We start from the raw sequence: 57,671 nt of genomic DNA, 5'->3' as shown, positions 1-57,671 counted from the left end.
TTTCTCAGTGCAGGCATGTTTTATGAAAACAATTTCTTTTTCTTTTAAATTGACTTTTTTTGAATCGTCATTGGCTTTCTTTACCAGCATTCCCGAAACTAATTCGGTGAAATAAAATCCTTTTTCGATAACAGATACAATGCCATCCTTAAATATTTCGGGCGAAGTATCTTTTAGTAAATATCCTTTGGCACCGTTGGTAATCATTTTTATGATAACTTCTTCGTCGTCATTTACAGAAAGTGCAATAACTTTAAGTTCCGGTCTGTTTTCCTTAATCCATTTCATGGTGCTAATGCCATCTAAAACAGGCATATTTACATCTAGTAAAATTAAATCAACATTGGTATCTACATTTTCCTGTAAGTAGGTAATAAATACTTTACCATTTTCAAAGCGGTTTATTACTTCAAAATCTTTAAAACTATTGATCAAAAGTTCAAGCGATTGCGAAAACAGTAAATGATCATCTACAATAATAATTTTGTTTTTAGGTTTCATTGGTTTTAGTTAAAGGGTATTCTAAAGTTACGGTAGTTCCTGATGCGTCTGATTCCATAATTAAAGTAGCTCCAATTAATTTAGCTCTTAATTTCATATTGCCCAATCCCTGGCCTGAATTTGTATTGAGCGCGTCGTAACCAATTCCGAAATCCTTAATTTTCAGGCAAAAAACGTCGTCTGTTGTGGTAATATTTACTTCAAATTTATCACTGTGAGAATGTTTTAGGCTATTATGCAAAGCTTCCTGAAAAATTCGGTAAATAAACAAATCATGTTCTCCGCTAATCTCAGGTATTTCTCCGGAAAGAGTATATTTATACTGAATGCTTTTTAGTTTTTTTATGCGCTCTAAATCTTGTTTTATGGCTTCGATAAAATTGCTTTGCAGTAAATTATCTTTATTGATAATTCGGGACAGAATTCGAATTTCGTCCAGCGATTTGGCTAATATTTCTTTTAAATCACTTAATTCACTTTGCTGAATGGGCTTTTCGCTGTTGAGATACATATTAAGCTGCATAATACCAACTGAGACGATTTGCCCAATATTGTCATGAAGTTCTTTACTGATTTCAGAAAGTGTCTGATCTTTTATTTCAATTCTGGTTTTGATTAATTCTGATTGAAAATAAAGATTAGCTTCCATTTTTTCAACGAGATAATTATTTTTTTTCTTTAAGAAATAAAAGAATATGACAAGCAAAATGATTAGTAAAGTTAAGAAAACTATACCTAACAAAATAACTAATAATTGTACTTCTTTTCGCTCCATAAAAACCCGATGATAAAACAACTATGCGCTAAAAAATTCAGAATAAACAATACCAGACTAAAAATGGATTCATCCTGTTTGACTAAGAACCATTTTATGGCAAGCATGAAAGGTAAAAAAGGCACATGAAAAACCAGAATTCCCAAGATATACCAAAAGAAAACTGATTTTTTAAAGTTTAATATTTTGTCTGAATTAAAAATTTCTACCAAATATAAGCAAGATAATATCATAACTACCAAAACACCTACGGCAAAACTATAAATAAAAGAGTTGTTCATGTCTTTTTCAAAAAATAAAAGGTTGAGAAAAAAAGAAAACACAAACAAGATTAAAAACAGCATGGCTGATATTTTGTTATTTCGTTTTGGTAAAAGACTCCTGATAATCAATATGTAGGCAGAAATACTGATGAGCATGTAAAAATTATATACATAATAATTTAATAAACCTGTCCAGTAGGTAAAATAGTAGCCAACAATTTCTATAAGTATCGAAAACCAAATTAAAAAAACTAAAGATTTTGCTTTAGTATCAGGAAGTTTGTGTAATGAAATCAAACCAATCAGTCCTGATAATAAAGCAAAATAGATAACATAAGATCTTAAAAATTCAAACATAAATTTTTTTTAGTATGTTAAGCTTGGCGGTCTGCCAATATTTCCATAATTCATTGGTTCAAGGCTTTGTATATCGCTTGGTGCATCATCTTGTATCGCAACAAAACTTTGAATTTTTGCAGTATTGGCAGCCTCTATTTTTTTACCTGTTGGTACTAAAAATAAAGTTGTCTGTCCTGCTTTCTCTTCGTGTTTTTCATCTTCAGGATAAACGCCAAAATAAAAACGAATGCCATCAACATTATAGCCATCTTGTGCGCCCTGGGTTTTTACATAATGAATGTAACTTTCTAAAGCTTCTATCGAATACCAAATGGCATTTGCTTCTTCTTTTTCTTTTTTGGCAGACTTACCGGTTTTTAAATCGGCTTTCTTTTTGTTGTAATTTAAGTTCAATACCTGAGCAAATTCTCTGGTAATTAACTGACTTGGTTTAGCGGGAGGGTTTTTCATTTTTTTTAATGTAATTGGTTAAAGGTTTAGTTAACAATATTTTTATTAAATATTTCTGCCAAAAGTATTTTAATCGTTGCAGAAACACAAGGGTGAATTTACCCTTTTTTCATTAGGTTGAATTATTTTAAAAACAGGTTAAAGTACTGTTTTATAGTTGTTTAATAAGAATTACTTTTGTGTTGTTTATTTCATGTAAAAAAAATAAGCAGATTAAATAAATAAAACCACCACCAAAAATAATTATAAATAAAAAGTATGAAAACTATAAAATTTGGACTCAAGTCAAGCGAAGTTTATTACCTAAATGAACTTCTGGAAAAACTAAAATACAGCGTTATTGTTTCTGATTACTTTGGGACTGAAACAAACAAAGCCGTTAAAGATTTTCAGCTAAAAAATAATTTGGTTGTAGATGGAATTGTAGGGCTTAAAACGTGGTCTGCACTTATCGAGAAAAGCAAAGAAGGGTTTTCTTCGAATAATAAATTGCTTTCAGAACAAAATCTAATTGATTTTTCAAAGGCTCACAATCTTGAATTGGCTATTGTTAAGGCCGTTAATGAAGTTGAAAGCGGAGGGAAGGGCTTTTTAGTAGAGGGGCGTCCGAAGATTTTATTTGAAGGACATATTTTTTGGAAAGAACTCAAAAAACGAAATATAGATCCTGCTAATTATGCCAACGCCAACAATCAGGATGTTTTATATAAAAATTATACAAAAAAGTATTATTTGGGAGGTGCGGCAGAATATACGAGATTGGAAAAAGCAATACGTTTAAATCCTGACAAGAAATTTAGTGATGCAGCAAAATGTTCAGCATCGTGGGGTTTGTACCAAATAATGGGTTTTAACGCAGTTTCTATTGGCTATGCATCTATAGATGAATATGTAAAAAAGATGTACTTAAACGAAGGTGAGCAATTAAAGGCATTCGGCATGTTTTTGGCAACGAATAATTTGATTGGTCTTTTGAGAAACAAAAAATGGGCAGATTTTGCTTTGAAATATAATGGTCCGGCTTATAAAACAAATAAATACGATGAAAAATTGATGAAAGCGTATGCTAAATTTTCTGCTTAAACATTTTTTGTTTCAGGTTTCAGGTTGCTTTGCTTTGAACATAATTTTTGCCGCAGAGTTCGCTAAGAATTACACAGAGTTTCGCAAAGAGATTAAAATAAGTTTTAAATTTAAAGTTCGCAAAGCTTTGTGAACTTTGCGTAAATCTTAGCGAACTCTGCGGTTAATTACACGTTCCAACAACCTGAAACCTGAAACCTGAAACAAAAACAAACCCGACAAGTTTTAAAACCTGTCGGGTCTGAATTATGTATAAATAAAATTTTTATCTCAAACTAGCTCCTAATTCTGTTTCGAAAGTTTGCTGTAATTTCGACATGATTTTATCAATTTGAGAATCTGTAAGCGTTTTTGTATTATCCTGAATAGTAAAACTTAACGCATAAGATTTTTTGCCTTCCGGAAGTTTATTACCTTCATAAACATCAAATAAATTAATGTCTTTCAAAAGTACTTTTTCCGTTTGTTTGGCCAAATTGTAAATGCTTTCGTAAGTTGTATTTTGATCAATTAACAATGCTAAATCTCTACGAACTTCTGGATATTTAGGAATTTCAGAATATTTAATTTTTCCTGTAATGATTTTTAAAACCAAATCCCAATTAAAATCAGCATAATAAACATCTTGTTTAATTCCGAAATGTTTCAATATTGATTTTTTTACAACACCCATTTCTACCAATGTATCATTGTTGTAGCAAATAGAAGTCCCTTCAGAGAAAACATCAGATTGCACCGGTGCATTTGAGATTTTATCAATTCCCAAACGTGATAAAATTGCACTCACATATCCTTTTAATAAAAAGAAATCAGTCGATTTTTGCGCATTTGTCCAGCTTTCTTTATTTCTGTTTCCCGAAATTGACAGCGACAAATGTTTGTGCTCTTCGTAACCATTTAGGTATTTATGATATGATTTTCCGAACTCAAATAATTTTAAATCCGAATTTCTTCTGTTGATGTTGTATGAAATTGCCTCCAGCGCTGAAAATAATAAAGACTGACGCATTGTAGACAAATCACTACTCAACGGATTAAGCATTGTAACATTATGTTCTTCTTTTAAAACAGTAGATAATTTTGCATAAGCTGCTGTTGTTAAAGAATTTGCCATCATTTCATGAAAACCTTGAGAATTCAATTGTGATGCAATTACATTTTGTACTTTATAATCTTCAGTTCTTGGTGAATTAGAAACTGTAGCGTTGAATTTTTTAGAAAAATCAATGTTGTTGTAACCGTAAACTCTCAGGATTTCTTCAATAACATCAATTTCACGCTGAACGTCAACACGATAAGCCGGAATCGTTAATCCCAAACCAGAATCAGAAACACTGTTTACTTTAATATCTAAAGAAACTAATATTTTTTTGATGGTATCTTTAGGAATTTCCTGTCCGATGATTTTGTAAACGTGACTGAAATTTAGTAAAACCGAAAAATCTTCTATTTTTTTAGGATAGACTTCTACAACGTCAGATGTGATTTTTCCACCCGCCACTTCCTGAATTAAAAGGGCAGCACGCTTTAAAGCATATTCTGTAATCGTTGGATCAATTCCTCTTTCAAATCTAAAAGAAGCATCTGTGTTTAATTGGTGTCTTTTTGCTGTCTTACGAACGCTAACGGCATCAAAATAGGCACTTTCTAAAAATATAGTTGTAGTTCCGTCAGTAACACCAGATTTTTTTCCTCCAAAAACTCCCGCAATACAAAGCGGTCCTTTTTCATCACAAATCATTAAATCTTCTGCATGCAATGTTCTTTCGACATCATCAAGAGTTGTAAATTTAGTTCCTTCCGGAAGTGTTTTTACAATTACTTTTCCGTTGATTTTTGCTGCATCAAAAGCATGTAAAGGTTGTCCTAATTCGTGTAAAACATAATTAGTAACGTCAACAATATTATTTTTTGGAGTTAATCCAATTGCTTTTAAACGATCTTGTAACCACGCTGGAGATGGTCCAACAGAAATTCCGGAAATTGTTACACCACAATATCTTGGCGCCAAATGAGAATCTTCGACACTTACATCAATTTTTAAAGTACGCATGTCAACTCTAAAATTGCTTACAGAAGGCGTAATCAATTCTACGTTTACACCACGCTGCAGCATTCCTGCTCTTAAATCACGTGCGGTTCCAAAATGGCTCATAGCATCAGCACGATTTGGTGTTAAACCAATTTCGAAAACTTCATCATTTACAATTTGAAATACTTCAGCAACAGGAGTTCCAGGCGTTAATGCTTCATCCAAAACCATAATTCCGTCATGGCCTGAACCCAATCCCAGTTCATCTTCGGCACAAATCATTCCGTGACTTTCCTGGCCGCGAATTTTTCCTTTTTTTATAGTAAATTCTACACCGTCTTTATCGTATAAAACTGTTCCAATAGTTGCAATAGGTACTTTTTGTCCCGCAGCTACATTGGCAGCACCACATACAATTTGTACAGGCGCCTCAAGACCAATATTTACGGTTGTAACTTTTAATCTGTCTGCATCAGGGTGTTTTTCGCATGTTAACACGTGTCCTACAACAACTCCTGCTAAACCACCTTTTACAGATTCATATTTTTCGACAACTTCAACTTCCAGCCCTAAATCTGTCAATAATTCCGAAGTTTGCTCAGACGTCCAGTCTGTTTTAATGAATTGTTTTAACCAGTTGTAAGATATTTTCATTTTAGTGATATTATTCTTGAATAAGGGTGTAAATATAAGGATTGATCGTGGGAGTTGGAAATATTTTTTTGTTTTTTGATTAAGATTTTTTTTTCAAAAATAAATGATTTAAAGTTTGAATTTAAAAAGAAAGAGAGAACCTAAGCTCTCTCTTTTTATAAATTAAAATTATTCGGTAGTACAGACTCCAGCGTGAACAATTAACCAAAAAGTGCCATCACCACTATAAGTTAAATTGTAATTATCTAACATTGTATTGTTTAATGTATGTTGATTTCCAAATTGACCCGGCGCCGCAGTTGTAGGAGGACTATCAGATAAGTAAACATGTGTTTCTGTAAATACAGTTCCAGGATTTGTTGCGTTGATTTCGATACCTATATTGGCACCCTGGATAGTAACTGTAACAGTTCCGGCCAAATATCCTTTTGTAATATCATTTTGTCCTGCTCCGGCATATAAATTATAAGTATAAATGCCATTTTGAGTATTGTCATAATAATTTGCCCAGCCCCATTTTTCTGAGATTTGTAAGGCATTAAAAGTATAGTTTCCGTACATATACGCTGTGTCGCAAGTTGTTACATCAGGAGGAGGCGTTGTGCAGGTTCTTAGGCAATAATTAAAATAAGTTGCCCAGTTTTTTCCGGGAAATTTAATATCTCCGGCCCAGCCAGTTTCAGTTTTTACAATAGTTCCGTTTATAACATTTTTCATGCTGGAATGTGCTGCAATGTAAAAACATTTGTTTGCATCCAGCGTTATACTGGAAATGGGGATCGTAAAAGTGTAGCTCTGAACTAAAGGGTTAAAAGTTTTTTTATACGGAAATTGTCCGGGAACAGGGTTTCCATTTTGGGTTGGTATACTGGCATACGGACCCACAAATAAATGCAGTTCACTAAAATACCAGTTGCTAAGTGCAGTATAGGTTACATAAAGATTGGTAGCATCATTTTCAATTAAAATTTTTCCAGCGTTTGTAAATTGCCCGGCCATAATGTCAATTGAAACAGGATCACATTCTGAATAAGTTCCTTTGGAGGTTAAACTGGAACTATTCGATTCTTTAGCTTCTGTTGGAGTGTCGGTACTTACAGGATCGTTAGCACAATTGACTGAAACAAAAGCTAAAACCAGCATTAAAATAATCTTTTTCATTTTAATAAGGAATTAAATTAGTAAAGAACAATTCAATACCATCTGCGCAGATTTTTAACAGGCATATAAATTATCTATCACAAATTTTATCGCTTATTATTAACATTTCAAAATATAATCGTTTAATGTATTATTTAGGCGATTAAGGACTTGTTTATTAGTATAGTAGACCGCTAATATGGAATTCAAAATGTTTCTGAATTAAGTATTTTGCATTTTTAATATTAATATTTTATTAAATAAGTATTAAAACTTAGTTATAAAAACGAATATGTAATTTTTGTGCTATTAGATGAATGAAAAGTGCTATTCTATTTCGATTTATGAAGGTAAATTTGAAATGAATCAAAAAAAACTATATCATGAGTAATATCACAAAACGACCTGAATTTAAGGCCAAATACAATAATTATATAAACGGAAAATTTACAGCCCCGGTAAAGGGAGAGTATTTTGATGTTGTATCGCCAATCGATGGAAAAGTATTTACAAAAGCGGCTCATTCGGGCAAAGAAGATTTAGAATTGGCAGTGGATGCCGCTTATGAAGCATTTAAAACGTGGGGAAAAACATCGGTAACAGAACGCAGTATTTTATTAAATAAAATTGCTCAGAAAATCGAAGATAATCTGGAGTATATTGCTACGGTTGAAACGATTGACAACGGAAAGCCAATTCGAGAAACGTTAGCTGCCGATATTCCATTGGCAATAGATCATTTTAGATACTTTGCAGGTGTAATTCGTGCCGAAGAAAGTTCGATAGCAGAATTAGATTCTCAAACAGTTTCAATCGCTCTAAGTGAACCTCTTGGTGTTGTAGCACAGATAATTCCGTGGAATTTTCCAATTTTAATGGCCGTTTGGAAAATTGCTCCGGCTTTGGCGGCAGGAAACACAATCGTTTTAAAACCAGCCGAAAGCACGCCAATTTCTATTTTGGTTTTAATGGAATTAATTGGCGACATTCTTCCTCCGGGCGTTTTAAATATAGTAAATGGTTTTGGTGCCGAACTTGGCCGACCATTAGTAACCAATAAAAAAGTGGCTAAAGCTGCCTTTACAGGTTCTACAACCACAGGACGTTTGGTAATGCAATATGCTACCGAAAACATTATTCCGGTTACACTTGAACTTGGTGGTAAATCGCCAAATATTTTCTTCCCGTCTGTTGCAGATCATGATGATGATTTTTTCGATAAAGCGATAGAAGGTGCTGTTTTATTTGCCTTAAATCAAGGGGAAATTTGTACTTGTCCGTCAAGATTATTAATTCATGAAGATATTTACGATAAGTTTATTGCCAAAGTAATTGAAAGAACTGAAGCTATTATTGCAGGAAATCCGTTGGATAAATCGACTATGATTGGTGCGCAGACCTCATTGGTTCAAAAAGAAAAAATCATGTCCTACATTAAACTTGGTAAGGAAGAAGGTGCAGAATTATTGACAGGAGGTGATGAAAATAATTTAGGAGGAGATCTTGAAGGCGGATATTATATTAAACCAACGTTGTTTAAAGGGCATAATAAAATGAGAATTTTTCAGGAAGAAATCTTTGGTCCGGTTCTCGCCGTTACCACTTTTAAAACGACTGAAGAAGCTATCGAAATTGCAAATGACACTATGTACGGTTTAGGCGCGGGCGTCTGGACACGTGATGCACACGAGATTTATCAGGTTCCAAGAGCGATTCAGTCCGGTCGTGTATGGATCAATCAATATCATTCTTATCCTGCCGGAGCGCCATTTGGAGGCTATAAACAATCCGGAATTGGTCGTGAAAACCATAAAATGATGTTAGGGCAATATCGTCAGACAAAAAATATGCTGATCTCGTATGATAAAAAGAAACTTGGTTTCTTTTAATTAGTTATTCTGTTTGGTAGAAAAGGTAAGTTTCTGACTTACCTTTTTTTATAATTTTAATATAAAAGAATAGATAATGATAAAAAGAATTGATGCCACAGAAAAAGCCGTAGAATTAATCAAAATACTAAAGGAAAAGCACGGCGATTTAATGTTTTATCAGGCAGGTGGATGTTGCGAAGGTACACAGCCACAATGTTTTGAAAAAGGCGGTTATTACCAAAGAATGGGCGATGTCTGCATCGGAATTATTGAAGATACTGAATTTTGGGTCGATAAAGATTTATTCGAATATTGGAAACACGCACATTTCACGTTAAAAGTAATTGACGCTTTTGGCGTTGGCGGTTTTTCTTTGGAAACTCCCTTAAAAAAGACATTCCAAATTGAATACAGAATTTTTACCGAAGAAGAAGAGAAAGATTTAGAGCCGGTTAAGATCATTGAGTAAAGTCAAGACACAAAGATTAATTGTAGAGAAGCACAGCAGTGCGTCTCTATGATAAATCGTCGGTTATAAATATTACAGAATAAACGTTGCGTTAAACTTAGAATCTTAGAACCTTAGCATCTCAGCAACTTAGTTAACAAACAACAACTGATATTGCTTTGGAGTAATGCCTTCATGTTTTTTAAACAATCTGATAAAATAATTAGCATCTTCAAAACCGGATAAATAACAAACTTCATTGATTTGTATTGTTGGGTTTTTAAGTAATTTTTTGGCGTATTTTATTTTTTCGTTTAATATATATTCAATCGGACTCATGCCTAATTCGCGTTTAAAAAAGCGATAAAAAGAAGCGCTGCTCATGCAGGCTTTATCGCTCAAATTTTTTAGGTTGATATTTTCCTTTAAATTTTGTTTAATGTAAGCGGTGACTTCATTTATAGGATTGTTTACTTGAAGAACATTTCCTTCATCAATAGATTTTACTGTTTGGGTTTGAATGATTCTGATTAGTAATTCCTGCAGTGTTAAATCTGCCAAAGCGTCTTTGGTGATAGACGTACTCATACATTCTTTAATGAGTTTGTTGATCGTGGCGGCCATATCAACATTATTATAAAAGAAATAATTTTGATAGTTTAATTGCCAGAAATTGTTTCCTTCTTTTGGATAACGCTCGTTTAGAAAATTTAAAATCTCCGTAATTTTTGACTGTTCAATTGCCAGGGCTAAACATTGTGTAGGATTTTTTTTTGAAGCTTCAGGAAAATCGATTTTCATTTCTACATTCGAAGGAACAATTACAGTTTCTCCGGGTAAATAATCAAACTCCGGATCATCAAAAAGATGCATGATCTTTTTTCCTCTCAACATACTTGTTACAACGAGATCATTGAATTTTAGCGGAACTAATTTTGAGGATTCGTAAGTTTCAAAGATTTAATTCACAATGATTTAAGTTGTAAATCGTTCTGTTTTCAACCAGTGTTTTTAATGATTTCTCTTTTGATAATTGAAGCGGATTAACTAAAAAGCGTTGATTGTTCATTAGAATTAAATTTTAAATAGAAAACTTAAATTTAATCAAAAAGAATGACAGAAACCCTAATTTAACGTTTATTTAAATTAGCTCTTCAACGTGTTTTTTAATGTTTTCAGAAATCTTTCTGGTAGGCAAATCGTTTTCATCATCACCAAACGGATCTTCAATTTCTTCGGCAATAAGTTCTAAACTCGCCAAAACATAAAAAATAAAAACGACCACCGGTGCAACATAATATCCCAGACTAATTGAATATCCAAATGGCAAAGTCATCGTGTAAAAAAAGATGAATTTTTTGATAAAAGCGCTGTAAGAGTAGGGAATAGGTGTGTTTTTAATACGCTCGCAGGCACCACAAATATCCGTAAAAGATTGTAATTCTTCGTTTAAAATAATAAGCTGATCGCCGGTAATTTTTTTGTCATCATACAAATCATTGATCTTATGAAACATCATTCTTTTCAATTGATTTGGTTTGTGCTTATGATGATCAATTTCCAAATCTACATCTTCAAAAAGCTGTTTGCTCGTATCTACATCTTTAAGATGTTTGTGCAAAATATTGGCATACATTGGAATGAATTTTCTGAAAAATTTCCTGTCATTCTCCTCTTTTAGCATTGCCGAAAGTTTAATCGCAAGATTACGGCTGCTGTTTACCAGACCGCCCCATAATTTGCGTCCTTCCCACCAGCGATCATAAGCCGTATTGGTACGAAATACAAGCAATAATGAAATGACAAAACCAAGCATTCCGTGCATAATAGGAATGTTGTGTATATAGTCGTTTTTACCAAATTTAAAATATTCAACTTCCAGATAACCAACCGTTGCCGCGTATATTCCGATAGCAAGCATAATAGGCAATAACTTTCTAACAGTATCAGATTTATGAAAATGGAATATAAAAGTAAACCAGTCCTTGGTATTGTATGAGATCATTAAAGTTTGTTTTGAAACAAATTTACTTAAAAATTAATAGTTCCCGCCAATTCTTTTAATGCAATTTCGGATAATTTTGCTTCGTATTGCGCATTGCTGTAACGTACTTTTGCGTTTACATAATTAAGCTGTGCCGTTCTGAAATCAATCGTTGTTATTGTTCCAATTTTGAATTTATCCAAAGTAATATCCAAATTTTGTTTGGCAATTGCTTCGTTATCTTCTTCAAGATCAATTAATTCTAAATTAGTTAAATAGGTTTGAAAAGCCGTGCTTAATTGTGTGTTCAAAATCATATTTTGCTGCTCAATTGCGATTTGAGAATTCTCGATTTGCAATTTGGCTACTTTTTCATTTCGATGCTGATTAAAACCGTCGAATATGTTAAGCGTTGCATTAAAACCATAATTTAAACCTTTTGAAGATGCTGAACTTGTAAAACCCAAACTCGACTGGCTTTCAGAAAAATTATAACCAGAGGTTAAGTTTACAACAGGATAACGGTCTGCTTTTACTTGTTTAAGCTGCAATTCGGCAATACGTTTGTTGATTATTTGAGCTTCGAGAGCCGGATTTTGTTTTTGTGCCAAATCCATTAAATTAGCTAAAACCAAAGTACTGTCAACTGTAACCAGATCAGTAACTTTAAAATCAATTTTTGGATCACGCGCTAAATATTGGTTCAATAAAATTTTGGCATTCGCATACGATTCTTTTTGTCTCAACAAAGCAACCTGATCTGAATTTAAATCAACCTGAGCATTTAAAACCTCTAATTTTGAAGCTTTTCCAATGCTGAAACGGTTTTGCGCCAATGTCAGTCTTTGTTTTGAAATTACAATAGTTGTATCCAAAGCCGATAATTGCTGCTGCTGTAGAACCAAATCATAATAAGAAGAATTTACCTGACCAATTTTTACCAAAATAGTTTGTTTTAACTGAGAATCACCAAGCTTTTGAAGCTCTTTTAACTGATCTAATCTTGCAAACATTTTCATACCGTCAAAAACCGTCCAGCCTAGCGTTACACCATAATTTAAACTGTTGTTTTTTGCATTATCCAAAGAGGTTGATGTACCATCCTGACGTGTTTGCGATGAGTTGGTAATGCTATTGTTATCAACAATTGAGGCAGTCGCAACGGGTAGCATTCCGGCATTTCCAATAGTTACATTTGTCTCGCTTATCTGGGTGTTATTTTTTGCAATTTTAATTTCAAAGTTATTCTCCAAAGCTATTTTCATAGCATCTTCAATAGTCAGCGTTACTTGTGCATTTGTTTTTAAAATGCATAAGAAGAATAATAAACTGCTAAATAAAATTTTAATATTCATATTGGTTTTCTTTTGCTGTAAATTCAGGAACCAAATCAGGAATTTACAGCCAATAAATTATTTGTTACTTTCTCTTTCGTATTCGTCAATATTGTCAAATTCCGGATAATGTTTTCTGGCTTTAGACCACATTAAATAGATTGCAGGAATAACAAAAAGTGTCAATGCTAATGAAAAAATTGTTCCTCCAACAATTACAACTCCCATTCCAATTCTACTTGTAGAAGCCGCTCCAAGTGACATTGCAATTGGTAAAGCTCCTAATGCGATGGCTAAACTGGTCATCAAAATTGGACGTAAACGCGCTTCCGAAGCTTCTAAAATAGCCTCAAGTTTTGGCTTGCCCTGCTCTCGCAACTGGTTGGCAAACTCTACGATCAAAATACCGTTTTTGGTTACCAAACCAATAAGCATTACGGTACCAATCTGGCTAAAAATATTCCATGTCTGGTTGAATAACCATAGAGAAAATAATGCGCCGGCAACAGCCATTGGAACAGTTAAAATAATAATTAACGGATCTATAAAACTCTCAAATTGAGCAGCCAGAATCAAAAATATTAATAATAAAGCCAACCCGAAGGCGAAAGAAGTATTGGAACTACTTTCGACAAAATCTCGCGATTCTCCACTTAAATCGGTTGTAAAACTCTGATCTAGAACTTTAGCTTTAATTCGATCCATTTCCTCAATACCATCGCTGATACTTTTTCCCGGTGCCAAACCTGCGGCAACAGTTGCAGACATATAACGGTTATTGTGGTATAATTGCGGTGGATTACTTTGCTCTTGTATTTTTACAACATTATCCATCTGAATCAACTGACCGGATTTGTTTCTCACAAACATCGAGGTTAAATCCAAAGGTTTGGAACGGTCTTTTTGATCAAACTGACCAATTACCTGATATTGTTTTCCGTTTTTAATGAAATACCCAAAACGCTGACCGCTTAAAGAAAGCTGTAAAGTCTGCGCAATATCCATAATTGATATACCTAAACTTTCGGCTTTTGCACGATCGATACTTACGTTTATTTCAGGCTTGTTGAATTTTAGATTTACATCAGTTGTAGAAAAAACATCACTTTTACCAACTTCTTCCATAAAAGCAGGAATTTTTTCTCTAAGTTTATCAAAAGTTGGTGCCTGAATAATATACTGAATAGGAAGTCCGCCACGTCTGTTTACAGAAATTGTAGGCTGTTGAATTACAGATGTTTTAGCGTCTGGATATTTTTTAGTCCATTTAGTTAATTTATCAGCGATATCTTTTTGAGATCTGGCTCTTTCGTCTGGTTCTTTTAGTGAAAGTCTAATAAAACCTGAATTTGTTGCAGAACCTCCGGAACCTCCCGCGGTAATAACTAAACTAACTTTTTTCTCCGGAATAGAATCATCAACTAATTTTGACATTTCCTGCATAAAACGGTTGGTATATTCATAAGAAGAGCCTTCTGGAGTGGTCATACGCATCGTTACGGAACTACGGTCATCATATGGAGCTGTTTCTTTTGGTAGAATGGTAAAGAACAAATAAATCAATCCAAAACAAACAATCAAAATAGGGAAACTGATCCACTTTTTATCCATAAAACGGCCAAGTGAATCTGCGTAACCGCTGTTTAATTTTTCAAAAAACGGTTCTGTTTTAATATAGAATTTCGATTTTTTCTGTTCGCCGCCTTTCATCAAATAGGCGTTTAGCATTGGTGTTAAAGTCAGGGATACAAAGGCAGAAATTAATACCGCGGCACCAATTACGACACCAAATTCCCTAAAGAGTCGGCCAACGAAACCTTCTAAGAAAATTACAGGTAAAAATACCGCAGCAAGTGTAACCGAAATCGAAATTACAGCATAAAAAATCTCGTTTGATCCTTTTATTGCCGCTTCAATTGGCGACATTCCTTCTTCGACTTTCTTGAAGATATTTTCGGTTACCACAATTCCGTCATCCACCACCAAACCCGTAGCCAAAACAATTGCTAATAAAGTTAATACGTTGATAGAGAACCCGAAAAGCCACATGATAAAAAACGTAGCGATTAACGAAACAGGAATATCAATTAAAGGTCTGAAAGCAATTGCCCAGTCTCTAAAGAATAAATAAATGATGATAATTACCAGAATGATCGAAATTCCCAATGTTTCGGCAACTTCAAGTACTGATTTCTTTACGAACAGTGTATTATCAAGTGCAATATTCAATTTAATATCTTTTGGAAGATCCTTTTTTAAAGCTTCGTATTTTTTATAAAATTCAGATGAAATATCTAAATAATTAGCTCCCGGCATCGGTACGATGGCTAAACCAATCATTGGCAGTCCGGAAGATGTTAAAGAAGTTTCTATATTTTCAGGGCCTAATTCGGCACCTCCAACATCACTTAAGCGAACAATTTTATCACCATCGGTACGAATGATAATATTGTTGAATTCTTCCGGTTTAGAAAGATTTCCAATTGTTTTTACGGTAAGTTCTGTATTGTTTCCTGTTAGTTTTCCTGAAGGCAGTTCTACGTTTTGTGCGTTTAAGGCATCGCGAACATCAGAAACAGTACAATTATAAGCATTTAATTTTATCGGATCGATCCACAAACGCATCGCATAACGTTTTTGTCCCCAGATTTGAACACCACTTACTCCTGGAATAGTTTCTAAACGCTGCGAAATAACATTTTCTGCATAATCACTTAATTCTAAAGAGCTTCGGCTATCACTTTGAACTGTCATCGAAATAATAGATTCACTATCAGCATCAGCTTTAGAAACTACCGGCGGCGCATCAATATCCTGGGGTAAACTTCTAACGGCTTGTGAAACTTTGTCTCGAACATCGTTTGCAGCTTCTTCTAAATTTTTATCTAAATTAAATTCGATGGTAATATTACTGCTTCCCTGATTGCTTGACGAAGTAATATTTCTGATTCCATCAATAGCATTTATTGCTTTTTCAAGGGGTTCCGTAATTTGTGATTCAATAATATCAGAATTGGCTCCGGTGTAGTTGGTTCTAACAGAAACCTGCGCCGGATCAATAGAAGGAAATTCCCGAACACCCAGAAAGGTATAACCAATGAAACCGAATAAAATAATCAAAAGATTCAGTACAATGGTTAAAACGGGTCTTCTTATACTTGTGGTTGATAAACTCATGTTTATATTTTAGATTTTAGATTTTGAATAAGGAAAATAGAGTATAGAGAATAGATTTAAGATTTAAACTTCATCATTATTAACTCTTAACTCATAATTCAAAACTACTTTTTTACGTTAACTTTTATCGGAGCTTCATTTTTTAATGACATTACACCACTTGTAATCAAAGTGTCGCCTGCTTTTAATCCTGATAAAATTAAGATTGAAGCATCAGTTCTTGTTGTAGCGTCTACCATCACTTCTTTGGCCTTGCCCATATTTGCGATATAGACTTTTTTACCATCCTGTATTGGTACGATAGCCTCAGAAGGTACTACAATAGCATCTTTAATAATGCTTAAAGGCAGTTTTACATCGGCAAATGTTCCGGGAAAAAGTTTTCCTTCAACATTATCGGCAATAGAGCGTATTTTTAAAGTACGGGTTGCGACTTCAATTTCCGGCTCAATGGCGTAAATTTTTGCAGTATATATTTTATCAGATCCCGAAACAGTAAAATCAATTATAGAACCTGATTTTACTTGTGAAGCATATTTTTCGGGAATAGAAAATGTGATTTTTAATTTTCCAGTATTAACCAATTTTGCAACCAAAATAGTTGGTGTAATATAAGTTCCCGGTGAAATAGAGCGCAAACCAATTTTTCCTGAAAAAGGAGCTTTCACAGAAGTTTTGGCAATTTGTGCTTTAATTAATTGTGTTTGAGCTTTCATCGATGCGTAATCTGCATTGGCAACATCAAACTCTTCCTGGCTTATAGCTTCTTTTTGCAAAAGTAATTTTGCTCTTCTTTCGTTTTCAGCGGCTAAACCTTCTTTTGTCTGTGCCTGCTTTAACTGAGCTCTTAATTCAATATCGTTTACTTTAAAAAGAACCTGACCTTTATTTACATATGTGCCTTCAGTAAAGTAAATTCCCTCAACAATTCCCGAAACTTCACTATGAATTTCTACTTGTTCATTGGCTTCAATAGATCCTGATAATGATAAATTATTATCAAAAGTTGAAGTTTGAACAACAATTCCGGTTACAGTGGTAGGTTTGTCTTTATCGCCGAATTTTTTAGATTCATCATTTTTACTTTTGTTAGACATCACTCTATAAGTGATAAACCCTCCGAGTACTATAATAATAAGAGCGTAAATTAGGTTTTTCAGTTTCATAAACTTGAGGTAAAGATATTTTTTTGGTGTTTTTAGTAGCTCGCAAATTTAACTTTTTGTATTGAAATCAAAAGGCGTTAGCTTTTATTTAACAATAAATTTAAACAGCTGTTTAATAGATTATTTGGGCAAACTTTTGCCTTTAGACTGGTTTTTTGATAAAAGGTTTAAACTGAATTTGATTTTTTTTCTGTTAAAGTTAACAATTTCTGGATAGTAAATATTTAAAATATTTATAATCAAATGATTAGGTTTTGTGAATGGTTTATAATAATTCTAAACAAATATTTTTTTTGCATTTTGTATGATTTATTTTGCAGTTTATCGTTTTTATTTGTAACATTGATAAGCTTAAACAAAATGGTAGTTTTTTGTGAGAATATTAATGTTTTCGGTGGTTAATTGTTAAATTATGTAAGTTTTTTATCTAAATTTAAGTTAAAAAACTGATTTTTTAAAACTATTTAATTAACAAGTGTTTATTAATTGTTTGCTTTTTAGAGAAAAAAACTACCCATTTATGAGAAGAAAAATACTCGTTGGTTTATGGATTTCGTTATTGTTTTGTGCTATTTCATTTTTGTTTTGGCAGAATGAAATAAAGTATACTTTGCCCACACCAATTCCTCAAAATTTCCACCAGATAGCAATAGGAAATAAAGTCGACTTAAAATGCTGTATCACTGATAACAGACCTGTTTTTATTCATTTTTTTAATCCAGATTGTCCATGTTCCCGATTTAATATTCCGCATGTAAGTGGATTGATTAAAAAGTACGGAGACCGGATTAATTTTAAAATTGTTGTACTGAATAAAAAAAAGAATTTTACCATAGAAGAAATTCAGAAGAAGTTTGATGCCAAAATCCCTGTCTATTTTGACAAAGAGATTGCCGAAAATTGTGGCGTTTTCTCGACTCCGCAAGCCGTTATCGTTGATCCGTCGCATAATTTGTATTATCGCGGAAACTACAATAAAACAAGATATTGCACTAATGCGGACAGTAATTATGCCCAAATGGCATTAGAATCATTATTAAAGCAAACCAAAACTCCATCATTTGATGCTTTAGCTCTAAGAGCTTACGGATGTTCATTACCAAAATGTTCTAAATAAATCTAACCTTAACCAAAATTACCAAAATTATGAAAACAAAAGCCAGTTTAAACGAACAGGATTATTTGCACAGTTTTATGTCAACAATGACGCAAAAGTCTGATACTATTATCAATTATGTTCTTGCAGCCTATTTCTTTCTGGGAATTGGCCTTTCCTTTAAATACGACACCTTTGAAATTGGCGTAGGAGTTGGTACATTAAATTTGTTGATGTATTATTCTGCAAAACTTTTACTTAAAAAATCAAACTTTTACCAGTATGTTTTATCAGTTGTGCTGGCTATTTTTATGGCACAATACATTTACCAGATGCATGGTTTGTTTGAAATGCATTTTACAGTATTTATTGCCAGTACGATTCTTATTATTTATCAAAACTGGAAATTACAAATTCCGCTTACGCTTTTGGTTGTAATACATCACGCAGGTTTGGCTTATATGCAGAATTTTGTTTACCAGGATCCAAACGGTTTACAAATTTATTTTTCGCAGGTAAATTTTGATGTGGAGACGTTAATTATTCACGTGATATTGGCGGCCGTAGTATTTTTTATGAACGGTTATTGGGCTTATTATTTTAAAGAACACAGCCAGAATCATATTTCTAAAATATCTGACGAATACGAATTGGAAAACATCAAATTGGCTTCGGCAAAATACAGCTCACTTTCTGCAACTAAAGAATACAATGATTTTGTTCATAGAACTACTTTAGATTTAAAACTTCCGGTAAGTTCTGTATTAAAATTAATTGATGTTTCTAAAGGACATACTGACAATGACCAATTGCTGAGCTACTTGGAAATGATGAGAGACAGTGCCAAAAAAATTGATGATTTGGTGAATGATATTCACGTAAAATCAACCAATAGCAGAGGTTAAAATTGAGTAGTTTCAATACTTCGACGATTTCCAAATCAATTTTAACTTAATCTTATTTTATGTCCAAACACGATTTTGAATCGGCAAATACTATGCTGACAGACTTAAAAAACTCTTTTGATGTTTTCTTAAAAAATGATGTTTCGTCAAAAACAGAATTTAAAACTGATTTTGGTAAAGAAGTTACTAAAATTTTTGATGAAAACCAGGATAATCCAAATGCAAAAAAATTAGATTTTCAGTATAAAAAAATCATTCAGATAGCAAACGACATTCAGCATTTAAAATCTGTAAATGATGATACTTTGCCAGACTGGCTGGAAGATGAACTGGAATCTGTTTTTAAAAAAATCAAAGACTTATTAAAGATTTTAGAAGAAGAACTTAATTAAAATAAAACGTAAGAAATATCATTTATACGTAAAAACGTAAGTACATATTAATTTTAAACACAAGATTTATGGATACCAGAATTACTCGCCCAACTCCATCTGATAGAGAAGTTGATTGGAATAAAACTAAAGTGTTACTAAGTAAAACAGATACAAAAGGAACCATTTTATATGCCAATGAAGCTTTTATCGACGTTTCTGGTTATGATGAATTTGAGCTGATCGGACAGCCGCACAACGTTATACGTCACCCGGATATGCCAAAAGTGATTTTCAAATTTTTATGGGATAGTATTAAATCAGGCAAAAATATTCATGCAATTATCAAAAATATGTCTAAAACAGGCAGATACTACTGGGTAATTACCGATTTTAAAATCATTGCCGATGAAGATGGCGAAATTGTTGGATATTTTGGAACCAGAAAATCGGTACCCGAAACTATTATCATTAAATTTATAGAACCTTTGTACAAAAAACTAATACATATTGAAGAAGTTAGCGGAATAGGGGCTTCTGAAGATTATTTGACTGGTTTTCTTGAAGAACGCAAAAAAACATACATGGAGTATGTGGATCATCTGGTTGCAACAGGCAAAGACGACAAAAACAAAGTAAGCAAAGGCTTTTTTAATGGTTTTTTTGAAAAGAAAAACACAAAAAAATAATAGTAAATTATTTTGAAGATTAAAACATGACGGTGTACTTCATTGTATCGATAAATTATTCAACTTCAAATTTGCTCCCCAACAAATTTAAATCAGTCACCATGTGGTAAATGAATGTTTGATACAGTGAAGTATTTTTTTCTTGAAGATTCTAAGGCTCTAAGATTCTAAGATTCTTAGGTTCAGAGTTGTAATATTAAAAAAGACAAAGATGTTAAAAATTGAATTTGGAATTTAAAAAACTTAGAAGCTTAGCAACTTAGAGACTTAGTCTCTTAACTAATATAATTCCAAATATTTTTCTTCTTCGTTAATTCTATAAAAACAGCTTTTAGGGTTGCATGTTCGGGTTTTTGGAGTGGTGCGTCATTTTTTAAAACCATCATGGCATAATTTCTGGCTAGTGCCAAAATATCACGATCACGAACAATATCAGCAATTTGCAGATTTAAAACACCGCTTTGCTGAGTTCCCATTAAATCTCCCGGACCGCGAAGTTTAAGATCGACTTCGGCAATTTCAAAACCATCGTTGGTTTGCACCATTGTTTCCATTCTCGTTTTACTGTCGGCACTTAATTTATGGCTTGTCATCAAAATACAATAACTCTGTTCGGCGCCACGACCCACGCGGCCACGCAGCTGGTGAAGCTGAGACAAACCAAAACGTTCGGCACTTTCGATAATCATAACACTGGCGTTGGGTACATTTACACCAACTTCAATCACAGTCGTTGCGACCATAATATTGGTTTTCCCTTCAGAAAAACGTTTCATTTCGGCATCCTTATCCGCAGGTTTCATTTTTCCGTGCAAGATTGAAATTGAATATTGAGGAAGCGGAAAATCACGTGAAATGCTTTCGTAGCCATCCATCAAATCTTTAAAATCCATTTTTTCTGATTCCTGAATTAGCGGATAAACAATGTAAATTTGTCTTCCTTTTGCAATTTCATCTTTCAGGAATTTCCATACTTTCAATCGGTTACTGTCAAATCGATGAACCGTCTGAATTGGTTTTCTGCCGGGAGGCAATTCATCAATAACAGAAATATCCAGATCGCCATATAAGCTCATTGCCAAAGTTCTGGGAATAGGCGTGGCAGTCATCACCAAAACGTGTGGCGGAATATCATTTTTCTTCCACAGTTTAGAACGCTGCTCAACTCCAAAACGATGCTGTTCATCAATTACGGCCAAACCTAAATTTTTGAATTTTACTTTATCTTCCAATAAAGCATGCGTTCCAATCAAAATATGTAAACTGCCGTTTTCAAGCTCTTCGTGAATTATTCTTCGGGCTGCAGTTTTGGTTGAACCTGTTAATATTTTTATATTAAGGTTTAAAGTTGCAGCCAATTCTGATAAACCAATAAAATGCTGATTGGCAAGTATTTCTGTTGGTGCCATCAAACAAGCCTGAAACCCGTTATCGATTGCCAAAAGCATGCTTAAAAATGCCACAATTGTTTTTCCGGAACCTACATCACCCTGTAATAATCGGTTCATTTGGGCATTACTTCCCATATCAGAACGGATTTCCTTAACCACACGTTTTTGTGCATTTGTAAGTTCAAAAGGCAAATGATTCTGGTAGAATTCATTAAAAAATTCACCAACTTTAGTAAACGGATGTCCCTTTATTTTATGTTTTCTAATGAGATTTTTTGTGATTAATTGCAGTTGAATAAAAAACAATTCTTCAAATTTCAATCGAAATTGGGCTTTCGCTAAAGCCTCAGTACTTTTTGGAAAATGAATATTGAATAAAGCGGCTTTTTTTGAAATCAGTTTTAATTCTTCGATTAAATAAGCTGGAAATGTTTCAGAAAATAATGCCTGAGTTTCAATAAACAATTGCTGCATTAATTTATTGATCGTTCGGTTCGAAATTCCGCGATTTGTCAGCGTTTCTGTTGAAGGATAAACAGGCTGCATAGCCGAACGAAGACTTTTTTCGTGCTCGCTTAACAATTCAATTTCCGGATGCGCCATACTAAACTGACTTCCGTAAAGAGAACATTTTCCAAAAATTACACAAACTTCATTTAGTTTTAGACTCTCACGAACCCATTTATGTCCCTGAAACCAATTCAGGTCAATTTGTCCTGTATCATCAACGAAAGTGGCAACTAAACGTTTTTTATTTTTTGCAAATTCAACCGTTTTAATATTGATGATTTTTCCAATAATCTGAACTTCAGAGCCTGTGTTTTGCAGCTCATTTATTTTATAATAACGCGTTCTGTCAATATATCTATTTGGAAAAAAATTAATCAAATCTCCATATTTATGAATGCTCAATTCCTTACGAAGCAACTGACCACGGGTTGGGCCAACACCTTTTAAGTATTCGATTGGGGTTTCGAGGAGATTATTAGACATTTTTTAGACTTCTTAGATTTTAGTCCCGAAACTTCGGGATAGACTTTAGAAAATAGAAATTAAGAATATAGAGTATAGACTTTTGTCTATATTCTTTGTTCTATATTCATTTTTCTTTTCTCTTTAGGATAGCGAAGATAGATTTTAATTAGGAATTTTAAAAACGAATAATCAAAGAAAAAATGTAAGAAAAGTATTGTATTATATTTTTTTATTGTATTATTGTAGGATTAATTGTATTTTAAGTTAACTATTAAACCTGCATGAAAATGAATAATAAAATTCTTTATTTACTAATTGTTTCATTCTTTTTGTTATCAAATTCAAATTTATCAGCTCAAAGTCAAAATATTACTATTTTATCAATAGAAAATTCAGACAGAAGTGTTGATTTATTATATGAAAAGAAAAATCCGGGAAGCTATACCTTAACGCTTGAATTTTCAAATTTAAGTAATTGTAATGTTAGTACTTACGAAAAAGTAGTAAGCGATGATTCAGGATTTATTATGAAACTTGAGCCAATAAATAAAGATCAGGATATTACTTATTCGATGCGATATTCTGCAACTTTAGGAGCTGTCAATCCAAAGATTGATAATTTATTTCGTTATGTACTTCCTTTCAAAAATGGCAAAAAAATAAAAATATTTGAATCTGAATCTGTAGGTGAAAAATATTTTGGTTTGAAAAAGGCTGTAGATTGGAAATCGTATGCTGTAGCTTCAAATAAGCCGGATACAATATATAGCATGAGAAAAGGTATAGTGGTTTTGATAGATAATCAATACAACGACAACTCTCTTTTAGACGCTCAATTTACTTCCAGAAGAAATCAAGTAGTGATAGAACATGAAGATGGAACTTTTGCAATGTATAAAGGTTTAAAAAAAGATGGAATATTTGTTGAACTTGGACAGACAGTTAATTCACAAACTGAATTAGGAATAATCGAAAAATACAATAAGAAGGGCTATAGATTAGATTTTGACGTTTTTTATCTGTCTCAGGATGGTTTAAACTTGCAAAATAACCAATCTTCACCTGATGCTAAAAATACGTATCAATATTTTCCACCTGTTTTTTACACTCAGGATGGAAGAAAGCGCTTGGAATCCGGTAAAGAATATACCGTCTTTTTAAATGAAAATATTTAATAAAGAATTTAAAAACCGGTAAGAAAGAATTTATAAGAAAAAAATATTCTTTAAAGTGAAACTGTTTCTTTAATTGTTGCCAAAGTTTAAAAACTATATCTTTGAGTTTTAAATTTTGAAAAATGACAACACATTTAGTACTTCTGCGCGGAATCAACGTTTCGGGACACAACATGATGAAAATGGAAGCTTTGAAAACAATGTTAGAAAATATTGGTTTTCAAAACGTGAGAACGTATCTACAATCCGGAAATGTTTTTGTAGAAAGCGAAGAAGAAGCTTCAAAAGTGGGATTTATGATTAAGCAGGAAATTTTTAAAATTTTTGGACACGAAGTTCCTACGATTGTGATTACGAAAAAAGATTTGGAATTGTGTTTTGCAAACAATCCGTTTTTTAAAGAAAAAGATATAGATACTAAAAAACTCTATGTTGCTTTTGTATCAACTGTTTTGAAAAAAGAAAATATAAATGACCTAAAAATCAGTCAGTTTAAACCCGATGAAGCAAGTATAGACGGCAACAGAATTTTTATTAAATATGAAATTGGAGCCGGAAAAACCAGATTAGAAGGTAAATATATTGAGAAAAAACTGAATGTTATAGTAACAATGAGAAATTGGAATACGGTTACGAATTTGCTTAAAATGTATGATGAAAATTAGAAAATGAGATAATTACAAAGCGTTCTAAAATTATCAAATTGACACATTTTCTAATTGTCTAATTTAGTTTTTAGGTATCAAATCGCAATACCAAAATCCAAAATTAAAAGGATCGTCTGTATTTGTATCGCAGGCTGTATTTGAAGTATCTTCATTTCCGGATTTTTCATATTTTCTATAAACAATTTCTCCAATTTCAAAATTTATGGGTTCTGAAAAAATAGGTCCGTCAAAAGTAAAAGTATGGAATTCGCCGTTTTCTCCGCATACATCGACATTATCGGGTAAATTATTGATGAAATCCTGATCGATAATTCGCCCCACAAAACTTTTATCTAAATAACGTTCGTTTACGCAAACTACAATAGTTCTAAATCCCAAAGCAATAAATTCCTGTATCAAATTTTGCGTTGGAATTTTCCAGATAGGAAAAACACCTTTAAAACCAATTTTAGCCAATTGATTTTCACGATATTTTCGTAAATCTTCAAGAAAAATATCTCCAAAAACAGAATGTGTAATTCCTTCGTTCTTTAATTCCGTTAAAGTTTCTGTCATTACATTTTCGTAAACTTCCATGGATGGCATTTCCGGAATCTGTAAAATTTTTAATGGAATTCCGATGCTCTTCGATTGTGATTCTAACAATTCGACCCGAACGCCATGCATTGAAATTCGTTGAAATTGTTGGTTTACGCTTGTTAAAAGATATTCGATCTTGTATTCAGGATTTTGAAGTATTTTATATAATGTAAGTGCAGAATCTTTACCGCTGCTCCAATTGAATATGGCTTTTTTTTGTTTTGACACGATGTTGAAATTTTCTATCGTAAACATACAAATTTCATTCGATTTGTTGATTAAACCTTTGTAACTTTGGGATTTTGCCACCAATTTATTTTCAATGAAATACATCCTACTATTATTTACCACTTTCATATTTGCACAACAAACCCAATTTGTCGATTTTAAATCGGTAAACGGACAATTGAAATTAGATGCCAAAGAAAAATCTGTTTCAGGATCTGTAGATTATGAATTTGAGGTTCTAAAACCTTTGGATACCATAAAATTAGATGCTAAAAATATGGAATTTTCTAAGGTTGCAATCAACCAAAAAGAGGCGATTTTTGTTAATACAGGAAAACAATTGCAAATTATTTACAATTTTCAAAAGGGACAAAATCATCTGACTTTTGATTATGTTGTAAAACCAAAACAGGCTTTGTATTTTGTAGCTATCGAAAATGCTGAAGTTCAAATCTGGACACAAGGGCAGGGAAGATACACCAGCAATTGGTTTCCGAGCTTTGATGATGTAAATGAAAAATTGATTTTTAATCTGGGAATTACTTATAATAAAGATTATCAGGTTGTTTCAAACGGAATTTTGAAAGATAAATCGTCAAGCGGAGATTTAGTTCATTGGCAATACCAGATGAAAAATCCAATGAGTTCTTATTTATTGATGCTTGCCATTGGAAAATATGACAAGAAAGAATTGATTGCGAAATCTAAAATTCCGTTAGAATATTATCTGGAAAATAAAGACGTAAACCGTTTTGAACCTACATACAGATATTCGAAACGTATTTTTGATTTTTTAGAAAAAGAAATAGGGGTCAGTTATCCATGGGAAATTTACAGAGAAATTCCGGTTCGCGATTTTCTATATGCGGGAATGGAAAACACAACAACAACACTTTTTGCAACCCGTTATGTGGTTGATTCAATTGGTTTTGAAGACCGAAATTATACTAATGTTGATGCGCATGAATTGGCACATCATTGGTTTGGAGATTTAATAACAGCCGAAAGCAGCACACATCATTGGCTGCAGGAAGGTTTTGCAACCTATTATGCTGCTTTGGCCGAAAGGGAAATTTATGGTGATGACTATTTTTACTCGAAATTATACGACACAGCCCAACAAATAAAATTTGCTTCGAGAACTGACACAATTCCGGTTCTAAATGCCAAAGCGAGCTCGCTTACTTTTTATGAAAAAGGTGCCTGGGCTTTATTTGTTTTACATGAATCAATTGGTGATAAGGCATTTAAGAAAGCCGTAAAAAGTTATTTAAAAAAATATGCATATCAAAATGTGAACACTCAAAATTTCTTTGATGAAATAAAAAAGGTTTCGAATTTTGATTTGGTTCAGTTTCAAAAAACCTGGTTAGAATCTACTGTTTTTGATACTCCTGCAGCAAATGCTTTGTTGAGTAAAAATAAAGCAATCCAAATTCGCTTAGAAGTTGATAAATTGAAAAAGACACCAATAGCAGAAAAGCTGGATTTTTTAAGAAATACTTTGAAATCAGATGTTTATTATGCGGTTAAAGAAGCAATTGTTGATCAATTAGAAAATGAAAAATTTGAAGCCAAGAAAGAACTTTTGCTCTTGGCTTTACAAACCAATAATATACAAATTCGACAGGCTGTTGCGACTACTTTAACCAAAATCCCCGAAGAATTTAGATCAGAATATGAAACTTTATTAAATGATAAATCATATCAAACGCAGGAAATTGCTTTGTATTGGTTATGGAAAAATTTTCCGGATCAACGCACTGCTTACTTAGATAAATCAAAAAAATGGATAGGTTTTAATGATTATAATCTTCGTACCATGTGGCTTTCACTGGCGTTGTCAACTCCTGATTATGCTCCTAATTCAGAAGATTTAATTGCGGAACTAATTTCGTTTTCATCTACTAAATATGAAGCTACAACACGACAAAATGCTCTCGAAAAATTAATCGCATTTAAAATAATTAACGATCAGGTTCTCAGTAATTTGGTTAGTTCTACAACGCATCATATGTGGCAATTTTCGAAATTTGGAAGAGACACGATTCGATTTTTATTAAAAAAACCTGAAATGCGTGCTTCATTTGATAGAATTTTACCTAATTTGACCCCCGATGAACAGTTTCAATTGAATCGTTTGTTGAAGGAGTAGAAGAAAGAGAATGGAAAATAGAACAAAGAAAATAGAGCAAAGAAAATAGATTTTTGCGTGTAGCTTTTAGTCTTTTTTCTATATTCTTTACTCTATTCTCTAAAAAAAGCCCAAAAACAAAATAAATACCTACATTAAATTTATGAGAGCATTGGTTATTTCAGGTGGTGGCAGCAAAGGCGCATTTGCCGGCGGAGTTGCACAATATTTAATAGAAGAAAAAAATCACGAATATGATTTGTTTCTGGGAACTTCAACAGGAAGTTTGCTGATTCCGCATTTAGCCTTGGGGCATATTAAAAAAATTCACTCTGTTTATACTAATGTTACCATGTCAAGTATTTTTAATATTTGTCCGTTTGTAGTTAAAAACAAAGATGGCGTTGATATTGTAACGATAAACCACTTCAATGTTTTGCGTCAGTTTTTTAAAGGAAAAAGAACATTTGGCGAAAGCAAAGGTTTAAGGAAATATATTAAGAATAATTTTAGTCTTACTGATTTTAATAAGCTGAAAAAACTAAATAATGATGTTATTATTACCGTAACCAATTTTACTAAAAACGAATCAGAATATAAATCTATAAAAGATTGTAGTTACGAAGAGTTTTGTGATTGGTCGTGGATTTCGAGTAATTATGTTCCGTTTATGAGTTTGGTTGAAAAGGACAATTGCGAATATGGTGATGGAGGATTTTCCAGTTTGGTTCCTATTCGTGAAGCCATTAACCGTGGAGCCACAGAAATTGATGTAATTATTTTGGAAACTGAAGTGAATATGGATAAAATGGTTATTGGAAAAAACCCGTTTTCGTTAATGATTGATTTGTTCCGAATTGCCCTGGATCAGGTAGAGAAACACGATATTGCTATAGGAAAACTTATGGCAAATAACAAAAATGTGAAACTTAACTTATATTATACTCCGACAAAACTTACAGATAATGCGCTTATTTTTAATAAAGAAGTGATGAAAGAATGGTGGGAGCAAGGTTATGAATATGCTCAGAATAAATCTGAGGTTATGAGTGATAATAGGTAATTAAAGAATTACAAATATGAAAGTATCTTTTGATCTTGATGATACATTAATTTCAAAGAAGTTTGAATTAGAAAAAGTAAGTTTATTTCAGAAATTTTTAGGTATTGAAAGTATAAGAAAGGGAACCATAAATTTATTTAAGGAAATAAAAAAGCAAAAACATGAAATCTTAATTTATACAACTTCGTATAGAAGTGAATTAAGAATAAAATGGACTTTTTATTCTTATGGAATTCCTGTTGATTTTGTAATAAATCAACAGAAACATCAAAAGAAAATCAGAACAACAAATATTCATTGTTCAAAATACCCTCCGATGTTTCATATAGATGTTCATGTAGATGACTCAATGGGAGTTGAAATGGAAGGTCAGAAATATGGTTTTAAAACCATTATAATTTCTGAAACTGATAAAAATTGGATTCAAACAGTTTTAAATAAAATAAGCATCATCAAAAATTAAAAACTATTTTTTACCAAAGTTCAGAAACCTCATTCTTAATATATCCCAAAGCAGCATTACTAGGAGATTGTTTCTCTAATAAATCATTTAAAATCACTTCACGTAATTTATCTGCGCTGTCAACACGATCGCTCATGGCAGCTTTACGAATAATTTGAATTGTTGAGTTTTTAGCTGTTGTGATGATTGTCCAACATTCATCAGACATGTAAATTTGCTGTGTTAAATTATGCTCGAATTCTTGTTCGATTTGGTCGATTACGAAGTTTTCATAATCGTGTTTTTCGTTTGATATTGGCGCAACTCTAATTAATAATTTTGTTAGGTTTATACGCTCTAAATATAAAGTCATACGTTCGTAAGCCTGTAAACGTATCGGCAAAGATTGTTTCTGATATTCTTTATTCAATAAAAAGGTACGTTTTTTATCGTTGTTTTTAATATGTAATTCAAAAAAACTGTATGCTACAAATCCTGTCACGATGGCAGGTAGAGTATAACTGGCTAAGTCTATAATTCTTGTAAAATCCATTTGAATAATTTTTCAACAAAAATATACTTTTTGATGAGAAAACAACATTATTTTTTATTGTAATAAATGAAACGGAAGTCTACTTTTGTGCACAATTCTTTAAACCTGCTGAAACCCAATATAAATGGAATCATACATCATTATTTTACTTTGTTTAGCTGCTTTTGCTGCAGGATTTATTGATGCTATTGTAGGCGGCGGCGGATTAATCCAAACACCAATGGGATTGATTTTATTACCTAATTTGCCTGTTTCTACCGTTATTGGAACTTTAAAATTACCTGCTTTTACCGGAACTGCTTTTGCAGCTTTTCAATATTTGAAAAAAGTAGTGATTCAATGGAAGTTGCTTTTGATAATGATGTGTTTGGCGGTTCCATCTGCGTTTTTAGGTTCTACGATTTTAACGATGGTAAGCAATGATTTTATGAAACCATTATTACTTGTCGTTTTGTCATTATTGTTTGTTTACACTTATGCAAAGAAAAATTTTGGTCAGCATGTTGAAAAAGACCATTCGGCAATAACTCAGATAATTTATGCAGTTGTAATTAGTGTAATTGTTGGTTTTTATGATGGCTTTATTGGTCCCGGAACAGGAAGTTTTTTTGTAGTTGCTTTTATCGCGTTATTGGGCTTTGACTTTCTGCATGCTTCTGCGAATGCCAAAATGGTGAATCTGGCGACTAATTTTGGTTCAATTTGCTTGTTTATGATAAAAGGTAAAATCATTTGGTCAATAGCAATTCCGATGGCAATTAGCAATGGACTTGGCGGTTGGCTTGGTGCAAAACTAGCCATTAATAAAGGAAATAGTTTTATTAGAATCTTCTTTTTAGTTGTGGTAATTGGGACTTTGATACGTTTTGCTTATGATGTGTTTTTTAAATAAGCTTGTGAATGCGTAAGTTTAAAAGTTTTTTAGTATTTAATATCATTTAATTAAATTATATTTGCTAGATAATAGCAATTTTAAGTATCATAAAATGATAGAAATAGTTGAAAATTACGAGAATTACATTAATAGTCTACCTGAACTTATAAATAAATCTTACTATAAAGCTGATTTTTTTATTCAAAAACTTGGGTTGAAACATGCTACATACTATCGAAAACTAAAATCTAAAAATTTCACACATCAAGAGGTAAAGCTAATTACAGCATTGTTATTTCCTGAAGAAATTTTGATTCAACAGCTTGAAAAAAGTGAAGAAGATATTAAAGCAGGAAGAACAATAGATTTCTCAGATTTTAAAGAAAAACTAAGAACTAAGTATAATATCTAAATTTATTGGATTTCTTTTATTATCCCAAAAAAGTACAATATAAATTATTTGAAGTTCGATTTTGTAAAATAAATAGACTTGGCTTGATATTAAGAATTTTCTATAGGTAGTTTTTTTATATTTAGAGCCAATTTGACTGTTTTGTTCAATCATATGCAAAGTTGAAATGGTTTTTTCAGAAAAAGAAGCTGCTTTAGTTTCAGAGTATTTATTAATTATTTCAGAATAAGTTTCTTCAGCGATTTTTGTAATTTCTATTTTCATTTTTCATTTCGTAAGTTTTGCAAATATAGAATTATTTTAATATTACAGATTTTTCTTTCAAATTTAAAAACTAATTGTTTGAACTTAGCCCCGATAGAGACGGTATCCTCGCAGTGAAACGGAGAGATATAGCCGAAAGCGGGAACTATGTTTATTAAAATGCCTATTGTTCTGCTTCGGAATAAAAAAAATAGCATTCCAGAACTCAGAATCTTAAGAAAAAAAACTTAGCAACTCAGAACTTTAGCATCTTAGAACCTTTCATTTACATCTTAGGAACTTTCTTTTTTAATTCTTATTTTTGCATTAAAAGGAGAAAAATTTCATGCAAAAATATATTGACCAGCTCAACGAAGCGCAACGAGAACCCGTTTTAAAGAAAGATGGGCCAATGATTATTATTGCTGGTGCAGGATCTGGAAAAACCCGTGTTTTAACAATTAGAATTGCTTATTTAATGGCGCAGGGTGTTGATGCATTCAACATTTTATCACTTACTTTTACGAATAAAGCAGCCCGTGAAATGAAACACAGGATTTCGGATATTGTGGGTGCAACTGAGGCTAAGAACTTATGGATGGGAACTTTTCACTCGATTTTTGCCCGTATACTGCGCTCAGAGTCAGATCATTTGGGTTATCCTTCCAATTTTACAATTTACGATTCACAGGATTCGGCGAGACTTATTTCTTCGATTATTAAGGAAATGCAGCTGGATCGTGATATTTATAAACCAAAACAGATTTTAGGCCGAATTTCGAGTTATAAAAACAGCTTGATTACGGTAAAAGCCTATTTTAATAATCCTGAACTTGTTGAAGCCGATGCAATGGCAAAAAGACCAAGATTGGGTGAGATTTACCAGCAATATGTAGAGCGCTGTTTTAAAGCCGGTGCAATGGATTTTGATGATTTATTATTGAAAACCAATGAATTGCTTACTCGTTTTCCGGAAGTTTTGGCGAAATATCAAAATCGTTTCCGTTATATTTTGGTTGATGAGTACCAGGATACAAATCATTCTCAGTATTTGATTGTTAGGGCTTTATCAGATAAATTTCAGAATATTTGTGTGGTTGGGGATGATGCCCAGAGTATTTATGCTTTCCGCGGCGCGAACATTAATAATATCCTGAATTTTCAAAAGGATTATGAAGGTGTTGTAATGTTTCGTTTGGAACAAAATTACCGCTCAACCCGAAATATCGTTGAAGCGGCAAACACTATCATGGAGCATAATAAAACCAAACTGGATAAAGTAGTTTGGACGGCGAATGATTTTGGAGCAAAAATCAAAGTTCATCGTAGTTTGACTGATGCCGAGGAAGGACGTTTTGTAGCGAGTACCATTTTTGAACAGAAAATGCAAAATCAGCTTCATAACGGAGCTTTTGCAATTTTATATCGTACTAATGCTCAGTCGCGTGCGATGGAAGATGCTTTAAGAAAACGTGATATTCCGTATAGGATTTATGGCGGATTGTCTTTTTATCAACGTAAAGAAATCAAGGATGTTTTGTGCTATCTGCGTTTGATAATTAATCCGAAAGATGAAGAAGCGTTGATTCGTGTGATCAATTATCCGGCGCGTGGAATTGGAGACACAACTGTTGAAAAACTAACTATTGCCGCCAATCATTACAAACGCTCGATTTGGGAAGTAATGGTGAATATTGATAAAATTGATTTGAAACTGAACACCGGAACAAAGAATAAATTGAATGATTTTGTGACAATGATTCAGAGTTTTCAGGTAATCAATGAAAATCAGGATGCTTTTTATATTACAGATCATGTGGCTAAAAAAACAGGTCTGGTACAGGAATTAAAAAAAGATGCTACGCCGGAAGGAATGGCAAAAATTCAGAATATCGAAGAACTTTTAAATGGTATAAAAGATTTTACTGAAGGACAAAGAGAAATTGACGGAGCAAGAGGAGCACTTTCTGAATTTATGGAAGATGTGGCACTTGCTACTGATTTAGATAAAGATACTTCTGATGAAGATCGTGTGGCTTTGATGACAATTCACCTGGCAAAAGGACTTGAATTTCCACATGTATTTGTAGTGGGTATGGAAGAAGATTTGTTTCCGAGTGCGATGAGTATGAGTACCAGAAGTGAATTGGAAGAAGAACGTCGTTTGTTTTATGTAGCTTTGACCCGTGCAGAACATCAGGCGTATTTAACTTACGCACAATCTCGTTATCGTTGGGGAAAACTGACAGACAGCGAACCATCTCGTTTTATTGAAGAAATTGATCCGCAATATTTAGAATACTTAACGCCTGCAGAAAGTAATTATCGTTATAAACCAATGATTGACGGTGATATTTTTGGTGATGTTGATAAATCAAAATTACGATTGGCAAAACCGGTTGGAGGAACTCCGCCAAAACACATTACGGATAACGAACCAAAACCGGATTTGAATATTCGAAAACTAAAACCTGTTGCTGGAAATGCGCCAACTTCTACCGGTGCAAATTTATTCGACAGTAAATTAACGGTTGGAAATGTTGTTATGCATGAACGTTTTGGCAAAGGTGAAGTTGTTAATCTTGAAGGTGTTGGAGCTGATAAAAAAGCTGAAATAAAATTTGAGGTTGGCGGAATTAAAAAGCTATTGCTGCGATTTGCTAAATTGGATGTTATAGGATAAAAAAAGTTTCAAGTTTCAGGTTGCTTGACTTTGAACATAAATTTAACCGCAAAGATTTACGCAAAGTTCCGCAAATAAATTAAGGTGTGTTTACTTTAAAGTTCACAAAGCTTTGCGTTTATTGCATAAAACTTAGGCGACTTTGCGGTTAAACTGACTTGAATAAACTTGGAACCTGAAACAAAATTAAATTTTAAACAAACTTAAAAATGGCCGAATTTATAAAAATATATCCTGATAAACCTAGTGAAGCTGCAATTGCAAAAGTTGTAAAAGTGCTTAAAAATGGAGGTTTGGTAATTTATCCAACAGATACTGTTTACGGTTTGGGCTGCGATATTACCAATTCTCGTGCTTTGGAGAAAATCGCAAAAATTAAAGGAGTGAAGTTAGAAAAAGCAAATTTTTCATTCATTTGTCATGACTTGAGTAATTTATCAGATTATGTGCGTCAGATTGATACTTCTACTTTTAAAATTCTAAAAAGAGCTTTGCCTGGACCTTATACATTTATTTTACCCGGTAATAATAATTTACCAAAAGAATTTAAAAAGAAAACTACTGTTGGTATTCGTGTTCCTGATAATAATATTGCTTTAGAAATTGTTCGCCAATTAGGAAATCCAATTGTTTCGACTTCTATTCGTGATGAAGATGATGTAATTGAATATACAACAGATCCGGAGTTAATTTTTGAGAAGTGGCAAAATCTTGTTGATATGGTAATTGATGGTGGTTATGGGGATAATGTTGGTTCGACAATTATAGATTTATCCGAACATGAACCCGTTATTGTAAGAGAAGGAAAGGGTGATATCGATATTTTGTAAAAAAATACTGAAATAGTATAATTATTTAAAATATTTAACTAATTTTAGGATAGTTAAATTTAGTTAGTTAATTTAAAAATAATGCTATTCTTAATTAACATTTAATTGGTTATTAAAAAAAGTTAAGAGTAAAATAAAAGCAGGTCAATTGACCTGCTTTTTGTATATTCTATAAAATGAAAAGCCAGATTATTTAGCTTGTTTTTTCATTTCTTTTTCAATCATATCGTAGAATTGATCGATTTTTGGCATAACAACAATACGAGTTCTTCTGTTACGTGCTTTGTTTTCAGGAGTATCGTTTGCAACTAATGGAATGTATGAACTTCTACCAGCAGCAATTAATTTTGCAGGGTTAACACCAAGGTCATTTGTTAATACACGAACGATAGAAGTAGAACGTTTAACACTTAAATCCCAGTTGTCTAACAAAACACCGTTGCTTTTGTAAGGAACGTTATCTGTGTGACCTTCAACCATACATTCAAAATCAGGTTTGTCGTTTACAACTTTTGCAACTTTAGCTAAAACGCCTTTTGCTGCATCAGTTACGTCATAACTTCCACTTTTAAATAACAATTTATCAGCGATAGAGATGAATACAACTCCTTTTTCAACATTGATTTCGATATCCGGATCGTTGATTCCAACTGCACCTTTTAAACTTGTAACTAATGCTAAAGTTACACTGTCTTTTTTAGTAAGTGCATCTTGAAGTCTAGAGATTTTTAAATCTTTTTCTTTTAAGCTTTCTAAAGATTTTTCAAGGTTTTCAGCACCTTTTGTAGTTAAAACTGTTAAATCTTTCGAGCTGTTAATTAAGTCTTGATTGTGTGCTTTATAACTTTCAGCTGTTGCTGCTAATCCTGCTTTTTCTTCTAGACAAGAATTTAATTTAACTGTGCAAGAGTTTAATAAATCTTGTGTCTCTTTTTGTTTAGCTTCAAGCGCCGCATATTCCTTTTTCGATACACACGAAGTTAAGGCCATTAATACTGATAGTGCGATAACTATTTTTCTCATAGGTATTATATTTAATTAAACGTTGATTACAAATTTAGTTTTTAATATTTTGATTACTGTTAAAGATTTCCTTAAATACAGTCAATTTCTTAATGTAATATAAGTAAACGATACTTTTTACGGTATAGTATTGCTGTATCTGAAAATCTTTTCGCTCGCGTAAATATTTTAAAGATATACAATAAAATGAAAAATGCGCTTTTAAAATAGCAAAAGTATGTTTAAGTTTTCCTTGCGTAAGAAAACGGATGCCGGCAATACCATCCAAAATCATTCGGAAGAAAATTACAAAAAATAAACCTTTTTTAGGTAAATTTTTGACTAACATCAATAGTGAATTTCTGAAATTCAAAAATGTTTTTTTAGGGTTTCCTTGTTGTAATGTAGCACCTCCAACATGATAAACAACTGATTGTGAGTTGTATTTAATTATATGACCTTCATTTGCAGCGCGCCAGCATAAATCAATTTCTTCCTGATGTGCAAAAAAAGTTTCATCAAATCCTTTTAATTCGTCATAGACCTCTTTTCTGATAAAAAAACAAGCTCCGGATGCCCAGAATAATTCACAATTATCATCGTATTGACCGTTGTCTTTCTCTAGTGTATCAAAAATTCTTCCGCGACAAAATGGAAAACCATATTTATCTATAAAACCACCTGCTGCACCCGCATATTCAAAGTATTCCTTGTTTTTAAAATCCAGAATTTTAGGTTGAATTATGGCAGTTTGGTTTTCAGAATCAAATGTATGGATAATAGGTTTTAGCCAATTTTCTGTTACTTCAATATCAGAATTAACTAAGGCATAAATTTCTGCATTTACCTCTTTCAGGGCATCATTGTAGCCTTTTGCAAAACCGTGATTACCGCTGTTTTTTATGATTTTTATTGTTGGAAAATTTTGCCTGACAAAATCTATCGAATTATCTGTAGAAGCATTATCTGCAACATATATAGTGGCTTCCTCTGAAAATTGAATTATTGAAGGTAAAAATTGTTCCAACAATTTAACTCCGTTCCAATTTAAAATGACAACAGCTATTTTATCCAAAAGTATTTTTTTATTATTTAGTAAATTTCTTTATAATCCGGTAGAGACTTTAAAAACTCATATTTTTCGTTTTCAAAATCCATCTGGCAGTAATAATGACTCAGACCATTTGTGACTTTCAAAAATCGTGCCTGCATTGTCATATTATAACGGGCAATTTGATCAAAAGTTGCTTGTGATATTTTTACTTCAGGTGCCTTGCATTCTACTAATATATGTATAGAACCATCAGAATTAAAAACTACAATATCATATCTTTTTCGTAATCCGTTTATTGTCAAAACTTTCTCTACGTTTATGAGTGATTTTGGGTATTTTTTTTCATTCATTAAATAATGAACAACATGTTGGCGAACCCATTCTTCTGGAGTAAGAATGATAAATTTTTTCCTGATTTCATCAAAAATAGACACTTTATTTTCGCTATTTTTGAATCGGAAAGTATAAGTAGGGAAATTTAGCTTTAACATAAAGCAAAAATATAAAAATGGTTTCAGGTTTCAAGTTTAAAGTTTCAAGTATTGAAGCTATAAACCTGAAACTTTAAACCTGAAACAAAATTTTGAATGGACGAAGTTGTAAAAATTGTTAATGATATAAAGGCAGGAAATATAAAACCAATTTATTTTTTAATGGGCGAGGAGCCTTATTATATTGATAAATTATCTGAATATATTGAACAAAATGTACTTTCTGAAGAAGAGAAAGGATTCAATCAGACTGTTTTATACGGAAGAGATGTTTCTGTTGAAGATATAGTTTCAACGGCCAAGCGCTATCCTATGATGGCTGACCGTCAGGTTGTTATTGTAAAAGAAGCACAAGATTTATCCAGAACAATTGATAAAATCGAATCGTATGTAAATAACCCGATGGAAACAACTGTTTTGGTTTTTTGCTACAAATATAAAACGCTTGACAAACGTAAAAAAGTCACTAAATTATTAGCGCAAAACGGAATTGTTTACGAAAGTAAAAAATTGTACGAAAACCAGGTTGGTGATTGGATTAAGCGCGTTTTGGCTGGAAAAAAATACACAATTGACCCAAAAGCAAATGCCATGCTGGTAGAATTCTTAGGTACTGATTTAAGTAAAATCAACAATGAACTGGAGAAACTTCAAATCATTTTGCCACAAGGAACGATGATTACACCGCAGCATATTGAGGAAAATATTGGTTTTAGTAAAGATTACAATGTTTTTGAATTGAGAAAAGCAATTGGTGAACGTAATCAATTGAAAGCCTATAAAATTGCAGAAAATTTTGCTCATAATCCCAAAGAATATCCTTTGGTAATGACAACCGGACTGGTTTTTGGATTTTTTGTTCAACTTTTAAAATACCACGGACTTAAAGATAAAAATCCTAAAAATGTAGCGGCGGCAATTGGTGTAAATCCTTATTTTTTAAAGGAATATGATTTGGCAATTAAAAATTATCCGATGCGAAAAGTGAGTCAGATTGTTGGGGCTTTGCGCGATGTCGATGTTAAAAGTAAAGGAGTAGGAGCAAATGCTTTACCACAATCAGATTTACTAAAAGAAATGCTTTACAAAATATTTAATTAAGCCGTTAAAATTCACGATATTTGCCTTTCTAAAAATTTTACTACTTAAAAATAATAATTACACAATTATGGGAATGAATAAAAATACCGTTTTAGGATGGGCTACTTTTATAATGATACTTATGGGATTGTTGCTTATAGGTCTTGGCGCTTTTAGATACAGAGATGTTTCTGGCTGGGGGTTTGTAGCAGTAGGTGTTGGTTTTTTTGCTAATGCCTGGGTTTTTAATGCATTAAAAGGTAGAGTCTAAAAAAAAATATTAATTGCAAAAAATCAATTGCAATATACAATCAATAGAAAATAATTAATTAAAATAAAAATAAACAAATGTCAGACGATAAGAAAGTAATTTTCTCAATGCAGAAATTGAGTAAGACCTATCAGGGAGCAGACAAACCAGTACTTAAAAATATTTACCTGAGTTTCTTTTATGGTGCTAAAATTGGTATTTTAGGACTTAATGGTTCAGGAAAATCTTCTTTATTAAAAATTATTGCAGGAGTTGATAAAAACTATCAGGGAGATGTTGTTTTTCAACCTGGTTATACTGTAGGATATTTAGAGCAAGAGCCAATTCTTGATGATTCTAAAACGGTTATCGAAATTGTTCGTGAAGGAGCTGCTGAAACTATGGCGGTTTTAGAAGAATACAATCAAATTAATGATTTATTCGGTCTTGAAGAAAACTATTCCGATCCTGATAAAATGGATAAGTTAATGGATCGTCAGGCAGCTTTGCAAGATAAAATTGATGCTCTTGGCGCTTGGGAAATCGATACAAAATTAGAAATCGCAATGGATGCATTGCGTACACCAGAAGGTGATACACCAATTAAAAACCTTTCAGGAGGTGAGCGTCGTCGTGTAGCTTTATGTCGTTTGTTGTTGCAACAGCCAGATGTATTACTTCTTGATGAGCCTACCAATCACCTTGATGCTGAGTCTGTTCTATGGTTAGAGCAACATTTAGCACAATATGCAGGAACTGTAATTGCGGTAACGCACGATAGATATTTCCTTGATAATGTTGCTGGTTGGATTTTAGAACTAGATAGAGGAGAAGGTATTCCATGGAAAGGAAATTATTCTTCCTGGTTAGACCAAAAATCAAGCCGTATGGCACAAGAAGAAAAAGTAGCTTCTAAACGTAGAAAAACGTTAGAACGCGAGTTGGACTGGGTTCGTCAGGGAGCAAAAGGTCGTCAGACAAAACAAAAAGCACGTTTACAGAACTACGATAAATTATTAAACGAAGACCAAAAACAGCTGGATGAAAACTTGGAAATCTATATTCCAAATGGTCCACGTTTAGGTACGAATGTTATTGAAGCAAAAAATGTTGCCAAAGCTTTTGGAGATAAATTATTATATGATAATTTGAATTTCACTTTGCCACAAGCCGGAATTGTTGGAATTATCGGACCGAACGGTGCTGGTAAATCGACCATTTTTAAAATGATTATGGGTGAACAAAAAACGGATAGCGGAGAATTTTCAGTTGGAGAAACTGTAAAAATCGCTTATGTAGATCAGTCACACTCTAATATAGATCCAAATAAATCAATCTGGGAAAATTTCGCCGATGGTCAGGAATTAATTATGATGGGTGGAAAACAAGTAAACTCAAGAGCTTATTTATCTCGTTTTAACTTTGGTGGAGGTGAGCAAAATAAAAAAGTATCAATGCTTTCAGGTGGTGAGCGTAACCGTTTGCACCTTGCAATGACTTTGAAAGAAGAAGGAAACGTACTTTTATTAGATGAGCCTACGAATGATTTAGATGTAAATACACTTCGTGCCCTTGAAGAAGGTTTGGAGAATTTTGCAGGTTGTGCCGTAATTATTTCGCACGACAGATGGTTCTTAGACAGAATTTGTACTCACATTCTAGCTTTCGAAGGAGATTCTGAAGTTTATTATTTCGAAGGAGGTTTCTCTGAATATGAAGAAAATAAAAAGAAACGTTTAGGTGGTGATTTAACTCCAAAACGTTTGAAATACAGAAAGTTGATTAGGTAGTTTCTGATGAATTTTTAAATTAAAAATCCCAAATTCCAATTATAAAGATTGAAGTTTGGGATTTTTTATTGGAAAATTTTACCCAAATGTCACTCTGAGCGAAGTCGAAGAGTAAGGAGCTATTTCCTGCTATCCGCTCGTATCTTTTATTTTTTCTAAAGAAAAAAAATAAAAGGATACCGCTTCTATCAGGGCTAGGGCACTAGGTTTCATAAGAATTTTTTCTATTAATCGTATTCCATGTCAGACTGAGCGAAGACGAAGTCCCGCAAAGAAATAATCTAAAGTATGTATTAAGATTGTAGAGTTACTTACGAAGATTCCTCGTTCCTCGGGATGACATAAAATGAGAATAAAAAATAAATAAAATCTGTGTAAATCGGCTTTATCCGTAAAAATCCGTGGGCCGATTTTTATAAAAACTTAGCCTTCAATTCCGGAGTAGGAATCATGCAGCTTTCTTTTTTACCATACCATTTGTAGCGGTTTTTAGCAATGTAATCATAAATATAGTTTCGAAGTTTTTCCGGGAATATTTTTAAAACAGAAATCAAACAATAAATTCCACCAAGTTCTTCCGCAATTTCAATAGCCGCAGTTGATTTATAATAATATGCCACACCAGGATTATATAAAATAATACTGTCAATTTTAGTTTGATCAACGCCAATATAATTACAAATCTCAATTCCCAATTCTGATTGTAATGCTACAAATCTGAAAATATCCTTTTTATCGTTTTTGATGATAAACTGAACAGCTCCGTTGCATAAATTGCAAACGCCATCGAAGAGGATTATTTTTTTATTTGGTGGAAGGTTTTGCATTTTGAATGTTTTTAGGTAAAGCTTTGTCAAAGGTTAAAACTTTGACAAAGCTGGATACGTTTTTGTCATTTCTGAGAAGATTGTGTTTTTTTAATGTATCGATTAATTCTATTAAAACTAAAATTACTATAAATTCTACAAATCAAAAAACACATCCATAAACTGTTTATAATTAATTTTATAAAAAATTACATCTTCCAAATCGTATTTTTTAAAATCAGTTCTTAAATCGTCTTATTTTGATTTTTGAGTAAAATTTGACATTTCAACACTGAAAACTGCCACAGAAAAACTAAAAATTTTATTTTTTACCAGCTTCAACAAATTCCAATTCATCCAAACTTACTTTCGAAGTAAAAATTCCGTAATTGACTGTAGCTTTATTTTTTTCAATAGAATCAATACTTCCAACAGATCTTCCGTCAAGCATTCTAACTCTGTCGCCAACTTTTAAAATTGGTTTTGGTTTTTCGATAACGGGTTTAAGTTTCTTTTCTTTTTTCTCTTTTCTGATTTCTTCAACTTGTACCGAAACTTCGGCAATAACTTCTTTTTTCTTTTCGATTATAGCTTTGGCTTCTTTTGGAGTAGCTTTTTTACGTTTTGAATTTTCAATTTCTATGATTTTCAAAAATTCTCCAATAAGTTCTTTTTTGTTTTTATTGTTGAAATATTTCTCTGAAATGTCTTCGATTTTCTGACCAATGTAAATTGTCTTTTGGTTGCTGTCATATAATTCCTGATAGCTTTCCAATTTCTGTTTGATTTTTACATTGATGTTCTCCATCTTTTTACTTTCTTCACGAGCTCTTGTTTCTTCTTCTTTAAGATTTATAGAAGTTTTCTCCAATTTAGATCGCTCTTTTTGAAGTGTTGCAATGGTTTTGTCAAAACGAACTTTTCCAACTTCGATTTTCTTTTTGGCACGATTAATTAATCCAAAAGGAATTCCATTTTTCAAGGCAACTTCAAAAGTAAAAGAACTTCCGGCTTGACCGAGGGCTAATTTGTACATTGGTTCCAAAGACTTTTCATCGAACATCATATTCGCATTTGTAGCAAAAGGCAATTCGTTGGCTAAAATCTTCAAATTAGAATAATGCGTTGTAATAATCCCGAAAGCTTCACGATGGTAAAATTCTTCCAAGAAAATTTCAGCCAAAGCTCCACCCAATTCAGGATCAGAACCAGTACCAAATTCATCAATTAAAAACATGGTTTTCTTGTTGCATTTCTTCAGGAAATAATTCATGTTTTTTAATCGGTAACTATAAGTACTCAAATGATTTTCAATAGATTGATTATCTCCAATATCAGTTAAAATCCTATCAAATAAGAAAGTTTCACTTCTTTCATGAACCGGAATCAACATTCCTGATTGTAACATCAATTGTAATAAGCCAACGGTTTTAAGCGAAATTGTTTTTCCTCCCGCATTAGGTCCTGAAATTACAATAATTCGGTTATCTTGTTTTAATTCAATTGTTTGCGGATGCGTAACTTCATTTTTTTGTTTGTTATTCAGATATAAAATCGGATGATATGCTTCTCTAAAAAACAATCTTCTTTCTTCAGTTATAGTTGGTAAAATTCCGTTGATTCTGTTAGCATATTTTGCCTTTCCTGCAACAACATCAATATCGCTTAGAAACTCCTGATATTCAATTAATATTGGCAAAAACGGACGAATCTGATTTGACAATTGCTTTAAAATTCTGGTAATTTCTTCTTTTTCTTCGTATTCAAGATTCGCTAATTCTCTGGAATATTGCAAAGTAGCTTCTGGTTCGATGTAAGCAATGCTTCCTGTTTTGGAACTTCCTAAAATAGAACCTTTTACTTTACGACGATACATGGCTAAAACGGCTAAAACACGACGGTTTTGAACAAAACTTTCTTTGATATCATCTAAATAACCCAGACTATTGTTGTGGGTAAGAGCAACTCCAAAACTTTGGTTTACTTTTCCGCGAACGATATTCATATTTTGGCGAATGCTCAAAAGTACAGGCGAAGCGTTGTCTTTTATTTCACCATATTTGTCTACAATGGCATCAATAAGAGTAACAATATCTTTAGTATATTCAACTCTTGAAGCTCTTGTATTTAAATTCGGATAATAATCATCGAATTTTTTAAGGAAATTCAATAAAAAATTTGCTGTTGATGAAAGCGTTGCAATTTTTCTAAAACTTCCAACTTCCAGGAAACTATCTTCAATTGCCAGAAATTTTATTTCATGCGTAATGGCATCAAATCCGTGATTCGGAATTGCGTTATTATTTTCAAAAGACGAAACATATTCTGATGTTTGCATTAAAGCCTGCATCAAAGTTTCTTTATCTCTAAATGGTGTTATTTGTAAAGCTTTTTCTTTTCCAATATCGGTATTACAGCCTGCAGAAATGGTTTCGAGAACTGTTGGAAATTGTAAATCTTGTAATGTTTTTTCGGTAATACTAATCATTTAATTCCTTTAATAAAGTACATGCAAAAGTACGAAAATAGTATGATTGAATTCGACAAACTTATTGCCTAAATTTTATGGCTTTGTAAATATGATTTTACTTAAAAATTTCTGAAATTCGCAATAAAAATTATCATGGACATAAAAATGCATTCTTCGTGGAAACCAGTTTTAAATGAAGAATTTGAAAAATCCTATTTCAAAGAATTAATTGATTTTGTGAAATCTGAATATACAACCAAGGTTTGTTATCCAAAAGGCAGTCAGATTTTCTCCGCTTTTGATCATTGTCATTTTGATCAGGTAAAAGTTGTTATTATAGGTCAGGATCCTTATCATGGACCTAATCAGGCAAATGGGTTGTGTTTTTCAGTTAATGACGATATTCCTTTTCCTCCATCACTTCAAAATATTTTCAAAGAAATCGAAAAAGATTTAAATAAGCCAATGCCTAAAACCGGTAATCTGGAGCGTTGGGCTGATCAGGGAGTTTTTCTCTTAAATGCTACTTTAACAGTTCGCCAATCTGAAGCTGGAAGCCATCAGGGAAAAGGCTGGGAAAAATTTACAGATGCTGTTATTAAACAAATTTCTGCAGAAAGTGAAAATGTTGTTTTTTTACTTTGGGGAGGTTTTGCCCAAAAGAAAGCGGCTTTGATTGATGCTTCAAAACATCATATTTTAAAGTCCGGACATCCTTCTCCCTTAAGTGCCAATAGGGGATTTTGGTTTGGAAACAGACATTTTAGCCAGACGAATGAGTTTTTGAAATCGAAGGGAATGAAAGAGATTGAATGGTAAAACACTAATTTCACGAATTTTCACTAATTAGTATTTGAAAAAACATTCAATTTGTAAAAATTCGTGAAATCTGAGTTTATTATTTTTCTATAGGTTTTTTAACAATCTCGTCTAAAACAGCTTTGTTTTCGTAATTAATTACTTTTAAAATAATTTCTTGATTTTTAACTGTTTTTCCTTCTATAATATAAAGTTTTCCTTTTTTTAACGGCACATTACTTTGGTCAAAATCAACATCTCCGTAAGTCAATGTGTTTTTTACATCTGCGGTATCAACCCATTTTTCGTTCAAAGTTTGAATTGCTTTATCAGAATATTGAAAAGGTTTGGTTCTTAAGTTATTTAAAACTCTGGCATTTGGAAAATAATTGCAACGGGTATCTTTTCCGCTAAAAACAAGGGCTACAAAAAAGCATCCCATAATAAGACCAATTAAATAATAAGCAAAACGATGTACGAACTTCATGAGTAAATTTTTTGGCAAAGGTACATTAAAGTTCTTTTAAAATACAAGTAAATTAATATCGTTATCCGGCAAATCAAACCATTCGCCAATTGCTTTATTTGTTAGGATTCCGTGGTATAAGTAAACCCCGTTTTTAAGTCCTTTATTGCATCTGATCGAACTTTCTAAACCGCCTTCTTCGGCAATTTGAAGTAAGTAAGGAGTTAAGATGTTACTTATTGATAATGAAGCAGTTTTGGAATATCTTGATGGGATATTTGGTACACAATAATGTAAAACATTACTCTTTATAAAAGTTGGTTTTTCGTGTGTTGTAACTTCCGAAGTTTCAAAACAACCACCTGTATCAATACTAACGTCTACAATTACGGCACCTTTTTTCATATGCTCTACCATTGTTTCTGTAACTATAATCGGGCAGCGTTCTTTACCACGCATCGCACCAATAGCAACATCGCAACGTCTTAAAGCTTTTAATAGTGCTTTTTGCTGAACTGTAGAAGTAAAAATTCTTTGATTCAAATTATTTTGCAAACGACGTAATTTTGTAATCGAATTATCAAAAACTTTTACGTTTGCACCAAGGCCAATTGCGGTTTTTGCTGCAAACTCGCCAACGGTTCCAGCTCCTAAAATTACAACTTCGGTAGGAGGAACGCCGGTAATATTTCCGAATAAAAGCCCTTTTCCAAACTCATCTGTAATCATTAATTCTGATGCAATTAGGATAGAAGCTGTTCCTGCAATTTCGCTTAAAGATTTTACAGCCGGGTAAGAACCGTCTTCATCTTTGATATATTCAAATGCAAGTGCTGTTATTTTTTTCTGCGCTAACGCTTCAAAGTATTCTTTCTTTTTGGTTTTTAACTGAATAGCCGAAATTATAATCGTTTCGGGATTAATCATTTTGATTTCAGCCAGAGTAGGCGGCTCAACTTTAAGCAACATTGGACAACCAAAAACTTTTTTAGTGTCTTTTGTTACTTCCGCGCCTGCGTCGCTATACTCTTTGTCAGAATAACTTGAACTTTCTCCGGCTCCTGACTCGATCATAACGCGGTGTCCTTCGTATGTTAACGAATTTACTGCGTCTGGTGTCAGGCAAATACGACGTTCCTGATAACTAGTTTCCTTCGGTATTCCTATGAATAGTTCTCTTTTAAATCGGCCAACTTCAAGTTTTTCTTCTTGTGGCAACAATTGTTGTTTCGTAAATGGAGTTAAGGTTATTGACATGGGTTGTGCGAAAAATTAGAGGTACAAATTACGTAAAAAGTTTTAAAATTAGTGCAAATTTTCTGCTAATACTAAAAGCTAATATTAAGGAATTATCTTTTCCATTTTGATGTCGGCTCTTTCATAATTTACATTCCCTAAAGGAACTTCGACAAAGCCAAATTTTTCATAAAGATGAATCGCCGGAAGCAGGATTCTATTCGAATATAAATGCAGTTTTTTGATGTTATTTTCTTTTGCGACAGCTATAGAATGTACCAAAAGTTTATTTCCAATTCCCAGTCCTTGTGCTTTATCGGAAACAGCCATTTTGCTCAATTCGAAAGTTTTGTCATTAACTTTCATTAAAGAAACTGTTCCCAAAATTTCATCATTATATTTGGCAAAAAAAATCATTCCGCCTTTATCAATAATTTCTTCCTGCGGATTTGAAAGTGTTAATTCATCCTGATCTTCAACTCTAAAATATTTTTTTAGCCATTCAAAGTTTAATGTTTTGATGTGTTCTTTTAAATCTTCTGAAAAGGGAATTATTTCTACGGTATTTTGGATGTTCATTATATATGTGTGTTGTTTCACGGAGATTAGCTAAGATTTCGCAGAGGCACACAAAGTTTTTTTATTCTTTTGCGTTTCTCTGTGTAAATTTTGTGAAGCTCTGTGGAATAATTTTTAAACTAATTCAAGTTTACGTTTTCCATCTTCAGATAACTCAATTGTAACCGTAGAATGTTCTTCAGGAATTAGATTTGCAATTTTCTCAGACCATTCAATAAAACACCAGTTTCCTGAATATAAGTAATCATCAACTCCCATATCAAGCGCTTCGGTTTCTTTGTTTAATCTGTAAAAATCAAAATGATATACTATATCGTTATTAAGGGTGTAGTATTCATTAACCAAAGAGAAAGTCGGGCTGCTTGTGGCATCTTCAACTCCTAAACTTTTGCATAATTGTTTGATGAGAGTAGTTTTTCCAACACCCATTTCTCCGTTAAAAAGAATGATTTTTTTAGGATTTTGAGCTAAAATCTGCTCTGCTACTTCTTGAATCTGATCTAATGAAAAAACGATATTCATTGCTTGTATTTGATGTTTTTTTGCCACGAATTTCACTAATTTTTGCAAATTTTTTACATTGAAATAAAAAAACAATTCGTGAAAATTCGTGGCTATATTTTTATTTTGGATTGAATACCAAAAACGGAATAATCATTTCTTCTAACGAAATTCCGCCATGCTGATATGTGTTTTTATAATAACTTACATAATGATTATAGTTGTTTACATAGGCCAAAAACAAATCATTTTTGGCAAAAATAAACGAACTGCTCATATTTATTGCAGGCAAACCAATTTTTTTAGGTTCTTTGACTACATAAACATCTTTTTGCTCGTAAGTCAAACTACGTCCCGTTTTGTAACGCAAATTTAAACTTGTATTTTTATCTCCAACAACTTTTGAAGGGTTTTTTACATTGATCGTTCCATGATCTGTAGTCAGGATTAATTTGAATCCCAAAAGTTGAGCTTGTTGAATAATTTCTAATAACGGTGAGTTTTTAAACCAGCTCAATGTCAACGAGCGATAGGCTTTATCATCAGAAGCGAGCTCTTTTACAACATCCATTTCTGTTTTGGCGTGCGATAACATATCTACAAAATTGTAAACTACAGTTACCAAATCATTACCTTTTAGGGCTTTAAAGTTTTCGGCTAATTTTTTACCACCAGCATAATTGGTGATCTTAAAATAATCTTCTTTTATATTTAAACCTAAACGTTTTAATTGTGCCGATAAAAATTCGGCTTCATAAAGGTTTTTTCCTCCGTCTTCAACATCATTTTTCCAATATTCAGGAAATTTTTTCTCCATTTCGACAGGCATTAAGCCAGAGAAAATCGAGTTTCTGGCATATTGCGTAGCTGTTGGAAGTATGGAGAAATAGGGAACTTCTTTTTCTAACTTGTAATAATTGGCAACGACAGTTTCAAAAGATTTCCATTGATCGTAACGCAAATTATCAATTACAACAAATAAAACTGGTCTGTCTTTCTTTTTAATTTCAGGAACAACAAGTTCTTTAAATAAGTTATCAGATTGAATTGGCCTGTCGGCTTTTGGTTCAAACCAATCTTCATAATTTCTTTCAATATATTTTCCGAATTGAGAATTGGCTTCAACTTTCTGTGATTCAAGAATTTCAATCATTCCCTGATCGTTGATGTTTTCAAGTTCTAATTCCCAAAAAATCAATTTTTTGTATAATTCTACCCAGTCTTCATAAGAATTAACCATGGCCAATTCCATAGAAATTTTTCTAAATTCTTTTTGATAGTCTAAAGTAGTTTTCTCTGAAATTAATCTTGAATGGTCCAGATTTTTCTTTAAACTCAGTAAAATCTGATTTGGATTTACCGGTTTTATCAAATAATCAGCAATTTTAGAACCAATAGCTTCTTCCATTATATATTCTTCCTCACTCTTGGTGATCATAATCATTGGGATGGCTGACTTTTTTTCTTTCATTTCAGAAAGTGTTTCCAAGCCGCTCATTCCGGGCATATTTTCATCCAAAAAAACAATATCGAAATTGTCTTCTTCGAATAAAGCTATGGCATCGAGGCCGTTATTAGAAGTTGTTACCGTGTAGTTTTTCTTTTCCAGAAATAATATATGTGGTTTTAAAAGATCGATTTCATCATCAACCCAAAGTATTTTAATCTTATCCATAAACAAATTAATTTTAATGCAATTTAAAGGTATAGAACTTAAAAAGTATTAAAAATAGTATAAAATTCAGAATAAGAAATTCAGTTTTTTTTCAAAATTAATTTTAGATCTATTTTCATTAAGGAAATTAATAAGGTGAAATCGCATTTTTTTAAGTTAAAAACCCAAAGCTGTTTATACTTAATTACTTATATTTGTTGACCAAAAAATAACCACATAGTGACCCAAATAAATAAATTAAAAATATTTAATGATCCCATTTATGGGTTTATTTCCATCCCAAACGAACTTATTTACGATTTAATTCAGCATCCGTATTTTCAGCGTTTGCGACGTATTTCGCAAATGGGATTATCTTATTTGGTATATCCTGGAGCAAATCATACTCGTTTTCATCATGCTTTAGGGTGTATGCATTTGATGCAAAAAGCTATTGAAACACTTCGCTTTAAAGGAGTTGCAATTTCTCAGGATGAAGAATGCGCTTTGCTGATTGCTATTTTGCTGCATGATATTGGTCACGGGCCATTTTCGCATGCAATGGAAAAAAGTATTGTAGAGGATGTAAATCACGAAGCTATTTCTTTATTATTCATGAATCAGTTAAATGATGAATTTGACGGTAAATTGAGTTTGGCTATTCAGGTTTTTAAAGGTGAATATCATAGAAAATTTATGTTACAACTGATTTCAAGTCAGTTAGATATGGATCGAATGGATTATCTTAAACGTGATAGTTTTTATACGGGAGTTGCAGAAGGAAACGTAAATTCTGAGCGTTTAATTCAGATGATGAATGTCGTTGATGGCGTTTTAGTTATAGAAGAAAAGGGGATTTATTCTGTTGAAAAATTTCTGCTTTCAAGACGATTAATGTACTGGCAGGCGTATTTGCATAAAACAAGTCTGGTTGCCGAATTAATTTTGATGAAAGTTTTGAAAAGAGCCAAAGAACTTACATTAAAAGGAGTGAATTTGCCTTGCAGTGAACCTCTTTTGTATTTCATGAAAAACAAAATTACATTAGAGAATTTTGATGCAGAAAAATTGGATTTGTTTTCTCAATTAGATGATTTTGATATTATAAGTGCTTTAAAAGCCTGGCAAAAACAAGATGATTTTATACTTTCTACATTAAGTAAAATGATCATTAACAGAGATTTATTGAAGATAAAGCTGAGTGCAGAAAAGATTCCGATGGAAGAATCCCAATCTTTAAAAGAAGAGTTTGCAGAGGAACATCATATTTCGGCTGTAGATGCCGGATATTTTATTTTTAGAGGTAAAATAAAAAACCAGGCATACAGTAAAGAGGCAGAACCAATACGAATTTTGAAAAAAGATAAAACAATTGAAGACGTTGTTGAAGCCTCTGATCAGTTGAATTTGAAATCGTTATCTAAACTGGTCACAAAATATTACATCTGTTTTCCAAAACAACTTATCTAAAATTAACATTTAAAATCTATTTTTTATATTTTTGTCGCGATGAAATTTACAGCAGAACAAATAGCAGGAATTTTAGAAGGAGAAGTTGTTGGGAATCCCAATGCAGAAGTTTCTCGACTTTCTAAGATTGAAGAAGGCGAGGAAGGATCGCTTACTTTTTTGGCTAACCCGAAATATATCAACTACATATATACTACAAAAGCAAGCGTAACTATTGTTAATGACACCTTTGTACCCGAAGCCGAAATCACTACAACTTTAATAAAAGTGGAGGATGCATATGCTTCCTTTTCTAAACTTTTGCATTTTTATAATCAGGTAAAATTGAATAAAAATGGAATTGAAGCTCACTCTTTTATATCTGAGGGTACTAAATATGGAGAAAATCTATACTTAGGAAGCTTTAGTTATGTAGGTCAGAATGTAGTTTTGGGGGATAATGTAAAAATATATCCAAACAGTTTTATTGGCGACAATGTTGTTATTGGCGATAATGTGTATATTTTTGCCGGGGCTAAAATATATTCTGAAACCATAATTGGTAATAATTGCACCATACATTCAGGAACTATTATAGGTGCAGATGGTTTTGGTTTTGTACCAAATGAAGAAGGTGTATATAGTAAAGTACCACAAATTGGTAATGTTATTATTGAAGATAATGTAGATATTGGTGCCAATACTACAATAGACAGAGCAACTCTGGGTTCGACAATTATTAGAAAAGGAGTTAAATTAGACAATCAAATTCAGATTGCCCATAATGTAGAAATAGGTAAAAACACTGTAATTGCTGCTCAATCAGGCGTTGCAGGTTCTACAAAAATTGGCGAAAACTGCATGATTGGCGGGCAGGTTGGTATCGCAGGCCACTTAATAATAGGTAATAATGTAAGACTTCAGGCGCAGTCGGGAGTTGCAAGAAACATCAAAGATGATGAGATTTTGCAAGGATCTCCATCGCTTGGATATGGTGATTTTAACAAATCATATGTTCATTTTAAGAATTTACCTAAAATTGTTGCCGAACTGGACGAATTAAAAAAACAAATAATAAACCCAAAAAATGGAAATAATGGTTAAACAGAAGACCATCAAAAATGAAATTTCACTAACAGGAGTTGGATTACATACTGGAAAAGAAGTTACAATGACTTTTAAACCTGCTCCAATCGATAATGGTTTCACTTTTGTTAGAATAGATTTGCAAGGTCAGCCAGTGATTGAAGCTGATGCTAATTATGTTGTTAATACCCAAAGAGGAACTAATTTAGAAAAATTAGGTGTAAAAATACAAACTCCTGAGCATGTTTTGGCAGCAGTTGTTGGTTGTGATTTGGATAATATTATTATTGAATTGAATGCCTCTGAACTTCCAATTATGGACGGTTCATCAAAATATTTTGTTGAAGCAATTGAAAAAGCAGGAATTGAGGAACAAGATGCAAGCCGTAATGTTTATGTTGTAAAAGAAGTTATTTCTTTTACTGATGAAGCAACCGGTAGTGAAATTCTTGTAATGCCAAGTGATGATTATCAGGTTACTACTATGGTAGATTTTGGCACGAAAGTATTAGGTACTCAAAATGCTACTCTTAAAAGCATTTCTGATTTTAAAGCTGAAATTGCAAATTCAAGAACTTTTAGCTTTTTGCATGAATTAGAATCTTTATTAGAGCACGGATTAATTAAAGGTGGAGATTTAAACAACGCTATTGTTTATGTAGATAAAGAAATTTCTGAATCTACAATGGCAAATTTAAAGAAAGCTTTTGGTAAAGAAGAGATTTCTGTAAAACCAAATGGAGTTTTAGATAACCTGACTTTGCATTATCCAAACGAAGCGGCACGTCATAAATTGCTTGATGTTATAGGAGATTTATCTTTAATAGGAGTTCGTATTCAGGGAAAAATTATTGCAAATAAACCAGGTCATTACGTAAATACTCAGTTTGCTAAAAAATTAGCTAAAATCATTAAAATAGAACAGAGAAATCATGTTCCTGTTTATGATCTGAATCAAGAACCATTAATGGATATTCACAAAATCATGGCGATGTTACCACACCGTCCACCGTTTTTGTTGATTGACAGAATTATAGAAATGTCTGACCGCCACGTAGTTGGTTTAAAGAATGTTACGATGAATGAAAACTTCTTCGTAGGACATTTTCCTGAAGCTCCGGTAATGCCGGGTGTTTTAATTGTTGAAGCGATGGCTCAAACAGGAGGAATTTTGGTTTTAAGCACAGTTCCGGATCCTGAGAATTATTTAACATACTTTATGAAAATTGACAATGTTAAATTTAAACATAAAGTATTGCCTGGAGATACATTAATTTTCAAATGCGAATTGATTTCTCCTATTCGTAGGGGAATCTGTCATATGCAGGCAAATGCTTACGCAAATGGTAAATTAGTTACCGAGGCAGAATTAATGGCACAAATTGTAAAAAAACAATAATAATTTAATCAAATTTATTGTTTACGTTTGTTGCCCAAATTAGATTATTTTAATAAAATATAAAAGATACAGATGAATCAACCATTAGCATATGTTCATCCTGGCGCTAAAATCGCTAAAAACGTTGTAATTGAGCCTTTTACAACAATTCACAATAATGTTGTTATTGGTGATGGTACTTGGATTGGTTCAAATGTGACCATTATGGAAGGCGCCCGAATTGGTAAAAATTGCAATATTTTTCCAGGAGCGGTAATTTCTGCGGTGCCACAAGATTTAAAATTTGGTGGCGAAGATTCTCTTGCTATAATTGGCGACAATTGTACTATTAGAGAATGTGTTACTATAAATAGAGGTACAGTTGCTTCAGGACAAACTATTCTGGGAAACAATTGTTTAGTAATGGCTTATGCACACATTGCGCATGATTGCGAGATTGGAAACAATGCTATTATTGTAAACGGAGTTGCTCTTGCAGGTCACGTTGTGGTAGGAAATCATGCCGTAATTGGAGGTTTGGCAGCGATTCACCAATTTATTCATATTGGCGATCATGCTATGATTTCTGGTGGATCTTTGGTTAGAAAAGATGTTCCGCCATATACAAAAGCAGCAAAAGAGCCATTGTCTTATGTTGGTATCAATTCGGTTGGTTTAAGAAGAAGAGGATTTAGTACTGAAAAAATCAGAGAAATTCAGGAGATTTACAGAATTTTATACCAAAAAAATTACAATACAACTCAGGCTTTAAGTATTATTGAAGCAGAAATGGAAGCTACTCCTGAGAGAGATGAAATTTTAGATTTTATCAGAAATTCATCCAGAGGAATCATGAAAGGTTATTCAGGAAACTATTAATTTTAGAGTTTAGATTTCTGATTTTAGATTTCTAGCTTCATCATTAATATTGATATAAAAATATAAAATAATATAAAATGCAGATTATCGATTCGTTTGGAATCTAAAATCTACATTCTAAAATCTAAAATAAAAACAAATGGCATCTACATCAGATATTAGAAACGGATTGTGTATTAAATTCAATCATGATATTTATAAAATTGTTGAATTTCTTCACGTAAAACCTGGAAAAGGACCAGCTTTCGTAAGAACAAAATTAAGAAGTTTAACTACAGGAAGAGTATTAGATAATACATTTTCTGCAGGACATAAAATTGACGATGTGCGTGTAGAAACACATAATTATCAGTTTTTATATGCTGAAGGAGATGAGTTTCATTTTATGAATACAGAATCTTATGAGCAAATTTCTTTGAATAAAAATATTCTGGATGCTCCGGGATTGTTAAAAGAAGGTACAAGTGTAATGGTTCAGGTGAATACCGAAACTGATTTGCCTTTATCTGTAGATATGCCATCTTCTGTAGTTCTTGAAGTTACTTATGCTGAGCCAGGAGTAAAAGGAAATACTGCTACAAATGCAACAAAATCTGCTACGGTAGAAACCGGAGCAACTGTAAACGTTCCTTTATTCATCAACGAAGGTGATAAAATTAAAATTGATACAGCTTCAGGTTCTTACATGGAGCGTGTAAAAGAGTAGTTTTTTAATTAGATAATTTGTCAATGAGTCAATTAGAAAATTGATGCAGCAGCAGAAAATTGAATAATTTTGTTTTCTAATTGACACATTTTCTAATTGACACATTCTCTAATTGACAAATTTTCTAATTATAAAATATGAAATTTCCAAAAGTTCACTCTTTACGAGAAATTGCAAATTTGCTTGACTGCGAATTTATAGGAGACCAAGACTTTCCGGTTTTAGGTATGAACGAAATACATGTTGTCGAACCAGGCGATATTGTTTTTGTTGACCATCCAAAATATTATGATAAAGCTTTACAATCTGCAGCGACTATTGTTTTAATTAATAAAAAAGTAGATTGTCCTGAAGGTAAAGCACTTTTGATTTCTGATGATCCTTTCAGAGATTTCAATACCCTAACCAAACATTTTAGACCTTTTCAGGCAACAACTGTCTCGATTGCTCTTTCTGCAAATATTGGAGAAGGAACTGTAATTCAGCCTAATTGTTTTGTTGGAAACAATGTAACAATTGGAAAAAACTGTATAATACATCCAAATGTTACTATCTACGATCATACTGTAATTGGCGATAATGTGATTATTCACGCAGGAACTATTTTAGGCGCCGATGCTTTTTATTATAAAAAACGTCCGGATGGTTTTGATCAGTTAATTTCTGGTGGTAGAGTAGTGATCGAAAATAATGTTGGCATTGGTGCACTTTGTACAATAGACAAAGGTGTAACAGGTGATACAACAATTGGAGAGGGAACTAAGCTTGATAATCAGGTACATGTTGGTCATGATACAGTTATCGGTAAAAAATGTTTAATTGCATCACAAACCGGTATTGCTGGTTGCGTTGTTATTGAAGATGAAGTAACTATTTGGGGACAAGTTGGTACCACAAGCGGTATTACAATAGGAGCGAAGGCTGTTATTATGGGGCAAACAGGTGTTACTAAATCTGTTGAAGGCGGAAAATCTTATTTTGGAACTCCAATAGAAGAATCAAGAGAAAAGTTAAAACAATTAGCCAATATCAAAAAGATTCCTGAAATTCTAAGTAAATTGAAGTAATATGTCTATAAAAGAATTTGTTCAAAAATTTTATAAGTCGGATGCCTTAATTGATAGCGAAATCATGAAAACTTATTTGCATCCCGATGTAAAGTTGGATTGGAATAGTACCAAAGGATTGATTGAGATGGATTATGATTCGATGCTCGCAATGGCCAATGAATTAAGTCGTGCTTATGTGCGATCTAAGGTGAGAATTAGCCATATAATTGCCGAAGATGATTTAGTTTCAATACGTTACTCACATTTCGTGAAAACGATTGAAAACCCACGAGAAGAAATGTTATTAGCTCATTTTGCTACAATTTGGCAAATTAAAGATGACAAACTTTATCGCGGTTATCAAATGAGTCAATTTTCTTAATTTTTTTGACGACAAAAAGGTTAAAATAGATTACAAAACCTTATTTTTGCAACACAATTTTAAAAACTACATAAAATATATATCATGAGTGTTTTAGTTAATAAAGATTCCAAAATAATTGTTCAAGGATTTACAGGAAGCGAAGGAACTTTCCATGCTTCTCAAATGATTGAGTACGGTACTAATGTTGTTGGTGGTGTTACTCCGGGAAAAGGAGGAACTAGCCATTTAGATCGTCCGGTTTTTAATACAGTAAAAGATGCTGTAGATCAAGCTGGAGCTGATACATCTATCATTTTTGTACCACCGGCTTTTGCTGCTGATGCAATTATGGAAGCTGCTGACGCTGGAATTAAAGTAATTATTGCTATTACAGAAGGAATTCCTGTAGCAGATATGATTAAAGCAAATAATTATGTTAAAGAAAGAAATTCTAGATTAATCGGACCAAACTGTCCGGGAGTTATTACTCCGGGAGAAGCAAAAGTTGGTATCATGCCAGGTTTCGTTTTCAAAAAAGGAACTGTTGGTATCGTTTCTAAATCAGGAACTTTAACTTATGAAGCTGCAGATCAGGTTGTAAAACAAGGTTTAGGAATTACTACAGCTATCGGTATTGGTGGAGATCCAATTATTGGAACTACAACTAAAGAAGCTGTTGAATTATTAATGAACGATCCAGAAACTGAAATCATCATTATGATTGGTGAAATTGGTGGTCAATTAGAAGCTGATGCTGCTAAATGGGTTAGAGCTGATGGTAACCGTAAACCAGTTGTTGGTTTTATCGCCGGAGAAACTGCTCCTGCTGGTAGAACAATGGGTCACGCAGGTGCTATTGTTGGTGGTTCTGATGATACAGCTGCTGCTAAAAAACAAATTATGAGAGACAACGGAATTCACGTTGTTGATTCACCAGCTGAAATTGGTAAAAAAGTAAAAGAAGTATTGGGTTAATCTCCAATGTTTTAAATAACAAATTCCAAAAAAGTCTCAATATTTGTTGAGACTTTTTTACATTTTTAAAATGTAGAGGAATAAATTAAAAACTTAGCAACTCAGTTTCTTAGAACCTCAGAAGCTTAAAAAAAGAAATATGTACAAAGAATTAAAAAAGTTTAAAGTAAGCAACAGTTTTACTTTTACAATCGAAGATAGTTTAGAACAAGTTTGTAATGCTCCCGAAGGTGGTGCAGGAATTTTTGTTGTATATGCTGTTGAAGGTGATGCGAAAGAATTAATAATGGTTGCTTCTACAGGAACTGTTCAAAACGACGGGACTTTGAAAAGCAAAAATGGAGGTTTATACGATAAAATCGTAAACGGACACCAATTTGCAAAAACAGGAAGAAAATATTCATGGCCTGCACAAATGAAATTAGAAAGTATTGAAGCTCTTGAAGTGGTTTGGTACGAAACTTTTAATGTAGATGTAAAAGCAATTCCAACTGCAGTTGAAGGACAGGTTTTGCAAAATTTCTTAGATGAAAATGCAAAATTACCAAGATGGAATGTAGCTTTTTAAAAAGCTGATTTAAAATAAAATTTCATGAAAAGCCTTGCTATTTATTTAGTAAGGCTTTTTTTATTAAGTGTTAGGATTTAAATTTTGAGCGTCATATATTTAGCATCCAAAAACAAATCAAAACTATGGTAAAAAACTACTTATTGTTACTGGCTTTATGCTTTTTTTCTTCTATTAATGCTCAGATAATTAATATTCCTGATGCAAATTTTAAAGCTAAACTTTTGGAAGCTGATGCATCTAACGAAATTGCAAAAGATATAAATCAGAAAAATATAAAAATTGATATAAATGGCGATGGAGAAATCCAATTATCTGAAGGATTAAATGTTTATTTTCTTGATTTGCGTGAATCTAATATTTCATCTTTAGTTGGAATTAAGAGTTTTAGTAATTTATCGCAATTAGATTGTTATTCTAATAATCTTATAAATTTAAACGTTAGCGAAATGTCTGGTCTTAATATTCTGCGTTGCAGTAAAAACCAAATA

55 protein-coding genes (2 of these 55 running past the window's edge) are annotated in these 57,671 nt (G+C 32.5%); 30 read left to right on the top strand and 25 right to left on the bottom strand.

What is annotated here, in order from left to right:
- From RT99_RS23135 to RT99_RS23120, 4 genes are all read right to left on the bottom strand, one after another.
- Nucleotides 1-501, bottom strand: partial view of a response regulator transcription factor gene (locus RT99_RS23135; RefSeq protein WP_042567084.1) — the 5' portion only. It extends 144 nt beyond the left edge of the window; only the first 501 of its 645 coding nucleotides appear in the window; the start codon lies at nt 499-501; the stop codon falls past the left edge of the window.
- Entirely contained in the window at nt 491-1,150 is a 660-nt protein-coding gene (locus RT99_RS23130) for a sensor histidine kinase (protein ID WP_242607246.1), read from the bottom strand. The genes RT99_RS23135 and RT99_RS23130 overlap by 11 nt, the downstream gene beginning before the upstream one ends.
- Before the next feature lie 98 nt (nt 1,151-1,248).
- Entirely contained in the window at nt 1,249-1,896 is a 648-nt protein-coding gene (locus RT99_RS23125; protein WP_042567082.1) for a hypothetical protein, read from the bottom strand.
- Between the two features lie 9 nt (nt 1,897-1,905).
- The gene (locus RT99_RS23120) at nt 1,906-2,349 is read right to left on the bottom strand and encodes a hypothetical protein (RefSeq protein WP_042567081.1); all 444 of its coding nucleotides are present in this window, start codon (nt 2,347-2,349) and stop codon (nt 1,906-1,908) included.
- Between the two features lie 258 nt (nt 2,350-2,607).
- Here RT99_RS23120 and RT99_RS23115 point away from each other — a divergent pair, with 258 nt between their 5' ends.
- Nucleotides 2,608-3,432, top strand: a complete 825-nt coding sequence (locus RT99_RS23115) for an N-acetylmuramidase family protein (protein WP_042567080.1) — start codon at nt 2,608-2,610, stop codon at nt 3,430-3,432.
- Nucleotides 3,433-3,697: 265 nt separating this feature from the next.
- Here the strand turns inward: RT99_RS23115 and pheT are convergent, their stop codons facing one another.
- Together pheT and RT99_RS23105 are read right to left on the bottom strand one after the other, a co-directional pair.
- Entirely contained in the window at nt 3,698-6,118 is a 2,421-nt protein-coding gene (pheT, locus tag RT99_RS23110) for a phenylalanine--tRNA ligase subunit beta (protein ID WP_042567079.1), read from the bottom strand.
- Nucleotides 6,119-6,286: 168 nt separating this feature from the next.
- Complete coding sequence (locus tag RT99_RS23105; protein ID WP_042567078.1) at nt 6,287-7,279, bottom strand: hypothetical protein; 993 nt, start codon at nt 7,277-7,279, stop codon at nt 6,287-6,289.
- Nucleotides 7,280-7,641: 362 nt separating this feature from the next.
- Here RT99_RS23105 and RT99_RS23100 point away from each other — a divergent pair, with 362 nt between their 5' ends.
- Together RT99_RS23100 and RT99_RS23095 are read left to right on the top strand one after the other, a co-directional pair.
- A complete protein-coding gene (locus RT99_RS23100) occupies nt 7,642-9,147 on the top strand; it encodes an aldehyde dehydrogenase family protein (protein WP_042567077.1) in 1,506 nt (501 codons plus the stop codon).
- A 76-nt stretch (nt 9,148-9,223) separates the two neighbouring features.
- The gene (locus RT99_RS23095; RefSeq protein ID WP_042567076.1) at nt 9,224-9,598 is read left to right on the top strand and encodes a DUF779 domain-containing protein; all 375 of its coding nucleotides are present in this window, start codon (nt 9,224-9,226) and stop codon (nt 9,596-9,598) included.
- 129 nt (nt 9,599-9,727) lie between these two features.
- Here RT99_RS23095 and RT99_RS23090 read toward each other — a convergent pair whose 3' ends face one another.
- From RT99_RS23090 to RT99_RS23070, 5 genes are all read right to left on the bottom strand, one after another.
- Nucleotides 9,728-10,537 (bottom strand): AraC family transcriptional regulator, encoded by an 810-nt coding sequence (locus tag RT99_RS23090; RefSeq protein ID WP_242607248.1) that lies wholly within the window; start codon nt 10,535-10,537, stop codon nt 9,728-9,730.
- A gap of 181 nt (nt 10,538-10,718) precedes the next feature.
- Nucleotides 10,719-11,582 carry a bestrophin family protein gene (locus RT99_RS23085; protein ID WP_042567075.1) on the bottom strand — a complete coding sequence of 288 codons (864 nt, stop codon included), beginning with the start codon at nt 11,580-11,582 and terminating at the stop codon, nt 10,719-10,721.
- 26 nt (nt 11,583-11,608) lie between these two features.
- Entirely contained in the window at nt 11,609-12,916 is a 1,308-nt protein-coding gene (locus RT99_RS23080) for a TolC family protein (RefSeq protein ID WP_042567074.1), read from the bottom strand.
- Between the two features lie 57 nt (nt 12,917-12,973).
- A complete protein-coding gene (locus RT99_RS23075) occupies nt 12,974-16,072 on the bottom strand; it encodes an efflux RND transporter permease subunit (RefSeq protein WP_042567073.1) in 3,099 nt (1,032 codons plus the stop codon).
- 104 nt (nt 16,073-16,176) lie between these two features.
- The gene (locus tag RT99_RS23070; RefSeq protein ID WP_042567072.1) at nt 16,177-17,238 is read right to left on the bottom strand and encodes an efflux RND transporter periplasmic adaptor subunit; all 1,062 of its coding nucleotides are present in this window, start codon (nt 17,236-17,238) and stop codon (nt 16,177-16,179) included.
- Nucleotides 17,239-17,758: 520 nt separating this feature from the next.
- On the opposite strand from RT99_RS23070, the gene RT99_RS23065 reads away from it, so the two are divergent.
- From RT99_RS23065 to RT99_RS23050, 4 genes are all read left to right on the top strand, one after another.
- Nucleotides 17,759-18,355, top strand: a complete 597-nt coding sequence (locus tag RT99_RS23065; RefSeq protein ID WP_042567071.1) for a redoxin domain-containing protein — start codon at nt 17,759-17,761, stop codon at nt 18,353-18,355.
- A gap of 29 nt (nt 18,356-18,384) precedes the next feature.
- Nucleotides 18,385-19,239 (top strand): hypothetical protein, encoded by an 855-nt coding sequence (locus RT99_RS23060; protein ID WP_042567070.1) that lies wholly within the window; start codon nt 18,385-18,387, stop codon nt 19,237-19,239.
- A gap of 59 nt (nt 19,240-19,298) precedes the next feature.
- Nucleotides 19,299-19,631 carry a hypothetical protein gene (locus RT99_RS23055; RefSeq protein ID WP_042567069.1) on the top strand — a complete coding sequence of 111 codons (333 nt, stop codon included), beginning with the start codon at nt 19,299-19,301 and terminating at the stop codon, nt 19,629-19,631.
- A 68-nt stretch (nt 19,632-19,699) separates the two neighbouring features.
- Nucleotides 19,700-20,299: a PAS domain-containing protein gene (locus RT99_RS23050; protein WP_042567068.1), complete on the top strand. Its 600-nt coding sequence runs from the start codon at nt 19,700-19,702 to the stop codon at nt 20,297-20,299.
- 275 nt (nt 20,300-20,574) lie between these two features.
- Here RT99_RS23050 and recG read toward each other — a convergent pair whose 3' ends face one another.
- On the bottom strand, nt 20,575-22,683 hold the full coding sequence (gene recG, locus RT99_RS23045; protein ID WP_042567067.1) for an ATP-dependent DNA helicase RecG: 2,109 nt from the start codon (nt 22,681-22,683) through the stop codon (nt 20,575-20,577).
- A 269-nt stretch (nt 22,684-22,952) separates the two neighbouring features.
- Here recG and RT99_RS23040 point away from each other — a divergent pair, with 269 nt between their 5' ends.
- Together RT99_RS23040 and RT99_RS23035 are read left to right on the top strand one after the other, a co-directional pair.
- A complete protein-coding gene (locus RT99_RS23040; RefSeq protein ID WP_165587225.1) occupies nt 22,953-23,840 on the top strand; it encodes a M23 family metallopeptidase in 888 nt (295 codons plus the stop codon).
- Nucleotides 23,841-23,962: 122 nt separating this feature from the next.
- The gene (locus RT99_RS23035; RefSeq protein WP_042567066.1) at nt 23,963-24,505 is read left to right on the top strand and encodes a DUF1697 domain-containing protein; all 543 of its coding nucleotides are present in this window, start codon (nt 23,963-23,965) and stop codon (nt 24,503-24,505) included.
- Between the two features lie 63 nt (nt 24,506-24,568).
- Here RT99_RS23035 and RT99_RS23030 read toward each other — a convergent pair whose 3' ends face one another.
- A complete protein-coding gene (locus tag RT99_RS23030) occupies nt 24,569-25,342 on the bottom strand; it encodes a diphthine--ammonia ligase (protein ID WP_042567229.1) in 774 nt (257 codons plus the stop codon).
- Nucleotides 25,343-25,409: 67 nt separating this feature from the next.
- Between RT99_RS23030 and RT99_RS23025 the strand changes: the two genes are divergently transcribed.
- The 3 genes from RT99_RS23025 (at nt 25,410) to RT99_RS23015 (ending at nt 28,975) form a co-directional block, all read left to right on the top strand.
- On the top strand, nt 25,410-27,470 hold the full coding sequence (locus RT99_RS23025; RefSeq protein WP_042567065.1) for a M1 family metallopeptidase: 2,061 nt from the start codon (nt 25,410-25,412) through the stop codon (nt 27,468-27,470).
- A 142-nt stretch (nt 27,471-27,612) separates the two neighbouring features.
- On the top strand, nt 27,613-28,512 hold the full coding sequence (locus RT99_RS23020) for a patatin family protein (RefSeq protein ID WP_042567064.1): 900 nt from the start codon (nt 27,613-27,615) through the stop codon (nt 28,510-28,512).
- Between the two features lie 16 nt (nt 28,513-28,528).
- Nucleotides 28,529-28,975: a hypothetical protein gene (locus RT99_RS23015; protein ID WP_042567063.1), complete on the top strand. Its 447-nt coding sequence runs from the start codon at nt 28,529-28,531 to the stop codon at nt 28,973-28,975.
- A 10-nt stretch (nt 28,976-28,985) separates the two neighbouring features.
- On the opposite strand, the gene RT99_RS23010 is transcribed toward RT99_RS23015, so the two are convergent.
- Nucleotides 28,986-29,507 (bottom strand): hypothetical protein, encoded by a 522-nt coding sequence (locus RT99_RS23010; protein WP_042567062.1) that lies wholly within the window; start codon nt 29,505-29,507, stop codon nt 28,986-28,988.
- Nucleotides 29,508-29,631: 124 nt separating this feature from the next.
- Here RT99_RS23010 and RT99_RS23005 point away from each other — a divergent pair, with 124 nt between their 5' ends.
- Together RT99_RS23005 and RT99_RS23000 are read left to right on the top strand one after the other, a co-directional pair.
- Nucleotides 29,632-30,399, top strand: coding sequence for a TSUP family transporter (locus RT99_RS23005; protein ID WP_042567061.1), 768 nt, complete (start codon nt 29,632-29,634; stop codon nt 30,397-30,399).
- 94 nt (nt 30,400-30,493) lie between these two features.
- Entirely contained in the window at nt 30,494-30,793 is a 300-nt protein-coding gene (locus RT99_RS23000) for a hypothetical protein (protein ID WP_042567060.1), read from the top strand.
- Here the strand turns inward: RT99_RS23000 and RT99_RS22995 are convergent.
- Nucleotides 30,770-31,057 carry a type II toxin-antitoxin system RelE/ParE family toxin gene (locus RT99_RS22995; protein WP_042567059.1) on the bottom strand — a complete coding sequence of 96 codons (288 nt, stop codon included), beginning with the start codon at nt 31,055-31,057 and terminating at the stop codon, nt 30,770-30,772. The genes RT99_RS23000 and RT99_RS22995 overlap by 24 nt on opposite strands.
- 325 nt (nt 31,058-31,382) lie before the next feature.
- Here RT99_RS22995 and RT99_RS22990 point away from each other — a divergent pair, with 325 nt between their 5' ends.
- Nucleotides 31,383-33,719, top strand: coding sequence for an ATP-dependent helicase (locus RT99_RS22990; RefSeq protein ID WP_042567058.1), 2,337 nt, complete (start codon nt 31,383-31,385; stop codon nt 33,717-33,719).
- Between the two features lie 209 nt (nt 33,720-33,928).
- Complete coding sequence (locus RT99_RS22985) at nt 33,929-34,549, top strand: L-threonylcarbamoyladenylate synthase (protein ID WP_042567057.1); 621 nt, start codon at nt 33,929-33,931, stop codon at nt 34,547-34,549.
- Nucleotides 34,550-34,738: 189 nt separating this feature from the next.
- Here RT99_RS22985 and RT99_RS22980 read toward each other — a convergent pair whose 3' ends face one another.
- From RT99_RS22980 to RT99_RS22970, 3 genes are read right to left on the bottom strand one after another with little or no spacing between them, the layout of a single operon-like run.
- The gene (locus RT99_RS22980; RefSeq protein ID WP_042567056.1) at nt 34,739-35,572 is read right to left on the bottom strand and encodes an OmpA family protein; all 834 of its coding nucleotides are present in this window, start codon (nt 35,570-35,572) and stop codon (nt 34,739-34,741) included.
- Nucleotides 35,573-35,606: 34 nt separating this feature from the next.
- Complete coding sequence (locus tag RT99_RS22975; protein ID WP_042567055.1) at nt 35,607-36,626, bottom strand: glycosyltransferase family 2 protein; 1,020 nt, start codon at nt 36,624-36,626, stop codon at nt 35,607-35,609.
- Between the two features lie 17 nt (nt 36,627-36,643).
- Nucleotides 36,644-37,096, bottom strand: a complete 453-nt coding sequence (locus tag RT99_RS22970; protein ID WP_042567054.1) for a type I restriction enzyme HsdR N-terminal domain-containing protein — start codon at nt 37,094-37,096, stop codon at nt 36,644-36,646.
- Nucleotides 37,097-37,192: 96 nt separating this feature from the next.
- Here RT99_RS22970 and holA point away from each other — a divergent pair, with 96 nt between their 5' ends.
- The 3 genes from holA (at nt 37,193) to ettA (ending at nt 40,216) form a co-directional block, all read left to right on the top strand.
- Nucleotides 37,193-38,197, top strand: a complete 1,005-nt coding sequence (holA, locus tag RT99_RS22965; protein WP_042567053.1) for a DNA polymerase III subunit delta — start codon at nt 37,193-37,195, stop codon at nt 38,195-38,197.
- A 67-nt stretch (nt 38,198-38,264) separates the two neighbouring features.
- Entirely contained in the window at nt 38,265-38,447 is a 183-nt protein-coding gene (locus tag RT99_RS22960) for a CAL67264 family membrane protein (protein ID WP_035666747.1), read from the top strand.
- Nucleotides 38,448-38,524: 77 nt separating this feature from the next.
- Complete coding sequence (gene ettA / locus RT99_RS22955; RefSeq protein WP_042567052.1) at nt 38,525-40,216, top strand: energy-dependent translational throttle protein EttA; 1,692 nt, start codon at nt 38,525-38,527, stop codon at nt 40,214-40,216.
- Nucleotides 40,217-40,629: 413 nt separating this feature from the next.
- Here ettA and RT99_RS22950 read toward each other — a convergent pair whose 3' ends face one another.
- Together RT99_RS22950 and RT99_RS22945 are read right to left on the bottom strand one after the other, a co-directional pair.
- Nucleotides 40,630-41,043 (bottom strand): thiol-disulfide oxidoreductase DCC family protein, encoded by a 414-nt coding sequence (locus RT99_RS22950; RefSeq protein WP_042567051.1) that lies wholly within the window; start codon nt 41,041-41,043, stop codon nt 40,630-40,632.
- A gap of 301 nt (nt 41,044-41,344) precedes the next feature.
- On the bottom strand, nt 41,345-43,510 hold the full coding sequence (locus RT99_RS22945) for a DNA mismatch repair protein MutS (RefSeq protein WP_042567050.1): 2,166 nt from the start codon (nt 43,508-43,510) through the stop codon (nt 41,345-41,347).
- A 135-nt stretch (nt 43,511-43,645) separates the two neighbouring features.
- Here RT99_RS22945 and RT99_RS22940 point away from each other — a divergent pair, with 135 nt between their 5' ends.
- Nucleotides 43,646-44,311, top strand: coding sequence for a uracil-DNA glycosylase (locus RT99_RS22940; RefSeq protein WP_042567049.1), 666 nt, complete (start codon nt 43,646-43,648; stop codon nt 44,309-44,311).
- Between the two features lie 79 nt (nt 44,312-44,390).
- Here the strand turns inward: RT99_RS22940 and RT99_RS22935 are convergent, their stop codons facing one another.
- The 5 genes from RT99_RS22935 to RT99_RS22915 form a co-directional block, all read right to left on the bottom strand.
- Complete coding sequence (locus RT99_RS22935; RefSeq protein ID WP_042567048.1) at nt 44,391-44,777, bottom strand: DUF4258 domain-containing protein; 387 nt, start codon at nt 44,775-44,777, stop codon at nt 44,391-44,393.
- A gap of 36 nt (nt 44,778-44,813) precedes the next feature.
- Nucleotides 44,814-46,013, bottom strand: a complete 1,200-nt coding sequence (locus RT99_RS22930; protein WP_042567047.1) for an alanine dehydrogenase — start codon at nt 46,011-46,013, stop codon at nt 44,814-44,816.
- Nucleotides 46,014-46,097: 84 nt separating this feature from the next.
- Nucleotides 46,098-46,571, bottom strand: a complete 474-nt coding sequence (locus tag RT99_RS22925; RefSeq protein WP_042567046.1) for a GNAT family N-acetyltransferase — start codon at nt 46,569-46,571, stop codon at nt 46,098-46,100.
- A 114-nt stretch (nt 46,572-46,685) separates the two neighbouring features.
- The gene (tsaE, locus tag RT99_RS22920) at nt 46,686-47,093 is read right to left on the bottom strand and encodes a tRNA (adenosine(37)-N6)-threonylcarbamoyltransferase complex ATPase subunit type 1 TsaE (protein WP_042567228.1); all 408 of its coding nucleotides are present in this window, start codon (nt 47,091-47,093) and stop codon (nt 46,686-46,688) included.
- Nucleotides 47,094-47,193: 100 nt separating this feature from the next.
- Complete coding sequence (locus RT99_RS22915) at nt 47,194-48,747, bottom strand: bifunctional response regulator/alkaline phosphatase family protein (protein WP_042567045.1); 1,554 nt, start codon at nt 48,745-48,747, stop codon at nt 47,194-47,196.
- Nucleotides 48,748-48,966: 219 nt separating this feature from the next.
- Here RT99_RS22915 and RT99_RS22910 point away from each other — a divergent pair, with 219 nt between their 5' ends.
- From RT99_RS22910 to RT99_RS22865, 10 genes are all read left to right on the top strand, one after another.
- Nucleotides 48,967-50,196 carry an HD domain-containing protein gene (locus tag RT99_RS22910; RefSeq protein ID WP_042567044.1) on the top strand — a complete coding sequence of 410 codons (1,230 nt, stop codon included), beginning with the start codon at nt 48,967-48,969 and terminating at the stop codon, nt 50,194-50,196.
- 39 nt (nt 50,197-50,235) lie between these two features.
- Complete coding sequence (lpxD, locus tag RT99_RS22905) at nt 50,236-51,279, top strand: UDP-3-O-(3-hydroxymyristoyl)glucosamine N-acyltransferase (protein ID WP_042567043.1); 1,044 nt, start codon at nt 50,236-50,238, stop codon at nt 51,277-51,279.
- Nucleotides 51,272-52,660, top strand: coding sequence for a bifunctional UDP-3-O-[3-hydroxymyristoyl] N-acetylglucosamine deacetylase/3-hydroxyacyl-ACP dehydratase (locus RT99_RS22900; protein ID WP_042567227.1), 1,389 nt, complete (start codon nt 51,272-51,274; stop codon nt 52,658-52,660). Before lpxD ends, RT99_RS22900 begins: the two co-directional genes overlap by 8 nt.
- A 72-nt stretch (nt 52,661-52,732) precedes the next feature.
- Nucleotides 52,733-53,518, top strand: a complete 786-nt coding sequence (lpxA, locus tag RT99_RS22895; RefSeq protein WP_029270176.1) for an acyl-ACP--UDP-N-acetylglucosamine O-acyltransferase — start codon at nt 52,733-52,735, stop codon at nt 53,516-53,518.
- Between the two features lie 139 nt (nt 53,519-53,657).
- Entirely contained in the window at nt 53,658-54,224 is a 567-nt protein-coding gene (gene efp / locus RT99_RS22890; protein WP_042567042.1) for an elongation factor P, read from the top strand.
- A gap of 137 nt (nt 54,225-54,361) precedes the next feature.
- On the top strand, nt 54,362-55,291 hold the full coding sequence (locus tag RT99_RS22885) for a UDP-3-O-(3-hydroxymyristoyl)glucosamine N-acyltransferase (protein WP_042567041.1): 930 nt from the start codon (nt 54,362-54,364) through the stop codon (nt 55,289-55,291).
- Nucleotide 55,292: 1 nt separating this feature from the next.
- A complete protein-coding gene (locus tag RT99_RS22880) occupies nt 55,293-55,655 on the top strand; it encodes a nuclear transport factor 2 family protein (protein WP_042567040.1) in 363 nt (120 codons plus the stop codon).
- Between the two features lie 84 nt (nt 55,656-55,739).
- On the top strand, nt 55,740-56,612 hold the full coding sequence (sucD, locus tag RT99_RS22875) for a succinate--CoA ligase subunit alpha (RefSeq protein ID WP_007808093.1): 873 nt from the start codon (nt 55,740-55,742) through the stop codon (nt 56,610-56,612).
- 139 nt (nt 56,613-56,751) lie between these two features.
- Nucleotides 56,752-57,180: a hypothetical protein gene (locus RT99_RS22870; protein ID WP_042567039.1), complete on the top strand. Its 429-nt coding sequence runs from the start codon at nt 56,752-56,754 to the stop codon at nt 57,178-57,180.
- 125 nt (nt 57,181-57,305) lie between these two features.
- Nucleotides 57,306-57,671, top strand: the 5' end (the start) of a protein-coding gene (locus RT99_RS22865) for a T9SS type A sorting domain-containing protein (RefSeq protein WP_042567038.1). 2,088 nt of this gene lie beyond the right edge of the window; the window shows 366 of its 2,454 coding nt (coding positions 1-366); the start codon lies at nt 57,306-57,308; the stop codon falls past the right edge of the window.

The sequence above is a fragment of the Flavobacterium sp. MEB061 genome, from assembly GCF_000834715.1.
GTDB classification, from domain to species: domain Bacteria; phylum Bacteroidota; class Bacteroidia; order Flavobacteriales; family Flavobacteriaceae; genus Flavobacterium; species Flavobacterium pectinovorum.
Note: the sequence above shows the minus strand (reverse complement) of the source record. Positions and strands in the feature narration are given on the sequence as shown.

Excerpts from the sequence above, each read along its gene's own strand:
- RT99_RS22960 (WP_035666747.1), top strand. The coding sequence starts at position 38,265 with ATGGGAATGAATAAAAATACCGTTTTAGGATGGGCTACTTTTATAATG.
- RT99_RS23115 (WP_042567080.1), top strand. The coding sequence starts at position 2,608 with ATGAAAACTATAAAATTTGGACTCAAGTCAAGCGAAGTTTATTACCTA.
- RT99_RS23020 (WP_042567064.1), top strand. The coding sequence starts at position 27,613 with ATGAGAGCATTGGTTATTTCAGGTGGTGGCAGCAAAGGCGCATTTGCC.
- RT99_RS22935 (WP_042567048.1), bottom strand. The coding sequence starts at position 44,777 with ATGAAGTTCGTACATCGTTTTGCTTATTATTTAATTGGTCTTATTATG.
- pheT (WP_042567079.1), bottom strand. The coding sequence starts at position 6,118 with ATGAAAATATCTTACAACTGGTTAAAACAATTCATTAAAACAGACTGG.
- RT99_RS23085 (WP_042567075.1), bottom strand. The coding sequence starts at position 11,582 with ATGATCTCATACAATACCAAGGACTGGTTTACTTTTATATTCCATTTT.
- RT99_RS22930 (WP_042567047.1), bottom strand. The coding sequence starts at position 46,013 with ATGTCAATAACCTTAACTCCATTTACGAAACAACAATTGTTGCCACAA.
- RT99_RS23065 (WP_042567071.1), top strand. The coding sequence starts at position 17,759 with ATGAGAAGAAAAATACTCGTTGGTTTATGGATTTCGTTATTGTTTTGT.
- RT99_RS23095 (WP_042567076.1), top strand. The coding sequence starts at position 9,224 with ATGATAAAAAGAATTGATGCCACAGAAAAAGCCGTAGAATTAATCAAA.
- RT99_RS23070 (WP_042567072.1), bottom strand. The coding sequence starts at position 17,238 with ATGAAACTGAAAAACCTAATTTACGCTCTTATTATTATAGTACTCGGA.
- RT99_RS23105 (WP_042567078.1), bottom strand. The coding sequence starts at position 7,279 with ATGAAAAAGATTATTTTAATGCTGGTTTTAGCTTTTGTTTCAGTCAAT.
- RT99_RS22885 (WP_042567041.1), top strand. The coding sequence starts at position 54,362 with ATGAAATTTCCAAAAGTTCACTCTTTACGAGAAATTGCAAATTTGCTT.
- RT99_RS22995 (WP_042567059.1), bottom strand. The coding sequence starts at position 31,057 with ATGAAAATAGAAATTACAAAAATCGCTGAAGAAACTTATTCTGAAATA.
- RT99_RS23075 (WP_042567073.1), bottom strand. The coding sequence starts at position 16,072 with ATGAGTTTATCAACCACAAGTATAAGAAGACCCGTTTTAACCATTGTA.
- RT99_RS23050 (WP_042567068.1), top strand. The coding sequence starts at position 19,700 with ATGGATACCAGAATTACTCGCCCAACTCCATCTGATAGAGAAGTTGAT.
- RT99_RS22945 (WP_042567050.1), bottom strand. The coding sequence starts at position 43,510 with ATGATTAGTATTACCGAAAAAACATTACAAGATTTACAATTTCCAACA.
- RT99_RS23125 (WP_042567082.1), bottom strand. The coding sequence starts at position 1,896 with ATGTTTGAATTTTTAAGATCTTATGTTATCTATTTTGCTTTATTATCA.
- RT99_RS23015 (WP_042567063.1), top strand. The coding sequence starts at position 28,529 with ATGAAAGTATCTTTTGATCTTGATGATACATTAATTTCAAAGAAGTTT.
- RT99_RS23010 (WP_042567062.1), bottom strand. The coding sequence starts at position 29,507 with ATGGATTTTACAAGAATTATAGACTTAGCCAGTTATACTCTACCTGCC.
- RT99_RS22870 (WP_042567039.1), top strand. The coding sequence starts at position 56,752 with ATGTACAAAGAATTAAAAAAGTTTAAAGTAAGCAACAGTTTTACTTTT.
- RT99_RS22970 (WP_042567054.1), bottom strand. The coding sequence starts at position 37,096 with ATGTTAAAGCTAAATTTCCCTACTTATACTTTCCGATTCAAAAATAGC.
- RT99_RS22880 (WP_042567040.1), top strand. The coding sequence starts at position 55,293 with ATGTCTATAAAAGAATTTGTTCAAAAATTTTATAAGTCGGATGCCTTA.
- efp (WP_042567042.1), top strand. The coding sequence starts at position 53,658 with ATGGCATCTACATCAGATATTAGAAACGGATTGTGTATTAAATTCAAT.
- RT99_RS22940 (WP_042567049.1), top strand. The coding sequence starts at position 43,646 with ATGGACATAAAAATGCATTCTTCGTGGAAACCAGTTTTAAATGAAGAA.
- RT99_RS22990 (WP_042567058.1), top strand. The coding sequence starts at position 31,383 with ATGCAAAAATATATTGACCAGCTCAACGAAGCGCAACGAGAACCCGTT.
- RT99_RS22950 (WP_042567051.1), bottom strand. The coding sequence starts at position 41,043 with ATGCAAAACCTTCCACCAAATAAAAAAATAATCCTCTTCGATGGCGTT.
- RT99_RS23030 (WP_042567229.1), bottom strand. The coding sequence starts at position 25,342 with ATGTTTACGATAGAAAATTTCAACATCGTGTCAAAACAAAAAAAAGCC.
- RT99_RS22985 (WP_042567057.1), top strand. The coding sequence starts at position 33,929 with ATGGCCGAATTTATAAAAATATATCCTGATAAACCTAGTGAAGCTGCA.
- ettA (WP_042567052.1), top strand. The coding sequence starts at position 38,525 with ATGTCAGACGATAAGAAAGTAATTTTCTCAATGCAGAAATTGAGTAAG.
- lpxA (WP_029270176.1), top strand. The coding sequence starts at position 52,733 with ATGAATCAACCATTAGCATATGTTCATCCTGGCGCTAAAATCGCTAAA.
- sucD (WP_007808093.1), top strand. The coding sequence starts at position 55,740 with ATGAGTGTTTTAGTTAATAAAGATTCCAAAATAATTGTTCAAGGATTT.
- tsaE (WP_042567228.1), bottom strand. The coding sequence starts at position 47,093 with ATGAATATCGTTTTTTCATTAGATCAGATTCAAGAAGTAGCAGAGCAG.
- RT99_RS23130 (WP_242607246.1), bottom strand. The coding sequence starts at position 1,150 with ATGGAAGCTAATCTTTATTTTCAATCAGAATTAATCAAAACCAGAATT.
- RT99_RS23025 (WP_042567065.1), top strand. The coding sequence starts at position 25,410 with ATGAAATACATCCTACTATTATTTACCACTTTCATATTTGCACAACAA.
- lpxD (WP_042567043.1), top strand. The coding sequence starts at position 50,236 with ATGAAATTTACAGCAGAACAAATAGCAGGAATTTTAGAAGGAGAAGTT.
- RT99_RS23040 (WP_165587225.1), top strand. The coding sequence starts at position 22,953 with ATGAATAATAAAATTCTTTATTTACTAATTGTTTCATTCTTTTTGTTA.
- RT99_RS22915 (WP_042567045.1), bottom strand. The coding sequence starts at position 48,747 with ATGGATAAGATTAAAATACTTTGGGTTGATGATGAAATCGATCTTTTA.
- RT99_RS23000 (WP_042567060.1), top strand. The coding sequence starts at position 30,494 with ATGATAGAAATAGTTGAAAATTACGAGAATTACATTAATAGTCTACCT.
- holA (WP_042567053.1), top strand. The coding sequence starts at position 37,193 with ATGGACGAAGTTGTAAAAATTGTTAATGATATAAAGGCAGGAAATATA.
- RT99_RS23060 (WP_042567070.1), top strand. The coding sequence starts at position 18,385 with ATGAAAACAAAAGCCAGTTTAAACGAACAGGATTATTTGCACAGTTTT.
- RT99_RS22980 (WP_042567056.1), bottom strand. The coding sequence starts at position 35,572 with ATGAGAAAAATAGTTATCGCACTATCAGTATTAATGGCCTTAACTTCG.
- RT99_RS22925 (WP_042567046.1), bottom strand. The coding sequence starts at position 46,571 with ATGAACATCCAAAATACCGTAGAAATAATTCCCTTTTCAGAAGATTTA.
- RT99_RS23005 (WP_042567061.1), top strand. The coding sequence starts at position 29,632 with ATGGAATCATACATCATTATTTTACTTTGTTTAGCTGCTTTTGCTGCA.
- RT99_RS23120 (WP_042567081.1), bottom strand. The coding sequence starts at position 2,349 with ATGAAAAACCCTCCCGCTAAACCAAGTCAGTTAATTACCAGAGAATTT.
- RT99_RS23100 (WP_042567077.1), top strand. The coding sequence starts at position 7,642 with ATGAGTAATATCACAAAACGACCTGAATTTAAGGCCAAATACAATAAT.
- RT99_RS23035 (WP_042567066.1), top strand. The coding sequence starts at position 23,963 with ATGACAACACATTTAGTACTTCTGCGCGGAATCAACGTTTCGGGACAC.
- recG (WP_042567067.1), bottom strand. The coding sequence starts at position 22,683 with ATGTCTAATAATCTCCTCGAAACCCCAATCGAATACTTAAAAGGTGTT.
- RT99_RS22900 (WP_042567227.1), top strand. The coding sequence starts at position 51,272 with ATGGTTAAACAGAAGACCATCAAAAATGAAATTTCACTAACAGGAGTT.
- RT99_RS23055 (WP_042567069.1), top strand. The coding sequence starts at position 19,299 with ATGTCCAAACACGATTTTGAATCGGCAAATACTATGCTGACAGACTTA.
- RT99_RS23080 (WP_042567074.1), bottom strand. The coding sequence starts at position 12,916 with ATGAATATTAAAATTTTATTTAGCAGTTTATTATTCTTCTTATGCATT.